General features: G+C 75.6%; 55 protein-coding genes, 2 tRNA genes and 1 pseudogene (1 of these 58 only partly in view). 27 read left to right on the forward strand and 31 right to left on the reverse strand.

Translation table 11 applies throughout. The annotated features are described in order from the left end of the window. Positions 1-176: 176 nt before the first annotated feature. Both ACI789_RS21615 and ACI789_RS21620 read left to right on the forward strand, forming a co-directional pair. A complete protein-coding gene (locus tag ACI789_RS21615; protein ID WP_457011483.1) occupies positions 177-1,154 on the forward strand; it encodes an LLM class F420-dependent oxidoreductase in 978 nt (325 codons plus the stop codon). A 68-nt stretch (positions 1,155-1,222) separates the two neighbouring features. Beyond that, positions 1,223-2,092, forward strand: a complete 870-nt coding sequence (locus ACI789_RS21620) for a tetratricopeptide repeat protein (protein WP_457011484.1) — start codon at positions 1,223-1,225, stop codon at positions 2,090-2,092. Positions 2,093-2,175: 83 nt separating this feature from the next. Here the strand turns inward: ACI789_RS21620 and ACI789_RS21625 are convergent, their stop codons facing one another. Next, the gene (locus ACI789_RS21625) at positions 2,176-3,105 is read right to left on the reverse strand and encodes an SMP-30/gluconolactonase/LRE family protein (RefSeq protein WP_457011485.1); all 930 of its coding nucleotides are present in this window, start codon (positions 3,103-3,105) and stop codon (positions 2,176-2,178) included. Positions 3,106-3,160: 55 nt separating this feature from the next. On the opposite strand from ACI789_RS21625, the gene ppc reads away from it, so the two are divergent. Continuing rightward, a complete protein-coding gene (gene ppc, locus ACI789_RS21630) occupies positions 3,161-5,974 on the forward strand; it encodes a phosphoenolpyruvate carboxylase (RefSeq protein ID WP_457011486.1) in 2,814 nt (937 codons plus the stop codon). Between the two features lie 18 nt (positions 5,975-5,992). Here ppc and ACI789_RS21635 read toward each other — a convergent pair whose 3' ends face one another. Further along, entirely contained in the window at positions 5,993-6,490 is a 498-nt protein-coding gene (locus ACI789_RS21635) for a DUF1648 domain-containing protein (protein WP_457011487.1), read from the reverse strand. Positions 6,491-6,526: 36 nt separating this feature from the next. On the opposite strand from ACI789_RS21635, the gene ACI789_RS21640 reads away from it, so the two are divergent. Next, positions 6,527-7,597, forward strand: coding sequence for an inositol monophosphatase family protein (locus ACI789_RS21640; protein ID WP_457011489.1), 1,071 nt, complete (start codon positions 6,527-6,529; stop codon positions 7,595-7,597). A gap of 4 nt (positions 7,598-7,601) precedes the next feature. Here ACI789_RS21640 and ACI789_RS21645 read toward each other — a convergent pair whose 3' ends face one another. Continuing rightward, a complete protein-coding gene (locus ACI789_RS21645; RefSeq protein WP_457011490.1) occupies positions 7,602-9,011 on the reverse strand; it encodes an FAD-dependent oxidoreductase in 1,410 nt (469 codons plus the stop codon). Positions 9,012-9,085: 74 nt separating this feature from the next. Between ACI789_RS21645 and ACI789_RS21650 the strand changes: the two genes are divergently transcribed. Further along, the gene (locus ACI789_RS21650; RefSeq protein ID WP_456917125.1) at positions 9,086-9,397 is read left to right on the forward strand and encodes a putative quinol monooxygenase; all 312 of its coding nucleotides are present in this window, start codon (positions 9,086-9,088) and stop codon (positions 9,395-9,397) included. A gap of 8 nt (positions 9,398-9,405) precedes the next feature. On the opposite strand, the gene ACI789_RS21655 is transcribed toward ACI789_RS21650, so the two are convergent. Beyond that, entirely contained in the window at positions 9,406-10,227 is an 822-nt protein-coding gene (locus ACI789_RS21655) for a hypothetical protein (protein WP_457011491.1), read from the reverse strand. A 62-nt stretch (positions 10,228-10,289) separates the two neighbouring features. Next, positions 10,290-11,099 (reverse strand): Fpg/Nei family DNA glycosylase, encoded by an 810-nt coding sequence (locus ACI789_RS21660; RefSeq protein WP_457011492.1) that lies wholly within the window; start codon positions 11,097-11,099, stop codon positions 10,290-10,292. A 64-nt stretch (positions 11,100-11,163) separates the two neighbouring features. Here ACI789_RS21660 and ACI789_RS21665 point away from each other — a divergent pair, with 64 nt between their 5' ends. After that, complete coding sequence (locus ACI789_RS21665; protein ID WP_457011494.1) at positions 11,164-12,003, forward strand: SCO6745 family protein; 840 nt, start codon at positions 11,164-11,166, stop codon at positions 12,001-12,003. Between the two features lie 3 nt (positions 12,004-12,006). Here the strand turns inward: ACI789_RS21665 and ACI789_RS21670 are convergent, their stop codons facing one another. Both ACI789_RS21670 and ACI789_RS21675 read right to left on the reverse strand, forming a co-directional pair. After that, positions 12,007-13,374, reverse strand: coding sequence for a cryptochrome/photolyase family protein (locus tag ACI789_RS21670; RefSeq protein ID WP_457011496.1), 1,368 nt, complete (start codon positions 13,372-13,374; stop codon positions 12,007-12,009). A gap of 37 nt (positions 13,375-13,411) precedes the next feature. After that, a pseudogene (locus ACI789_RS21675) lies at positions 13,412-13,738 on the reverse strand (GNAT family N-acetyltransferase); the annotation flags it as partial. A 201-nt stretch (positions 13,739-13,939) separates the two neighbouring features. Here ACI789_RS21675 and ACI789_RS21680 point away from each other — a divergent pair. Further along, positions 13,940-14,012 (forward strand) — tRNA-Arg (locus ACI789_RS21680). Between the two features lie 15 nt (positions 14,013-14,027). Here ACI789_RS21680 and ACI789_RS21685 read toward each other — a convergent pair. From ACI789_RS21685 to ACI789_RS21720, 8 genes are all read right to left on the reverse strand, one after another. Continuing rightward, a complete protein-coding gene (locus tag ACI789_RS21685) occupies positions 14,028-15,026 on the reverse strand; it encodes an anti-sigma factor RsbA family regulatory protein (protein ID WP_457011497.1) in 999 nt (332 codons plus the stop codon). 170 nt (positions 15,027-15,196) lie between these two features. Beyond that, a complete protein-coding gene (locus ACI789_RS21690) occupies positions 15,197-16,036 on the reverse strand; it encodes an ABC transporter permease (RefSeq protein ID WP_457011499.1) in 840 nt (279 codons plus the stop codon). After that, on the reverse strand, positions 16,033-16,998 hold the full coding sequence (locus tag ACI789_RS21695; RefSeq protein ID WP_457011501.1) for an ABC transporter ATP-binding protein: 966 nt from the start codon (positions 16,996-16,998) through the stop codon (positions 16,033-16,035). Before ACI789_RS21695 ends, ACI789_RS21690 begins: the two co-directional genes overlap by 4 nt. Before the next feature lie 2 nt (positions 16,999-17,000). Further along, on the reverse strand, positions 17,001-18,077 hold the full coding sequence (locus ACI789_RS21700) for a hypothetical protein (RefSeq protein ID WP_457011503.1): 1,077 nt from the start codon (positions 18,075-18,077) through the stop codon (positions 17,001-17,003). Further along, a complete protein-coding gene (locus ACI789_RS21705; protein ID WP_457011504.1) occupies positions 18,061-18,639 on the reverse strand; it encodes a sigma-70 family RNA polymerase sigma factor in 579 nt (192 codons plus the stop codon). The genes ACI789_RS21700 and ACI789_RS21705 overlap by 17 nt, the downstream gene beginning before the upstream one ends. A 64-nt stretch (positions 18,640-18,703) precedes the next feature. Next, entirely contained in the window at positions 18,704-19,582 is an 879-nt protein-coding gene (locus ACI789_RS21710) for an MOSC domain-containing protein (protein ID WP_457011505.1), read from the reverse strand. Continuing rightward, a complete protein-coding gene (locus tag ACI789_RS21715; protein WP_457011506.1) occupies positions 19,579-20,088 on the reverse strand; it encodes a hypothetical protein in 510 nt (169 codons plus the stop codon). The genes ACI789_RS21710 and ACI789_RS21715 overlap by 4 nt, the downstream gene beginning before the upstream one ends. 66 nt (positions 20,089-20,154) lie before the next feature. After that, on the reverse strand, positions 20,155-20,427 hold the full coding sequence (locus tag ACI789_RS21720; protein ID WP_457011507.1) for an SHOCT domain-containing protein: 273 nt from the start codon (positions 20,425-20,427) through the stop codon (positions 20,155-20,157). Positions 20,428-20,599: 172 nt separating this feature from the next. Between ACI789_RS21720 and ACI789_RS21725 the strand changes: the two genes are divergently transcribed. Continuing rightward, positions 20,600-20,989 (forward strand): hypothetical protein, encoded by a 390-nt coding sequence (locus ACI789_RS21725; protein ID WP_457011508.1) that lies wholly within the window; start codon positions 20,600-20,602, stop codon positions 20,987-20,989. Here ACI789_RS21725 and ACI789_RS21730 read toward each other — a convergent pair. The 3 genes from ACI789_RS21730 to ACI789_RS21740 form a co-directional block, all read right to left on the reverse strand. Next, on the reverse strand, positions 20,986-21,804 hold the full coding sequence (locus ACI789_RS21730) for an alpha/beta fold hydrolase (protein WP_457011510.1): 819 nt from the start codon (positions 21,802-21,804) through the stop codon (positions 20,986-20,988). The genes ACI789_RS21725 and ACI789_RS21730 overlap by 4 nt on opposite strands. Before the next feature lie 92 nt (positions 21,805-21,896). Then, the gene (gene codB, locus ACI789_RS21735; protein WP_457011511.1) at positions 21,897-23,213 is read right to left on the reverse strand and encodes a cytosine permease; all 1,317 of its coding nucleotides are present in this window, start codon (positions 23,211-23,213) and stop codon (positions 21,897-21,899) included. Beyond that, positions 23,210-23,707 (reverse strand): nucleoside deaminase, encoded by a 498-nt coding sequence (locus tag ACI789_RS21740; RefSeq protein ID WP_456917141.1) that lies wholly within the window; start codon positions 23,705-23,707, stop codon positions 23,210-23,212. Before ACI789_RS21740 ends, codB begins: the two co-directional genes overlap by 4 nt. Before the next feature lie 219 nt (positions 23,708-23,926). Here ACI789_RS21740 and ACI789_RS21745 point away from each other — a divergent pair, with 219 nt between their 5' ends. The 4 genes from ACI789_RS21745 to proS all read left to right on the forward strand — a co-directional run bounded on the left by ACI789_RS21745 (position 23,927) and on the right by proS (position 27,769). Next, positions 23,927-24,373 (forward strand): SRPBCC family protein, encoded by a 447-nt coding sequence (locus ACI789_RS21745; protein WP_457011513.1) that lies wholly within the window; start codon positions 23,927-23,929, stop codon positions 24,371-24,373. Between the two features lie 40 nt (positions 24,374-24,413). Beyond that, a complete protein-coding gene (locus ACI789_RS21750) occupies positions 24,414-25,280 on the forward strand; it encodes an NAD-dependent protein deacetylase (protein ID WP_457011515.1) in 867 nt (288 codons plus the stop codon). A gap of 118 nt (positions 25,281-25,398) precedes the next feature. Then, positions 25,399-26,319, forward strand: coding sequence for an MSMEG_6728 family protein (locus ACI789_RS21755; protein ID WP_457011516.1), 921 nt, complete (start codon positions 25,399-25,401; stop codon positions 26,317-26,319). Between the two features lie 37 nt (positions 26,320-26,356). Then, positions 26,357-27,769: a proline--tRNA ligase gene (gene proS, locus ACI789_RS21760; RefSeq protein ID WP_457011517.1), complete on the forward strand. Its 1,413-nt coding sequence runs from the start codon at positions 26,357-26,359 to the stop codon at positions 27,767-27,769. Here proS and ACI789_RS21765 read toward each other — a convergent pair. Beyond that, positions 27,763-28,197, reverse strand: a complete 435-nt coding sequence (locus tag ACI789_RS21765) for a PaaI family thioesterase (RefSeq protein WP_457011519.1) — start codon at positions 28,195-28,197, stop codon at positions 27,763-27,765. The genes proS and ACI789_RS21765 overlap by 7 nt on opposite strands. Then, positions 28,194-28,553, reverse strand: coding sequence for a VOC family protein (locus ACI789_RS21770; protein WP_457011520.1), 360 nt, complete (start codon positions 28,551-28,553; stop codon positions 28,194-28,196). The genes ACI789_RS21765 and ACI789_RS21770 overlap by 4 nt, the downstream gene beginning before the upstream one ends. Positions 28,554-28,643: 90 nt before the next feature. Here ACI789_RS21770 and ACI789_RS21775 point away from each other — a divergent pair, with 90 nt between their 5' ends. Then, complete coding sequence (locus tag ACI789_RS21775) at positions 28,644-29,345, forward strand: YbaK/EbsC family protein (RefSeq protein ID WP_457011521.1); 702 nt, start codon at positions 28,644-28,646, stop codon at positions 29,343-29,345. A 4-nt stretch (positions 29,346-29,349) separates the two neighbouring features. Here ACI789_RS21775 and mscL read toward each other — a convergent pair whose 3' ends face one another. The 3 genes from mscL to ACI789_RS21790 all read right to left on the reverse strand — a co-directional run bounded on the left by mscL (position 29,350) and on the right by ACI789_RS21790 (position 30,853). Continuing rightward, a complete protein-coding gene (gene mscL / locus ACI789_RS21780; RefSeq protein ID WP_457011522.1) occupies positions 29,350-29,796 on the reverse strand; it encodes a large conductance mechanosensitive channel protein MscL in 447 nt (148 codons plus the stop codon). A 24-nt stretch (positions 29,797-29,820) separates the two neighbouring features. Further along, positions 29,821-30,438, reverse strand: a complete 618-nt coding sequence (gene cpaB / locus ACI789_RS21785; protein WP_457011524.1) for a Flp pilus assembly protein CpaB — start codon at positions 30,436-30,438, stop codon at positions 29,821-29,823. 85 nt (positions 30,439-30,523) lie between these two features. Next, positions 30,524-30,853, reverse strand: coding sequence for an FmdB family zinc ribbon protein (locus ACI789_RS21790; protein ID WP_457011526.1), 330 nt, complete (start codon positions 30,851-30,853; stop codon positions 30,524-30,526). 354 nt (positions 30,854-31,207) lie between these two features. On the opposite strand from ACI789_RS21790, the gene ACI789_RS21795 reads away from it, so the two are divergent. Further along, complete coding sequence (locus ACI789_RS21795; RefSeq protein ID WP_457011528.1) at positions 31,208-31,699, forward strand: MarR family winged helix-turn-helix transcriptional regulator; 492 nt, start codon at positions 31,208-31,210, stop codon at positions 31,697-31,699. A gap of 185 nt (positions 31,700-31,884) precedes the next feature. Beyond that, the gene (locus tag ACI789_RS21800; protein WP_457011529.1) at positions 31,885-32,919 is read left to right on the forward strand and encodes an LLM class flavin-dependent oxidoreductase; all 1,035 of its coding nucleotides are present in this window, start codon (positions 31,885-31,887) and stop codon (positions 32,917-32,919) included. Positions 32,920-33,250: 331 nt separating this feature from the next. Here the strand turns inward: ACI789_RS21800 and ACI789_RS21805 are convergent, their stop codons facing one another. From ACI789_RS21805 to ACI789_RS21820, 4 genes are read right to left on the reverse strand one after another with little or no spacing between them, the layout of a single operon-like run. Then, the gene (locus ACI789_RS21805) at positions 33,251-34,771 is read right to left on the reverse strand and encodes a carboxyl transferase domain-containing protein (RefSeq protein WP_457011530.1); all 1,521 of its coding nucleotides are present in this window, start codon (positions 34,769-34,771) and stop codon (positions 33,251-33,253) included. Further along, positions 34,768-35,970: a CaiB/BaiF CoA transferase family protein gene (locus ACI789_RS21810; RefSeq protein ID WP_457011531.1), complete on the reverse strand. Its 1,203-nt coding sequence runs from the start codon at positions 35,968-35,970 to the stop codon at positions 34,768-34,770. The genes ACI789_RS21805 and ACI789_RS21810 overlap by 4 nt, the downstream gene beginning before the upstream one ends. Positions 35,971-35,989: 19 nt before the next feature. Continuing rightward, positions 35,990-37,384, reverse strand: a complete 1,395-nt coding sequence (locus ACI789_RS21815) for an SLC13 family permease (protein ID WP_457011532.1) — start codon at positions 37,382-37,384, stop codon at positions 35,990-35,992. Between the two features lie 44 nt (positions 37,385-37,428). Then, the gene (locus ACI789_RS21820; protein ID WP_457011533.1) at positions 37,429-38,022 is read right to left on the reverse strand and encodes a 5-formyltetrahydrofolate cyclo-ligase; all 594 of its coding nucleotides are present in this window, start codon (positions 38,020-38,022) and stop codon (positions 37,429-37,431) included. Positions 38,023-38,073: 51 nt separating this feature from the next. Between ACI789_RS21820 and galU the strand changes: the two genes are divergently transcribed. The 6 genes from galU (at position 38,074) to ACI789_RS21850 (ending at position 44,042) form a co-directional block, all read left to right on the forward strand. After that, positions 38,074-38,988, forward strand: coding sequence for a UTP--glucose-1-phosphate uridylyltransferase GalU (gene galU, locus ACI789_RS21825; protein WP_457011534.1), 915 nt, complete (start codon positions 38,074-38,076; stop codon positions 38,986-38,988). Between the two features lie 41 nt (positions 38,989-39,029). Beyond that, a complete protein-coding gene (gene glp / locus ACI789_RS21830) occupies positions 39,030-40,418 on the forward strand; it encodes a molybdotransferase-like divisome protein Glp (protein WP_457011561.1) in 1,389 nt (462 codons plus the stop codon). Between the two features lie 8 nt (positions 40,419-40,426). Continuing rightward, positions 40,427-41,047, forward strand: coding sequence for a GNAT family N-acetyltransferase (locus ACI789_RS21835; protein ID WP_457011536.1), 621 nt, complete (start codon positions 40,427-40,429; stop codon positions 41,045-41,047). Between the two features lie 179 nt (positions 41,048-41,226). Beyond that, positions 41,227-41,946, forward strand: a complete 720-nt coding sequence (gene sepX / locus ACI789_RS21840; protein ID WP_456917163.1) for a divisome protein SepX/GlpR — start codon at positions 41,227-41,229, stop codon at positions 41,944-41,946. 54 nt (positions 41,947-42,000) lie between these two features. After that, positions 42,001-42,074: transfer RNA gene (locus tag ACI789_RS21845), tRNA-Ala, on the forward strand. A 207-nt stretch (positions 42,075-42,281) separates the two neighbouring features. Beyond that, positions 42,282-44,042 (forward strand): PQQ-dependent sugar dehydrogenase, encoded by a 1,761-nt coding sequence (locus tag ACI789_RS21850; RefSeq protein WP_457011537.1) that lies wholly within the window; start codon positions 42,282-42,284, stop codon positions 44,040-44,042. On the opposite strand, the gene ACI789_RS21855 is transcribed toward ACI789_RS21850, so the two are convergent. From ACI789_RS21855 to ACI789_RS21865, 3 genes are all read right to left on the reverse strand, one after another. Next, entirely contained in the window at positions 44,039-44,833 is a 795-nt protein-coding gene (locus ACI789_RS21855) for an enoyl-CoA hydratase/isomerase family protein (RefSeq protein ID WP_457011538.1), read from the reverse strand. The two genes, ACI789_RS21850 and ACI789_RS21855, sit on opposite strands and share 4 nt — an antisense overlap. A gap of 64 nt (positions 44,834-44,897) precedes the next feature. Beyond that, positions 44,898-46,205, reverse strand: a complete 1,308-nt coding sequence (locus ACI789_RS21860) for an MFS transporter (protein ID WP_457011539.1) — start codon at positions 46,203-46,205, stop codon at positions 44,898-44,900. Between the two features lie 45 nt (positions 46,206-46,250). After that, positions 46,251-47,771: a dolichyl-phosphate-mannose--protein mannosyltransferase gene (locus ACI789_RS21865; RefSeq protein ID WP_457011541.1), complete on the reverse strand. Its 1,521-nt coding sequence runs from the start codon at positions 47,769-47,771 to the stop codon at positions 46,251-46,253. A gap of 103 nt (positions 47,772-47,874) precedes the next feature. Between ACI789_RS21865 and rsmI the strand changes: the two genes are divergently transcribed. Next, positions 47,875-48,714 carry a 16S rRNA (cytidine(1402)-2'-O)-methyltransferase gene (gene rsmI, locus ACI789_RS21870; RefSeq protein WP_457011543.1) on the forward strand — a complete coding sequence of 280 codons (840 nt, stop codon included), beginning with the start codon at positions 47,875-47,877 and terminating at the stop codon, positions 48,712-48,714. 128 nt (positions 48,715-48,842) lie between these two features. Beyond that, a complete protein-coding gene (locus tag ACI789_RS21875; protein WP_457011544.1) occupies positions 48,843-49,715 on the forward strand; it encodes an endonuclease domain-containing protein in 873 nt (290 codons plus the stop codon). 93 nt (positions 49,716-49,808) lie between these two features. Here the strand turns inward: ACI789_RS21875 and corA are convergent, their stop codons facing one another. After that, the gene (gene corA, locus ACI789_RS21880) at positions 49,809-50,915 is read right to left on the reverse strand and encodes a magnesium/cobalt transporter CorA (protein WP_457011546.1); all 1,107 of its coding nucleotides are present in this window, start codon (positions 50,913-50,915) and stop codon (positions 49,809-49,811) included. Between the two features lie 120 nt (positions 50,916-51,035). Here corA and ACI789_RS21885 point away from each other — a divergent pair, with 120 nt between their 5' ends. The 4 genes from ACI789_RS21885 to ACI789_RS21900 all read left to right on the forward strand — a co-directional run. Further along, complete coding sequence (locus ACI789_RS21885) at positions 51,036-52,538, forward strand: amino acid permease (protein ID WP_457011547.1); 1,503 nt, start codon at positions 51,036-51,038, stop codon at positions 52,536-52,538. A 102-nt stretch (positions 52,539-52,640) separates the two neighbouring features. Next, positions 52,641-53,264, forward strand: a complete 624-nt coding sequence (locus ACI789_RS21890; protein WP_457011548.1) for a hypothetical protein — start codon at positions 52,641-52,643, stop codon at positions 53,262-53,264. A 109-nt stretch (positions 53,265-53,373) separates the two neighbouring features. Next, complete coding sequence (metG, locus tag ACI789_RS21895) at positions 53,374-55,167, forward strand: methionine--tRNA ligase (protein ID WP_457011549.1); 1,794 nt, start codon at positions 53,374-53,376, stop codon at positions 55,165-55,167. Positions 55,168-55,240: 73 nt separating this feature from the next. Next, positions 55,241-55,767: the 5' portion of a TatD family hydrolase gene (locus ACI789_RS21900; RefSeq protein ID WP_457011551.1), read on the forward strand. Its footprint extends 361 nt past the window's final position; the window shows 527 of its 888 coding nt (coding positions 1-527); the start codon lies at positions 55,241-55,243; the stop codon falls past the right edge of the window.

Below are 55,767 nucleotides of genomic sequence, written 5' to 3' on the forward strand. Positions count from 1 at the left end.
TAGGATCCGGGGGGGGATGGGGGCTTTGTGTTTGGAAGGCAGGGCGGTGTTTGGGGTGAGTCCGCCAGCACCGCCAAGGTCCCGGCCGTCCCGTGGTGCGAGATCACGTGATCTCGCACTGGGGGGCGGGGCGCCTGAACCGGTTGGGCGCAACCGAGCACGGGTAGCCCGGCGGCATGGCGATGCAGCTGGGCTACACGATGATGACCGAGCAGGCCGGACCGAAGGACCTGGTCGGTCACGTGGTGGGCGCCGAGGAGGCGGGTTTCGACTTCTCGGTCTGCAGCGACCACTACTTCCCGTGGCTCGACGAGATGGGCCACGCGCCGCACGCCTGGACGGTGCTCGGCGCGGCCGCCCAGGCGACCAGCCGCATCCCGCTGACGACCTACGTCACCTGCCCGACCTTCCGGTACCACCCCGCCGTCGTCGCGCAGAAGGCGGCGACCCTCCAGCTGCTCTCCGACGGGCGGTTCACCCTCGGCCTCGGCGCGGGGGAGAACCTCAACGAGCACGTCGTCGGCACGGGCTGGCCGCCGGCCGACGTCCGGCAGGAGATGCTGGTCGAGGCCGTGCACGTCATCCGCGACCTGTTCGACGGCGGGTACTGCAACTTCCGGGGCGAGCACTTCGAGGTCGAGTCGGCCAAGCTCTGGGACCTGCCCGAGAAGCGGGTGCCCATCGGCATCGCCGTCTCCGGGCCGCAGTCCTGCCGGATCGCCGGCGAGCTGGCCGACGCGATGATCGCCGTCGAGCCGAACGCCGAGCTCGGCGAGCAGTTCGACGCGGCCGGCGGGGCCGGCAAGCCGCGGATCGGGCAGATGCCGATCTGCTACGACACCGACCGGGCCGCCGCGGTCACCCGAGCGCACACGCTGTTCCGCTGGTTCGGCCTGGGCTGGAAGGTCAACGCCGAGCTGCCCGGGACCCAGGCCTTCGACTCGGCCAGCCAGTTCGTCCGCGAGGAGGACGTCGCCGGGAGCATCCCCTGCGGGGACGACGTCGACGCGGTGATCACCGCCGCCGAGGAGTACGCCGACGCGGGCTTCACCCACCTCGCCCTGGTGCAGATCGGCGGGGACCAGCAGGCCCCGTTCCTCGAGTGGAGCCGGCGGACGCTGATGCCGGCCTGGCGGGAGGCGTTCGGCGGGTGAGCCGGCGCACCGCCTCCGAGGGGTGAGACGCCACCGTCGGGGGACGACGCCGCGGTCCCGGTGACCCGATGATCACCGCCATGGGGAGGGACCTCGACGGGCGCCTCCGGCGGCTGCGCGCCTGCCGGGACGCCGACGTGATCATCGAGCTGGGTTGCGACCTGGCCGAGGCCGGGCGCGACCGGGACGCCGAACACTGCTTCCGCCGGGCGGCCGAGCTCGGCGCCTCGCTGGGCTGGTTCAACCTGGGCAACACCCTGGCCGCCCGGGGCCGGGTCGAGGAGGCCGTCGACGCCTACGAGCGCGCGCTGGCCGGCGGTGAGCGCGACGCCTGGGTGAACCTCGGGCTGGTGCTCGAGGAGCTCGGAGACCTCGCCGGCGCGATGGAGGCCTACCGGGGCGCCGGTGCGGCCGGGGATCCCCAGGGAGCGCTGCAGCTGGCCTTCCTCCTCCACGAGCAGGGCGAGCGGGAGCAGGCGCTGACCGTCGCCGGCGAGGTGGCCGGGACCGGGGACCCGATGGCCGCCGCGGTGGTCGCCGGCTGGCGGTGGCGGGAGACCCAGGACCCGGCCCTGGAGGCGGACCTGCGGGCCGGGCAGGGGCACTTCCCCGGCACCCGCGTGGCGCTGGCCGCCCTGCTGCGGGAGACCGGCCGGCCCGCGGAGGCGCGATTCGTCCTGGAGCGGGGGGCGAAGCTCGGGGAGGCGCAGGCCTGGCTGCCGCTGGGCAACCTCTACGCCGACGAGCTGCACGACGAGGAGGCGGCCGAGGAGGCCTACCGGGCGGGCATCGCGGCCGGGGACACCTACTGCCACCACAACCTGGCGGTGCTGCTGGCCCAGCGCGGCGACCTCGACGGCGCGGTGGAGCACCTGCGGCTCGGGGCCGCCGACGGCGACGACCTGGCCGCCCAGGCCCTGCGCGACCTCGACGGCTGAAGCGAAAGGACCTCCCTGCCCCCGCCACTCGCAGGCTCGCGGCGGGACCCTGCAGGGAGGCCGCCGTTCCTGCGGGCCGCGCGTCAGGTCGCTTGGCGGAGGTTGCCGAGCGGGCCGCGGTACGGGGACGCCGGCGGGCCGGTCACCCCGGGGCGGGCCGTGAACAGCCGCCCCGCGTCGGGCTGGGCCGCCCGCGCGGCGTCGTCCATCCCCTCGGTGGACGTGCTGATGACCAGCAGGTCCCGCCCCGGCCCTGCGAACGCGCAGCTCGACGTCTGGGCCGCCGGCACGTCGACGACCGCGAGCAGGTCGCCCGTCGGGGACCACCGGCGCACCTGTCCGGCGCCCCACAGCGCCGTCCAGAGGCACCCCTCGTCGTCGACGGTCAGCCCGTCGGCCACGCCGTCGTCCCCGGAGAGGTCGAGCAGCACCCGCCCGTGGCGGAACGACCCGTCGGCCGGGTCGTAGTCGAAGGCGTGCACGAGGCCGGGCCCGGAGTCGGCGAGGTACACGACCGAGTCGTCGGGCGACCAGCCGATGCCGTTGGAGACGGTGAGCCCGTCGAGCACCGTGGTGACGGTGCCGTCGCGGTCGAGGCGGTACAGGGTGCCGGCGCCGGGCCGCTGGTCGAAGGCCATCGTCCCGGCGAAGAACCGTCCGGCCCGGTCGCACTTCGCGTCGTTCATCCGGGTGCCGCCGTCCTCGGGGGTGCCGCCCTCGCCGGCGAGCGCGATCAGCGGGCGGGCGGTGCCGTCCTCGGCCAGGTGGGTGAACCCGCCGTCCGCGGCGAGCAGCCAGCCGCCGTCGGCCGCCGGGACGACGGCGCCCACGGTGCTCCCGCCCCGGGCGACGGCGGTCTCGGTGAGCGCGCCGTCGGCCGAGACCGCGGCGCGGCGGACCGCCCCGGCGGTGATGTCCACCCACAGCAGCTCGCCGCGGACGGCGTCCCAGGTGGGGCCCTCCCCGTGCTCGGCGGCGGGCGGGGCGGCGGGGGAGGCGGTGAGGCGCTGCACGAGGGAGAGGTCCCCAGGACACGCACCCGTCACACGGGCGGTCGATACTGCACCGGTGTCGGAAGCCACCGTCGACGTCGCCGACCTGCGCCACCACGGGGGAGAGTCGGGGGACGACGCCGACGCCCCGCTGCGTGAGGACATCCGGTTGCTGGGCCGGGTCCTCGGCGAGGTGATCGGCGAGCAGTCCGGGGACGACGTCCTGGAGCTGGTCGAGGCCACCCGCGTGGAGGCCTTCCGGGTGCGCCGCTCGGAGGTCGACCGCGCCGAGCTCGCCGACCGGCTGGGCGACCTCGACATCCGCTCGGCCAACCACGTGATCCGCGCGTTCAGCCACTTCTCCCTGCTGGCCAACCTCGCCGAGGACCTCCACCACGAGCGGCGCCGGCGCTTCCACCGCCGGGAGGGCTCCCCGCCGCAGAAGGGCAGCCTGGCCGCGACCTTCGACCTGCTCGACGCCGCCGGGCTCGACCCCGACGTCGTGGCCCGGGAGCTCGCCGGCGCGCTGGTCTGCCCGGTGGTCACCGCGCACCCGACCGAGGTGCGGCGCCGCACGGTCTTCCGCGTGCAGCGGCAGGTCACCGAGCTGATCCGCCGCCGCGACCGCTCCACGCCGGGGGAGGCCGAGGACCCGGAGTGGTCGGCCGAGCTGGAGCGGGCGGTGCTGACCCTGTGGCAGACGGCGTTGCTGCGGCTGTCCCGGCTGCGGCTGGCCGACGAGATCGACGAGGCGCTGCGCTACTACGAGCTGTCGCTGTTCGAGGTGGTCCCGGCGATCAACGCCGAGCTGCGCCGGGCGCTGCGCGAGCGCTGGCCCGGGGCCGACCTGCTGCCCCGGCCGATGCTGCTGCCCGGCTCCTGGATCGGCGGGGACCGCGACGGCAACCCGTTCGTCACCGCCGACGCCGTGCGCCGGGCCAGCACCCGGCAGGCCGAGACGGCGCTGGGCCACCACCTCGCCGAGCTGCTCGTGCTGCACGACGAGCTGTCGATGTCCGACCGGCTGGTCACGCCGACCCCGGAGCTGTACCGCCTCGCCGATGCCTCCCGCGACGACTCGCGGTTCCGGGCCGACGAGCCCTACCGGCGCGCCACCTACGGCGTGCACGCCCGGCTGGCGGCCACCGCGCAGCGGGTGCTCGGGCAGGTCCCGGGTCCGCCGCCGCACGCCGACCTGGAGCCCTACGAGTCCCCCGACGAGCTCCTGGCCGACCTGGCGACGATCGACGCGTCGCTGCGCAGCCACGGCGCCGGCGCGCTGGCCGACGACCGCCTGGCGCGGCTGCGGGAGGGCGTGGAGGTCTTCGGCTTCCACCTGTGCGGGCTGGACATGCGGCAGAACTCCGCCGTGCACGCCGAGGTGCTCGCCGAGCTCCTGGCCTGGGCCGGCGTCTGCCCCGAATACGCGGCGCTGGACGAGGACGCGCGGGTCGCGCTGCTGGTCGGCGAGCTGCGGATGCGCCGTCCGCTGGTCCGGCCCGACGCGCAGCTGTCGGACACCGCCCGCGGTGAGCTCGACGTGCTCACCGCCGCCGCCGAGCAGGTCGCCGCGCTCGGCCCGCGGGCGATCCCGAACTACGTGATCAGCATGTGCGAGTCGGTGAGCGACGTCCTCGAGGTCGCCGTCCTGCTCAAGGAGGTCGGCCTGCTCGACCCGGGAGATGCCTCCTCTCCCACCCACCCAGGCCCCACCTGCCCGGTCGGGATCTCGCCGCTGTTCGAGACGATCGAGGACCTCCACCGCGCGGCGGAGACGATGACCGCCGTCCTCGGCCAGCCGCTCTACCGGGCGCTGCTGGCCAACCGGGGGGACGTGCAGGAGGTCATGCTCGGCTACTCCGACAGCAACAAGGACGGCGGCTACCTGGCGGCCAACTGGGCGCTGTACCGGGCCGAGCTGGCGCTGGTCGAGGTCGCCCGGCGCGAGGGCATCCGGCTGCGGCTGTTCCACGGCCGTGGCGGCACCGTCGGCCGCGGCGGCGGGCCCAGCTACGACGCGATCCGGGCCCAGCCGCCGGGAGCGGTGTCCGGGGCGCTGCGGATCACCGAGCAGGGCGAGGTCATCGCCGCCAAGTACGCCGAGCCCGACCGCGCCCGGCGCAACCTCGAGGCGATGGTGGCCGCCACCCTGGAGGCGACCCTGCTCGACGTCGAGGGCCTGGGCGACGCGGCGGAGGACGCGTACACGCTCTTCGACGACCTCGCCGAGCGCGCCCGCGCGGCCTACCGCGCGCTGGTGCACGAGACCCCCGGGTTCGTCGAGTGGTTCCGGGCGGCCACCCCGATCGGCGAGCTCGCGGAGCTCAACATCGGCAGCCGGCCGCCGTCGCGCAAGGCCGGCGACTCCATCGCCGACCTGCGGGCGATCCCGTGGGTCTTCAGCTGGTCGCAGGCGCGGATCATGCTGCCCGGCTGGTACGGCACCGGCACCGCGCTGGAGAGCTGGGTGGCCGGGGACGAGGATCGGCTGGCGCGGCTGCGGGAGCTGCACGAGCGCTGGCCGTTCTTCCGCACGATGCTGTCGAACATGGGCATGGTGCTGGCCAAGACCGACCTGGGGCTGGCCGCCCGCTACGCCGAGCTGGTGCCCGACGAGGAGCTGCGGCACCGGGTGTTCGACCAGGTCACCGCCGAGCACGAGCGCAGCTGCCGGATGCTGCTGGCGATCACCGGCGACGACCACCTGCTGGCCGACAACCCGTCGCTGGCCCGCTCGATCCGCAACCGCTTCCCCTACCTGGAGCCGCTGCACCACCTGCAGGTCGAGATGCTGCGCCGCCGCCGCGGCGGGGACGACGACGAGCTGGTCCGCCGCAACATCCAGCTGACCATCAACGGCATCGCCACGGCCCTGCGCAACAGTGGCTGAGCGGTCGGTGCGGCCGGGTCAGGAGGCGTGCGCCGGCGGGCGGTACCGGTGGGTGAACAGCCGGCCGACCCAGGTCAGGACGCCGACGACGAACACGCCGACCGGCACCACCGCCCCCGGGGCCAGCGTGTCGCTCCCGGTGAGCGCCGCGTGCCCGACGAACGCGAACACCCCCGTCAGCAGGAGGGACGTCGCCGTGCCGACGTGCAGCAGGTCGTCGACCAGCCGGCGGCGCAGCTCCGGCTCGCGCTCGGGCGTCTTCCAATACCCGGGGTGCGGCACGGTGACGTGCTCCAGCCGCACCCGCCGCACGAAGGCGGCCAGCCCGGCGAACAGCGCGGCCGTCCCCGCGGCGGTCCCCACCGCCACCCACAGGAACGCCGCCCGGCTGCCGTACCGGTCGGCGGTCAGTTCCGCGCCGAAGTGCAGCGGCACCCGCTCGGGCAGCACGACCGCGAGCACGGCGACCTCCACGAGCAGCACCAGCAGGCTGGCGCCGAACACGGCCCTCGTCATGGGCGCAGCCTGCCAGGCCCGGCCGGGAGGGGACAGGTGACGGGCGCCGGCTCCGGCGCGGTGGCGGCGGGTGGCCCGCACCTGGTCGCGGCCGGCGCGGCGCTCGGCCTGCCCCCGGCCGCGCTGGCCCCGGCGCTGACCGACCCCGGCCTGCGGCTGCTGGTCGGCGAGGGCGGGACGGCGCTGCTGCGGCGGGAGTGGGACGACGACGGCACCGCCCAGGCGGTCGTGGTGCGCCGCGCCGGCCTGCGCCCCGACGCCGCGGCCGTGCTCGCCACCGCCGCGGCCTGGGGCTGCGACACGATCCGGACGGGGGACGACGTCGCCCCCGTGCCGCCGCCCCCGCCGGAGGCGCCGCTGGCCGAGCGGTTCCTGCACCTGGCCGCGCTGGCAGCCACCCGCGTCGAGGTCGCCGTCGCGCTCGCCCGGGACGCCGGCCCCGGCCGGGTCAAGGACGACGGCAGCCCCGCGCTGGCCGCCGACGAGGCCGCGCACACCGCCGCCGCGGAGGTGCTGGCGCCGCTGGGGGTTCCCCTGCTCAGCGAGGAGCGCCGCGACCGGCCGGTCGCCGACGACGCCCCCTGGGTCGTGCTCGACCCGCTCGACGGCACCGGCAACTTCCGCGCCGGCCTGCCGCCGTGGGCGTTCTCCGCGGGGCTGGTCCAGGACGGCCGCCCGGTGGCCGGGCTGGTCGCCGACCTGTCGTCGGGGCGGCGCTGGGCCGGGGCCGCCGGCTCCGGCGCCCGCCGCGACGGCGTGTCGGTCGCGCCGCGCCCCGGCGGGACGCTGGTCGCCCCCACCGCGCCGGCGGGAGAGGCCGTCGCGGTGCCGCCGGACCTGCGCCGGGTGCGGGTCACCGGCTGCACCGCCGTCGACCTGTGCCTGGTCGCCGACGGGTCCGCGGCCGCCTGGCACGACGTCGACCGCAGCGGCACCCACGTCCACGACGTCGCCGGCGGGCTGGCCGTGCTCGCCGCGGCCGGCGGGGTGGCGCTGGACCCCGACGGCGCGCCGCTGCTCCTGCCGCCGGACACCGGGACGCTCATCCGGCTGGTCGCCGCCGGCAGCGAGGAGACGGCGCGGGCGCTGCTGGGCGCCGTGCGCTGAGGCGTCAGCGGGCCCGGGCGGCCGCTTCCCGGACCGCCGCCATCAGCGACTCCCACTCGTGCAGCGTGGTGCGGGCCCGCCCGCGGGTGGCGCCCAGGGCGACCTCGGCGGCGTCGATGGCCCGCCAGTCCTCGAGCAGCACCGGGTCGGCGCCGCGCGTCCGCAGCTCCGACACCAGGTCGTCGACCCCGCCGCCGCCCGGGCGCAGGACGCCGGCGGCGACGTCCTCCAGCAGCGCGGCGACGGTCTCCCGGGCGTCGTGCTTGTTGGTGCCGACGACCCCGGTCGGGCCGCGCTTGATCCAGCCGGCCACGTACTCGCCGCGCGCGGGCCGGCCGTCGCGCAGCACCCGGCCGGCCTCGTTCGGCACGATGCCACGGCGCTCGTCGAGCGGCAGCTGCGGCAGCCCGCAGCCGCGGTAGCCGACCGAGCGGACCACCAGGTCGGCCGGCAGCACGGTCGTCTCGCCGGTGCCGGAGACCCGCCCGTCGGCGTCGACGACGGTGCGCTCGACCTCGACGCCGGTCACGCGGTCCTCGCCGAGCAGCCGCACCGGCCGGGAGTAGAAGCGCAGCCGGATCGGCGTCCGGCCGGGCTCGAGCGTGTGCTGCGCCCACTCGCGCAGGACGTCGAGGTTGCGGTGCACCACCCGGTCGGCGTCGGCCCGCTCCTGCGCGGCCGGGTCCAGCTCCAGGTCGGCGCGGTCGACGAGCACCGTGGCCTGCGCCAGCTCGTCGAGCTCGCGCAGCTCCTGGGTGGTGAAGGTGGCCTGCGCCGGGCCGCGGCGGCCGAGGATGGTGACCTCCTGCACCGGCGCCGTGGCCAGCGCGTCGAGCACGTGCTGGGGCATGTCGGTCGGCTCGAGCTCGGCCGGGGTGCGGGCCAGCACGCGGGCGACGTCGAGCGCCACGTTGCCGACCCCGATGACCACGGCCGACCGCGCCCCGGCCAGGGCGGCCTCGACCCTCGCCCGGTCGGCGTCGGGGTGCCCGGTGTACCAGGCGACGAGGTCGGTGGCGGCCAGGCTGCCCGGCAGCTCCTCGCCGGGGATGGCCAGCTGCCGGTCCAGCGCCGCGCCGTAGGTGTAGATCACCGCGTCCGCCGCGCCGAGGAGGTCGGCGCAGGAGACGTCCCGGCCGATCTCCACGTTGCCGACGAACCGCACCGAGGGGTGGTCCAGCGCGCGGTGCAGCGTGTCGCGGATGGCGCGCATCTTCGGGTGGTCGGGGGCGATGCCGTGCCGCACCAGGCCGAACGGCGTGGGCAGTCGGTCGATCAGGTCGACGGCGACCGGGACGTCCTTCTGCCGCGTCAGCGCCTCGGCGGCGTAGATGCCGGCCGGTCCCGCGCCGACGACGGCCACCCGCAGGGGCGGCACGGGAGACGGGGGACCGGGGTCTTCGTCGACCGACACGAGAGGCATCCTGACCCGGCCGGGTGGGAATGCACCAGGCATCCGCCCCCGTCCCCGATCCCTGGAGCGCACCCGTGGCCGTCGTCGTCGTCGCGACCATCACCCCTCAGCCCGAGCACCGGGACGCCGTCCGCGAGGCGGTGCTGGCCGCGATCCCGCAGGTCCACGACGAGCCGGGCTGCCGGCGCTACGCGCTGCACGAGGGGCAGGACGGCCGCCTGGTGATGGTCGAGCAGTGGGAGAGCCCCGAGGAACTGGCCGCCCACGGCAAGGCCGAGGCGCTCACCGCGCTGGGCCGGGCGCTGGAGGGCAAGCTCACCGGCGCGCCCGAGGTCCAGGTGCTCACCGCCGTCCCGGCCGGGGACGAGGCCAAGGGCGCTCTGTAGGGCGTGTCTCAGTCGCAGGCGACGTCGTGGTCGAGCCCGTGGTCGACGTACTGGGTGAGGACCACGTCGCCGCCCTCGACCAGCGGGGCCCGCCGGCAGTTCGCCCGCGCCGCCTCGGGGCTCGAGGCCCCGGCCAGCCAGCTGTCCAGGCCGTGCAGCGGGCTGCGCTCGGGGACCTCGCCGACGATGCGGCGCCACTGCGAGCCGGTCGAGTACACGCCCACCTCGGCGCCCCGGCCGGTCAGGTAGGCGGTCATCCCCTCGAGCGCCGCCCGGTTGCGCTCCCGCGCGGCGGCCGACCCGGACTGCCAGGTGTTCATCGTCTCGACGTCGAGCCACCAGCGGTGGGCGCCCGGGTCGGGGTCGACGTCGGCCTCGTCCGCGGCGCGGGCGAAGAACGCCTCGACGTCGACGTAGGCCCGCAGCCAGCCGTACTGCCACGAGCAGGCCAGGCTGTTGTCGGCCTCGCAGCTGCCGTAGGGCGTCTGGCCGCTGAACGGCCAGGTGTGCACCTCGTCGAGGACCTCGCCGGGGTTGGCGGTGTTGACGTACAGCTGCAGCCCGGGCTGGCCGGGCACCTCGCCGGTCGCCTCGGCCGCCCAGGCCAGCTGCTCGGCCAGGCACGGGTTGGGCCTGGTGGCCAGCCCGCCGTTGACCCCCACGACCGCGAAGGGGAACTCCTCGGGCAGGTCGTCCCCGCACTGGGGGTGCGAGACGTCGTAGCCGACCTCGGCGCCGTCGTCGGTCGAGGCCGCCGCCGAGGGCAGCCCCACCGCGAGACCGGCGCACGCGAGCACGGCCACCAGGAGGGCGCGCAGCGTGCTCGGCATCCTGGGAACGGTACCGGCGGCCGTGCGCCCGGTCACTCACCCGGGCGGGTCAGGAGGAGGGCTCAGGCCGCCTGGCAGACCGGGCACCAGTGCAGGTTGCGGCCGACCATCTCCTGGGTGCGCACCTCGGTGCCGCAGATCCGGCAGGGCAGGCCGGTGCGGCGGTAGACGTAGTGCGCGTCCTCCCGCTCGACCGCGCCGCGCCGGCGGCTGCGGTCCTCCGGCCGGGTGGTCACGATCCGGCCCATCCGGACCCCGGCGCGCATGAGCACGACCAGGTCCGACCACATCCGCGCCCACAGGTCGGCGTCGACGTCCCGGCCGGGCCGGAACGGCGACACCCGGTGCCGGAACAGCAGCTCGGCCCGGTAGACGTTGCCGACGCCGGCGAGCACCGACTGGTCCATGAGCAGGGCGCCGACCGCGGTGCGGCTGCCGGCGATCCGCTGGTGCGCGGCGGCCGCGCCGCGCGGCGACCGCAGCGGGTCGGGGCCCAGCCGCGCGAGGATGCCCTCGACCTCGGCGGTGGTGAGCACCTCGCAGGCGGTCGCGCCGCGCAGGTCGGTCCACACGCCGGCGCCGTCGGGACCGTCGCCGACCCAGCGCATCCGCAGCGCGCCCCTCGCCGGCGGCGGGGTGCCGGTGCCCGACGTGTAGGAGCCGTAGAGCCCGAGGTGCACGTGCAGGGTGTCGGCGCCGAAGCAGGCGAACAGGTGCTTGCCGTAGGAGGTCACCTCTTCGAGCACCCGCCCGTCGAGCAGCGCGGCGCCCTGCGCGAACCGGCCCTGCGGGCTGGTGACGTGCACCGGGCGGCCGGCGAAGGCCAGCGTCTGGTCCCGGGCCAGCCGGAACAGGGTGTGGCCCTCAGGCACGGGCGGCTCGGCAGGTCACGTCCCCAGCTTCCCCCGTGACCTGGGGCTCCGCCACGATGGCCCGGTGACGCACGTGACACCGCGGCTGGGGCGGACGGCGTGGGGTGCGCCGGAGACGGTCCACGTGGTGGCCTTCTTCGCTCCCGAGGTGCAGGCCGCCTACGACCGGTTCGGCGTCGAGGCGACCCGCGCCGGCTACTTCGCCGCCCGCGCCTCGGCCCTGGGCCCGGTGGACCCGGCGGTGGTGACGGCGCTGTTCTACGTGTTCTCGCCCGGCCTCGTCGCCGGAGCGGTGCCCGCCGTGTGGGAGGTCGCGCCACCCGCCGACTGGGCGGCGGCCCGGCGGGGCGCGGTGGCCGCTGCGCTGCACCGGGTCCTCGGCGAGCCCGACGTGGCCGAGGCCGCCCAGCTGGCCCGGGAGGCGTGCACGGGGCTCCCGGTCGCCGGGCGACCGTTGTACGCGGCCTGGACCGGCGTGGAGTGGCCGACCGACCCGCTGCTGCAGCTGTGGCACGCCGGCCTGCTCGTGCGCGAGCACCGCGGCGACGGGCACCGGACCGCGCTGATGGCCGCCGGGCTCGACCCGGTCGAGGCGCTGGTGACCGGCGGCCTGGCGTCGGACAGCACCGAGTTCGTGCGCACCACCCGCGGCTGGACCGACGAGGAGTGGGCCGCCGGGGTCGAGCGGTGCCGGGCGCGCGGGCTGGTGGACGACGGCGGGCTCACCGCGGCCGGCGCCGCGCTGCGCGCACAGGTCGAGGACGCCACCGACGTCCTTGCGCTGCCCGGCTGGGCGCACCTCGGGGCGGACGGGGCACAGCGGCTGGTCGAACTGCTCGCCCCGCTGCGGGAGCGGTTGTTCGACTCCGGCCTGCTGCCCGCCTGGATCCGCTCCCGCGGCTGACCCTCAGCGGGCGGCGCGGACCCGCTCGTAGCGGTCGAGGGCCACCCGGCGCTCCTCGGCGTGGTCGACGATCGGCAGCGGGTACCCCTCGGGGACGCCGTCCGGACTGCGCCAGGGCTCGTGCACGAACCGGGCCGGGACGTCGCGCAGCTCGGGCACCCAGCGCCGCACGTAGGCGCCGTCGGGGTCGAACTGCTGTCCCTGGCGGACGGGGTTGAAGACGCGGTGGTAGGGGGAGGCGTCGGTGCCGGTGCCGGCCACCCACTGCCAGCCGTGGTTGTTGCTGGCCAGGTCGCCGTCGACCAGGTGGGCCATGAAGTGCCGCGCGCCGCGCCACCAGTCGACGTGCAGGTCCTTGACCAGGAACGACGCCACGACCATCCGGACCCGGTTGTGCACGTACGCCTCGCCGAGCAGCTGGCGCATCCCCGCGTCGACGATCGGGTAGCCGGTGCGGCCCTGCGCCCAGGCGGCGAACCGCTCGTCGGCGTCCGGGCCGGTGTCGTAGGTCATCGCCCGCATCCGCCGGTCGAAGGCCTCGCGATGCGTCTCGGGGCGGTGCCACAGCACGTCGGCGTAGAACTCCCGCCATGCCAGTTCGTTCGCGTAGCCCGCCGCGGACTCGCCGCTCTCCTGAGCGAGGTCGGCCAGAAGCGTGCGGGGGTGCAGGCAGCCGTACTTCAGGTACGCCGACAGCCGGCTGGTGCCGTCGGTGCCCGGGGTGTTGCGGGTGTCGCGGTAGCCGGCCAGCCGCTCCTCCCGGAAGCGCCGCCACGCCGCGCGGGCGGCGGCCTCCCCGGCCGGGGGCAGCCGGACGCCGTCCGGCGCGGGGGCCGGCGGCGGGGCGTCGGACCGGACGCCGGTCTGCCAGGGCACCGAGCGCGGTCGCGGGGCGGGGGCGCGCCAGCCGTGCTGCCGCCATGCCCGCGCGAAGGGGGAGAACACCCGGAACGGCGTCCCGCCGGACTTGGTGACCCGGCCGGGCGTCACCGCGTACGGCGAGCCGGTGCGCACGAGCGGCACGTCGCCGAGCGCCCGCTCGACCGCCGCGTCGCGCTGCCGGCCGTAGGGGCCGGCGTCGGCGCTGACGTGCACGCTGCCCGCGCCGACCTCGCGCACCAGCTCGGGCACGACGCGCGCGGGGTCCCCGGAGCGCAGCACCAGTGCGCCGCCGACCGCCGCGCCGAGGTCGGCGAGGCAGTCGAGCAGGAAGCGGCGGCGCGGCACCCCCGCGGGGTCCCACAGCCGCGGGTCGACGACGAACAGCGGCAGGACGGCGCCCTCGGGGCCGGCGGCGTCGATCGCGGCCAGCAGCGCCGGGTGGTCGGCCAACCTCAGGTCACGGCGGAACCACAGCAGCGCGGTGGGCACCCGCGCCAGCCTAGGCAGGCGCGGGTGGACCCGCAGGTCAGCGGTCGGCGGTCTCCAGGCCGAAGTGCGGCCGGTCGGCCTCGGCGACCAGGTCGAGCTCCTCGGGGTGCTGCTGGATGTAGTGCCGGACGAACGAGCAGTAGGGGAGCACGTGCAGGCCGCGCTCGCGGGCCGCATCGAGGACGCCCTTCACCAGGGCCTTGCCGATGCCGCGCCCGCCGACGGAGGGGTCCACCTCGGTGTGCGGCAGCGTCATGGTGCCGTTCTCGACGTGGTAGCTCGCCAGGCCGACGACCCGGTCACCGAGCACCACCTCGAACCGCCCCCGGTCGGGGACGTCGACCACGCTCGTCTCCATGCTCGTGCTCCACCTCCGCTCGCCCCGGCGCCGTTGCCGGGTTCGACATGCGTACTGGAACGGTAACGCCTCGCAGCGCCTCTGGGTTTCCCCTCAGCGGGGGACGGGCGTGTCCCGGACGCCGGCCGTCGGGCGTCCCCGCCGGAGCGCAACGGCGGCGTGCCAGGATGGGGACGGCGTCCCCGGCCTCGTGCTCCGGGCCGTCACGGCCCCGTAGCTCAGGGGATAGAGCAACGGTTTCCTAAACCGTGTGTCGGAGGTTCGAATCCTCTCGGGGCCACCTGCAGCGCTCCGGTCAGGCCCAGCGACTGGTCAGCCGCACGCTGGTGCCGTCCGGATCGCGGCGGACGGCGACGTGGTCGCAGAGCTGGCGGGCCAGCCACAGACCCATGCCGCCGTGGGAGAGGTCGTCTCCGTGCGCAGGGCCGTACCCGGCGAACGGGTCGGCCAGGCCGTGACCGGAGTCGCGGATGGTGGCCACCAGCTGCCCGGGTGCGCTCCACAGCCGCAGACCGGCGGGCGGGCGGCCGTGCCGGACGGCGTTGGAGGTCATCTCGTCGACGGCCAGGAGGAAGTCCTCGAGGACGTCGGGCGGCCCGTCGACACCGGCCAGGTGCTCGCGGACGGCGTGCCTGAGGCCGGCGTAGTCGGTGATGTCGTCGTCGGCCAGCGCCGGGACGGTGTCCTCCAGCGGCTCGGCGGGCACCGGCAGGGCGCGCAGGTACGCAGCAGGGCCGACGAAGTCGGGGTTGGCGACGCGGCCGGCGGCGGTGACCAGCCGCGGATGGGTGTGCCGCGCGGTGGCCAGGACCGGCTCGGGGAGGTCAGCGGAGAACACGCACAGTCCCCACAGCGGGAACGGGGCGAACGCGGCGTTGATGACCGCCTCGTAGGCCTGCCACTCCCGGTGGTCGGCCGCGGTGGTGCCGAAGTCCACCTCCCCGACCACCCGGACCCGCCGTCCGGGGGCGGCGTGCTCGGTGGCGAACCGGCGGAAGGCCGTGATCGCCGTCGGTGTGCGCGACCGGTACAGGGCGTGCCGCTCGACGACGATCACCCGCGGGTCGTCGCCCACGGCCTCGCGCAGGGGACCGGTGGCGCCCGGTCCCACGGCGATCACCGCGGCGTCCCCGGCCGCCAGTCCGTCGCGCAGCCACGGGGCGGCGATCGCGGCCATCTGCTCGGCCGTGTCGTACACCAGGGCCTCGTGCCGGAACCCCGGCGACGGGCGCTCGGCACCGGGGGCAGCGCCCACCACGGCACCGGCGGGTCGGGTGCCCTCGCTGCGGTGCACGTCGTCCGCCCTCCGTGCTGTCGGCCGTCCCGGGGATGAGGGCCAACGTGGTCACGGTGCCGCTCGCCCGGCGCTGTACCCCTCATCCGGCCGCCTACGCCGTCGCCGGGCGAGATGCCCAGAAGGGGTGAGGACGGGCGCCGGTGGAGGGGCACCCTCGTCGACCGGCGTCAGACGTCGCGGCGGGTGAACACCAGCGCGGTCAGGCCCCAGACCATGGCCACCCAGAGGACCGCCCACAGCAGGTAGGCGACGGTGAGCGGGGCCTCGCTGAGGAACGGCGAGCCGGCGAAGTCCAGCCCGAGCGGGGTCGGGTCCTGGAACGCGTGCATGGCGCCCCGCCACAGCCCGTCGGTGGGCAGGATGACCCGCGACACGGTGCCGACGCGGGCCACGCCCTCGTTGCCCAACACGTCCCCGACGCTGCCGACCACGCCGGCCACCCAGGTCGCGCCGAACAGCCCGACGGCGACCACCCCCGACGCCATCGGCGAGATCACGCTCGACAGCAGCAGGGCGAGGGTGAGCAGCACGACCGTCTGCCCGGCCAGCAGCGCCAGGCCGGCCGCCGGGTCGGGCGGCCAGTAGCCGACCGCCCACCCGACGACGAGGAACTGCGCGAGCCCGGCCACCGCCACGTAGCCGGAGCCGAAGGCGACCAGCCCGAGCCACTTGCCGAACAGCACGGCCGAGCGCCGCACCGGCCGGGCCAGCTGCGCCAGCGCCATGCCGGACTCGATCTCCCCGGCGAGGGTGGGCCCGGCCAGGAACGCGGTGCCCAGCGCGGCGATCAGGCTCAGCCCGAACATCACCAGGTTGAGCAGCGTGGAGGCGAACAGCCGGGCCTGGCCGGAGGTGAGGTCCCCGAACTCGGTGTCCAGGCCGGCCAGGCGGGAGAAGCCCCACCCGCTGAGCACCAGCAGCGCGACGGTGAGGACGGCCAGCGCCCACACCACCCGCCGGCGGACCGCCTCCCGCAGGGTGAGCCCGGCGACCGTCAGCACGCTCACGAGCCGGCCTCCTCACCGCGGAGGATGCCGAGCAGCCGCTCCTCCAGGCTGATCCGCGCGGGCTCGACGGCGTGCACCGAGACGCCCAGGGCCACCAGGTCGGCGACGAGGCGGGGCACGGTGCCGCCGTCGTCGTCCGCGGGCAGGGCGACGGTGAACCGGTCCGCGCCGCCGGTGACCGGCCCGGCCGCCCGCAGCCGCGCCTCGGCGCGGCCGTCGACCCCGGTGAGGTGCAGCCGGACCTCCCGCCGGCCGAGCAGCTCGGCCAGCGTGCCGGCGGCCGCGACCCGCCCGTGATCGAGGATGACCACCCGGTCGCAGACCCGCTCCACCTCGCCGATCAGGTGCGAGTTGAGCAGCACCGCCACGCCCTGCGCCTTGAGCGAGAGCACCAGGTCGCGGACGTCGACCCGGCCGAGCGGGTCCAGCGCGCTGGTCGGCTCGTCGAGGACCACCAGCTCGGGCCGGCCGACCAGGGCGACGGCGAGGCCGAGCCGCTGCTGCATGCCCTTGGAGAACCCGCCCACCCGGTCGCCGGCCCGCCCGTCGAGGCCGACCGCGGCCAGCCGCTCGCGCCCCTCGTCCGCGGTCATCGGCACCCGGGCCAGCCGGGCGTGCAGGGAGAGCACCTCGGCGGCGGTCAGCCACTGCTGGTAGCGGAACAGCTCGGGCAGGTAGCCGACCCGCAGCCGGGACTGCGGGTCGCGTCCCGGGCGGCCGAGCAGCACCACGTCCCCGGCGTCGGGGCGGACCAGGCCGAGCAGCATCTTGATGACGCTGGTCTTGCCCGCTCCGTTGGGGCCGAGCAGGCCGACCACCTCGCCGCGCCCGACGGTGAACGAGACGCCGTCCACCGCCGTCCGGCGCCCGTACCGCTTGCGCAGCCCGGAGCACCAGACGGCGGGGGAGGCGGGCAGCTCGGCGACGAGCTGGGCCGCGGTCCGGGTGTCCTCCAGCGACACGGTCAGCGCAGGTCGTCGGCCACGGCGAGCACCTCGTCGGTGCTCACGGCCCCGGCGACCCCGGTGACGACGCCGTCCTCCACCCACACCACGCCGGCCATGCTGCCGTCGCGGGAGGCCAGCACGGTCGCCGGCTGCCCGGCCACCTCGGCCGTGCTGGTGGTGACCATGTCGGCCGGGACCGGCAGCGGCAGCGTCGTCGCGTCGCCGGAGAAGTCGCGCAGCTGGGCGGCGACGTCGGCGGGCATGCCGGGCAGGGAGAGCAGGTAGTCGCGCACCGTCTCGAAGGGGACGCCGTCGGAGTCCGCGGTGGGCGCGACCGCCCGGCCCACGGCGAGCACCGGCAGGCCGGTCGGCTGCACCCACACCGCCGCGGCGGCCGGCCCGGCCTGCAGCCGCACCCGGCTGCCGTCCAGCCCGGGCGGCACGGCCGGGAGGGCCTCCCCGGTGGCGGCCGCGGCCTGCGCGGCCTGCTCCGCCGAGAAGGTGAAGACGGCGCTGACCTGGTCCACCACCTGGTAGGTGGGGTCGCCGCTGACACCGGTGGGCAGCTCGCCCACCTCGGGCAGGGTCAGGCCGGTGCGCTCCTCGGCGGTGGCGGCGTCGGGCACCTCGGAGGGCTCGGCCGCGCCGGTGACCTCGAGGTCGCCGAACGCGGAGAGGTCGGGCAGTGCGACCAGCTCGCCCGTGGGGACGGCGACCGGCGCGACCCGCTCGGTGCGGAAGATCGGCAGCCAGTCGTTGGCCGCGGCCACGCCCGCGCCGGACAGGACGAGGGCCAGGCCGAGTGCCGCGACGGCGGGCTTGCGCACCGCACCCGCCCACCGTGCGCGGCGGGCCGGCGCGGGCGCCCGCCCGGCCGGGACGGCGGAGGCCAGCCGGGCCCACGCGGTGTCGACGTCGGCGGAGGGCCGCGCCGGCGTGCCGAGGGCGGCGCCGGCGGTGCGGGCGTCGGCCCGCACCTCCTCCAGGGCGGTCAGGCAGGCCGGGCAGGCGGCGACGTGCGCGCGGTCGGCGTCGGCGACGCCGAGCGGCTCGTCCAGCAGCCGGCGCAGCACACCCTCACTGGGATGACGCATCGTGGTCCAACTCCTTCTTGAGCGCAGCTTCGGCGCGCCGCACGGTCGTGCCGACGCTGCCGACGGACAGATCGAGGGCAGCCGCCACGTCGGCGTAGCCCAGGCCGCTGTGCCGGAGCACCAGGGCCACCGCCTGCTTGCGGGGCAGCCGGGCGAGGGCGGCCCGCACCCGGCGGTGCTCCTCGCGGGAGACCACCGCGTCGGCGACGTCGGGGACGACGGTCGGCTCCCCGCCGGCCGCCTCCTCGCGGGCGGTGCGGCGGCGACCGGAGCGCAGCACGTTGAGCGCGGTGTGGGCGGCGGCCACGCTGAGCCAGCCGCCGGCCTCCCGCGCCGGCACCGAGGAGCGGCCGAAGGAGAGGAACACCTCCTGGGCGACGTCCTCGGCCTGGTCCCGCGACCCGAGCACCCGGGCGGCCACGCCGACCACCCGCGGGTACTCCGCCCGGAAGACCTGCTCGAGGTCGTCGCGCACCCCGCCGGCCCGGTGCGCCCGCTCGGCCGTGCGCCCCCGGGCCGCGGGTGCGGTCAGGGCGCGCGCCGTCCATCGCTCGTGCTGCACCAGGTCCACATCGGTAGAGCACCGCCGGGGCCGCGGATGTGACACCCGCCGAGGATGCACCCGGTCAGCCGGCCCGGATCGGCGCTCCCACGCGGATCTCGCCGTCGCTGAGGACGTCGGCGCGCAGCCCGCCCCGGTGGATGAGCGGACGCAGGGTCCCGGGACCGCTGAGCCGCTCCAGGTGCGCGCAGGGCTCGCACAGCCGGCGCCCCTCGCACAGCACGTCGCCGATGCGGAAGCGCCGTCCGACGAGGGCGTTGACGTCGACCCCGCGGGTGAGGACGTTGCGGCGGGTGCCGGCGAAGTCCAGCGCCTGCCCGGCGGCGGCCAGCTCGTCGAGGACCTCGGCGGCCACCAGGGTCAGGTCGTACCCGGGCCGGCGTCCGGCGCGGGGGCTGAAGGTGCCGGCGCCCACGGCGTAGCGGTCGCCGTCCAGCCCGCGGCCGGCCCGGGCCCGCGCCACCTCGACCAGCTGCATCGGTGCCTCCGCCGCGGGCGCCACCGCGAGGCCCTCGACGGCGCCGGACAGGTCGCCGGCGACCGGGACGGGGCGCAGGACCGGGTCGAGGGAGGCGACGGCGTGCGCCTCGCGGATGCGCAGGTCGGCCGTGGCCCGGCCCAGCAGCGCGGGGGCCTGCGGGCTGAGCACGACCCCCGGCGGCGTGCCGAAGGCCAGCACGGCGACGGCGTCCTCGCCGGCCGGGTCCTCGGCGACGGCGATCCACCAGCCGGGCCACTGGAACCGCCCGGGGTCGGCGATCGGCACCAGGCCCGAGCCGTGCTCGGCCAGCCAGGTCCGCCACGCGCCCAGGGCGTGGGCCAGGTCGTCGTCGGGCAGCGGCAGGTCGGCCACGGGGGTCTCCGTGACCGACGCCAGGCACGCGGCGAACCCGCGGACCAGGGCACGTGTGGCGGGACCGGGCGGGAGCGCGACGTCGATCACGGGTCGATCCTCCCCGGGGGGTCCAGGCGTGGGCCGTTGCGCCGGATCGCCCGCTCGGGGCCGGTCCGCCACCGGTTGCCGACGACGGCGAGGACTCCCCACCACGCCGCGGTGACCCAGTTGACGTCGCCCCAGCGGCCCTGCGCCACGGCGAAGACGACGACGCCGGCGATCGCAGCGCCCCAGACGACGGCCAGGACGACGAGCCAGGGCCGCGGCGCCGGCCGCCGGCTCGCCGCCCCGACCTTCTGCGTGGCCAGGTCGACGACGGCGGCCCGCAGGCGGTCGTCGGACACCTCGCGGCCCCACGTGGCCGCGCGGTCGACCAGCGCGAACTCGGTCGGCCGCAGCCCGTGGCGGGCGGCCAGCTCCCGGGAGACGTGCGGTTCGAGCAGGCCCGACTGCCGCTCCCAGAACCGCCGGCGGCCCAGCCACCAGGCGAACAGCGGGCCGCCGACCAGGAACAGCAGCACGAACCCGACGGCGACCACCACGGACGTGCTCATGGCCGCCGCACCCGGCGGGGAAACCCCGGGTCGGGCCGGTGTCCCCCGACCGGCGGACGGGCCGGGTCAGCGGGTCGGCGTCCGCGTCTCGTGGAGGACGGCGAGCCGGCGGCGGTACTCCTCCTCGTCGATCTCACCGCGGGCGAACCGCTCGGCCAGCAGCTGCTCGGCCGACCGCACCGGCGGCGGGTACGAGCCCGCGGCCGGCCGCCGCACGCGGCGCGCCAGCAGCAGCGAACCGACGACCAGCAGGCCGAGGAGGAGCAGGACGACGACGGCTGTCGCGCCCCAGCCCCAGTCGCCCATGTGGTCCCAACCGTCCCAGTCGTCCCAGTCCATGGACCCCAGCTCCTCCGCCGGCCCGACCCGGCGGCCGGGCCATGGGCGGGCTCCAGGGTCGACCGTCGCGCCGCCGCCGGGACCCGCCGAAGGTCCCTCGCCCGCCGGACCTCCGGCCCGTGCCGTGCACGGTCCCTGGCCGGTCCCCGCGCGAGCGCACTACCGTCGGGACATGGTGCTCGCGGTGGCCGAGCTGCTGCTCCTGGTGCTGCTCGCCGGCCTGCTGCTGTACGCGCTCGGGGTGTGGTCCACCCGCCCGGCGCTGCGGACCGGCTCGGGCGCCACCCGGCTGCCCGCCCGGGCGCGCGCGGAGGTGGCCGCGGCCGTCGCACAGGCCCACTGGACGGCGGCCCACGACGAGGTGGACGGCCTCACCCGGGTGCTGCTGCGGCGGTCCTACACCGGGTTGGACGGGATGCCCGTCGTCCTCGAGGAGCGGCTGTTCGCGACGCTCCCGGCGGCCGACCCCGCGTGGGAGGCGCGCTTCACCGAGGCCATGTCCGGTGCGCGGTTCCGCTGCGCCTACCTCAACGCCGAGGAGCGGCCGGGGGAGCGGGACTAGGCGACGGCGCGCAGGGCCGGCGTCCGGTCGGCCGCTCGTGCCACCGTCCGCTCCACCAGGCGCGCGATCGTCGCCGGCCGGTCCGACTGCGGCGCGTGGCCGGCCATCAGCAGCGGGCTGAAGCGCGAGCCGGGGACCAGCGGCAGGTAGCGCACCGTCTGGCCGGAGGCGACCCAGTCCGCCACGCCCTGGACCAGGGTGACCGGGCAGTCGATGCGGTCCAGGCCGCGCGGGACGTCGAGCACCAGGGCCCACAGGACGGTGCGCCAGAAGTCGCGTGACTCGGCGAAGCCCTCGCGGGCGCCGACCGCCTCCTCGGGCGAGGTGCTCCACGGCCGCGCCTTGAGCGGCGCCAGCAGCGCCGCCCGGCCGACGGCCGAGCGCGACACCGAGGCGATCAGCGGCTCGGCCGCCCGCATGACGATCCGGGCCATCCCCATGCCGGCGCCCTGGTAGACCCGCTCCTGGGGGACGTTGAGCCCGGACGGCGCGATCGCCACCACCGACCGTGCCCGGCCGCGGACGGCGAGCTCCAGGGCGATCCGCGCACCGAGGGAGTTGCCGAGCACGTGCACCCGGCCCACACCGTGCGTGTCGAGCGTGTGCTCGACGGCGTCGGTCAGCGCGGCGACGGTGGGGCGCTGGTCGAGGTGCCGCGAGCGCCCGATGCCGGGCAGGTCCACGTTGAGGACGTCGAAGCGGTCGGTCAGCGCCGGGAGGACGGCGGTGAAGTCACGGCGGGAGCTGCCCATGCCGTGCAGCAGCAGGAGCGGCTCACCGGAGCCCTCGCGGGTCAGGGACAGCAGTTGGGTCACCCGGTCGGGCTACCCGGCGGGCCCGCCGGCCGTGCCGTGAGACCGGTCACGGGCGGCCCGCGGGGTGCGCGGGGCACCCCACGGGCCGAGGGTCAGCGGCCCGCGCCGACCGGTTCGGCCGGCCGGGTGCCGACGCGGGAGAGGGCCATCGACAGCGCCACGGCCACGACGATGCCGATCACCGGCGGGATGCCGACGCCGAGCTCGCCGCTGAGCCACGCCAGGAAGGCCGCGACCGCGTAGGCGAGGAGGTTGGGCCAGCGCACCGCGGGCGGGGTGGCCCCGGCGGGGATCCCGCGCCGCCGCCAGCGGGCGAGGAAGTCCCCGATGATGACGCCGCCCAGCGGCGGGATGAACGTGCCGAGCAGGCCCAGGTACTCGACCAGGTGGTTCTGCACCCCGGTGAGGGCCAGCACGGTGCCGATCACCGCACCGCCGATCACGAACGGCCCCTTGTTCGGTCGGTCGAACAGCTCCGCGCCGGCCACGCCGAACGCGTAGGCGGTGTCGGCGTTGCTCTTCCACAGGTTGCCGAACAGCAGCACCAGCCCCCAGCCGACCAGCCCCAGCTGGTAGAGGACGAGGACGAAGTCGCCCTCCCCGAAGGTGAGCGCCCCGATCGCGCCGAAGAACACCATGAGGCCGTTGCCGACGAGGAAGCCGATGACGCACGCCCAGACCGCGTGCGAGCCGCGGCGGGCGAACCGGGTCCAGTTGGGGGCCTGGGTGCCCGCGGACACGAACGTGCCGACGACGGTGGTGATCGCCACGGCCACGGCCATCGACGCCGTCGGCTGCACGCCGGTGAGCCCGCCGAGGCCGCCGACCTCCTGCACCGACCGCCAGACCACCCAGAACGCCAGGACCAGGATCAGCGGTGTCGAGACCAGCGACACCCAGTACATGCCGCGGTAGCCCCAGTAGGCGGTGGCGCACATCAGGACGCTGGTGACCACCATGACCGCGGCACGGGCGCCGTACGAGCGCCAGTCCAGCGCCTCGGCGGTCAGGTCGCCGATCGTGCCGACGACGACGCCGTACCAGCCGATCTGGGTGCCGCCGAGCAGGATCGAGGCGAGTTTCGCACCGCGCGACCCCAGCGTGTAGCGGCTCATCACCACGGTGGTCAGACCGGTCCGCGCGCCGACCCAGCCCATCACCGCCACGTAGGTGCCGAGGATCAGCGAGCCGGCGAGGATGACCAGCACCAGCTCGCCGAAGCCGAACGCCGGACCCAGCGTGGCGCCGGCCAGCATGGTCGGGGTGAAGACGGTGAAGCCGAGCAGCACCACCGCGATCGAGAAGAACGACTTCCGGGCGTGCGCCGGTACCGGCGTCACGGGGTAGTCCGGGTCGACGACGTCGGCCTCGGCCCCGGTCGCAGCGACCGACCGGTCCGGCGCCGTCACGACTCCTCCCCGATGTCCTCGAGCCACAGCTCGGGACGCTCGGCGAGCATCCGCTCCATCAGCGCGATGCAGTCCGGGTCGTCCAGGACGTCGACCTGCACGCCCTTGGACCGCAGCAGCTCCTCGGAGGCCTGGAAGCTGCGGTTCTCCCCGACGACGATCCGCGGGATGTCGTAGAGCAGGGCGGTCCCCGCGCACATGAAGCAGGGCGAGAGGGTCGTGTAGAGGACGCTGCGCCGGTACACCGCCGCCGGCAGCCGGCCGGCCCGCTCGATGCAGTCGGTCTCACCGTGCCGGATGGCGCTGCCCATCTGCACGCGGCGGTTGCGGCCGACGGCCAGCACCCGGTCGCCGTCGACCAGCGCCGCGCCGATCGGGACGCCGCCCTCCTCCCAGCCGGTGCGCGCCTGCTCGACGGCGAGGCCGAGGAAGAACCGGTCGCGGTCCGCGGGGGAGAGGTCGGGCGGGACGGTGGGCAGGTCCGCTGTGGTCACGGGTCCTCCTGGCGGGACGGGCGAGGGCGGGGACGTCGTCAGCGAACCGGGTGAGGACCGCGCAGGACAAGGGCGCGCCGGGGACCCGGCGAGGACGGCGAGCCGGCGTGGCCCGCTGCGCGCCCGGCCTGCGCGGGGTGAGGGCCGCGGTCCTCGCGGCCGTGCGCGGACCGGGTCCCCTGGCGGCGGAGCCGACGGGGACGGCGGCAGGATGGGGGCATGGGACAGGTCGTCGCCACCGCCGAGCGGGTCGTCCGGGCACCGGTCGAGCGGGTGCTGCCCGCTCTCGCCGACTACACGGAGACGCGCCGCCGCGTCCTCCCCGAGCAGTTCAGCGACTACCGCGTCGAGGCCGGCGGCCAGGGCGCGGGCACCCGCGTCGCCTGGCGGTTCGCCGCCACGTCCAAGCGGGTGCGCGACCAGCTCGTGGAGGTCAGCCAGCCGGACGCCTCGACGCTGGTCGAGACCGACACCCGGTCGTCGATGGTGACGACGTGGACGGTGCACCCGGCCGACGCCGGGCTGACCACCGTGCGCGTACGCACCACCTGGAACGGGGCCGGCGGCATCGGCGGCTTCTTCGAGCGCACGTTCGCGCCCAAGGGGCTGCGCCGGGTGTACGAGGACCTGCTGGCCCGGCTGGACCGCGAGGTCGCCGCGGGCTGAGCCGGCGGCGCGCGTCGCGTTCCGAGGGGACGATGGCCCGGTGACCGCAGTGCGCACCGCCGTCGAGCCGCCCGCCCTGGACCCGGCCGGCCTCGACTCGCTCGCCGACCTCGTGGGGGACGGCGACGTCGTCGTCCTCTCGGGGGCCGGGCTGTCCACCGACTCCGGGATCCCCGACTACCGCGGCGCCTCCGGATCGCTGCGCCGGCACACGCCGATGACCTACCAGACGTTCCTGCGCGACCCCCGCGGCCGGCACCGGTACTGGGCGCGCAGCTTCGTCGGCTGGCGGCAGATGCGGGCGGCGCGGCCCAACGCCGGGCACCGCGCGGTCGCCGACCTGCAGGACGTCGGGCTGGTCAGCGGCGTCATCACGCAGAACGTGGACGGGCTGCACCAGGCGGCCGGCGCCCGCGACGTCGTCGAGCTGCACGGCGGCCTCGACCGCACCGTCTGCCTGGCCTGCGGCGACGTCGCCGACCGGGCCGAGCTCGACCGGCGGCTGCGGGTGGTCAACCCGGACTTCGGTCCGCACGTGGACGAGGTCAACCCCGACGGCGACGCCGAGCTGTCCGACGACCTCCTCGACGGCTTCGTCATGGTCGACTGCCTGACCTGCGGCGGTGGCCCGCTCAAGCCCGACGTCGTCTTCTTCGGCGAGACCGTCCCGCGGGACCGGGTGGAGGACTGCTTCGCCCGGGTCGAGGCGGCCGGCGCGCTGCTCGTGCTCGGCTCGTCGTTGACCGTGATGAGCGGCTACCGGTTCGTGCTGCGCGCCGAGAAGCTCGGCATCCCGGTGGGCCTGGTCAACCTCGGCGCCACCCGGGGGGACGCGAAGGTCGACGTCCGCCTCGACGCGCCGCTGGGCACGGTGCTGCCCGAGCTGGTCCGCCGCCTGGCCGCGTGAGCCGCGAGAGAAAGGACCTCCCTGCCCCCCAGCGCTCGCAAGCTCCTGCCGGGCCCCTGCAGGGAGGCCGGGCTGCTGACCGGGCGCCCGGCGGCGACCTCGGCGAGGATCGGTCGCGATGCAGACCTTCCTGCCCGTCGCCGACTTCGAGGACAGCGCCCGGCTCCTGGACTCGCCCCGCCTCGGCAAGCAGCGGGTGGAGACCCTGCAGGTGCTGCGGGCCCTGGAGCTGCCCGACTACGGCTGGGTCTCGCACCCGGTCGTGCGGATGTGGCGGGGCCGCACCGCGGGGCTGGTGGCCTACGGGCTGGCGATGGTCCGGGTGTGGCGCGAGCGCGGGTTCGCCGACAGCACCCACGCGCTGATCGCCGAGTTCGCCCCGGACGTCGTCGGCATCTCCCAGGAGGAGCTGGCCGGCGCCGGGCTGCTGCCCTCCTGGCTGGGCGACGAGGCGCTGCACCTGTCCCACCGGTCCAACCTGCTGGCCAAGGAGCCGGACTTCTACCGGCCGCGGTTCACCGAGCGATTCGGGCCCGAGCCCGACGACCTGCCCTACGTCTGGCCGGAGCCGGACGACGTCGCGCCCGCGCCGCCACCGGAGGGCGTCCCCGTGTGGGTGGTGCGGCCGCGGGCGCACAACGAGCTGGGCGCGTGCCTGGCCGCCGGCGTCGTCGGGCTGGGCACCCAGTCGGGCATCGACGTCGACGCCACCGGGCTGACCGCGGCGGAGCTGCGGGCGCTGTCCAAGGAGATCTCCGGGCGGCGCCCGGCCAAGGACCTGCGCCAGCTGTCGGCCTTCCTCGACGAGGTCCGCCCCGGCGACCGCGTCGGCCTGCCGATCGAGCACGGCGCCGGGCTGCTGCTCGGCGAGGTCGTGGGGGAGTACCTCTTCGAGGGCCGGGAGCTGCTGCCGCACCGCCGTCCCGCCCGCTGGGACCGCGTGGTGCCCCGGTCGGCGGCCCGCCCGCCGGCGACGCTGCAGGACCCACGCGCCCTGTTCTCCGTCGTCCTCGACCCCGCGCACGTGCCCGGGAACTGAGCGGCGCGCGGCCCGGCGGCTGTGCCAGGGTGCCGGCGTGGCCCGCCCCTCCGTCCTCCCCAGCCAGGCCGCCGACTTCCCGCGCTGGTACCAGGACGTCGTGGCCAAGGCGGAGCTCGCCGACAACGGCCCGGTCCGCGGGACGATGGTGATCCGGCCCTACGGGTACGCGATCTGGGAGCGGCTGCAGCGCGAGGTCGACGACCGGATCAAGGCCGCCGGCGCGCGCAACGCCTACTTCCCGCTGCTGATCCCCGAGACGTACCTGCGGCGCGAGGCCGAGCACGTGGAGGGGTTTAGCCCGGAGCTGGCCGTGGTCACGCACGCCGGCGGCCGGGAGCTGGAGGTGCCCGCCGTCGTCCGGCCCACCAGCGAGACGGTCATCGGCGAGTACATGGCCAAGTGGGTGCAGAGCCACCGCGACCTGCCGCTGCTGCTCAACCAGTGGGCCAACGTCGTCCGCTGGGAGCTGCGGCCGCGGGTCTTCCTGCGCACGACGGAGTTCCTCTGGCAGGAGGGCCACACCGCGCACGCCACCGAGCAGGAGGCCGCCGGGTACGCGCGGCAGATCCTGCGCGAGGTCTACGCCGACGTCATGACCGAGGTGCTGGCCGTGCCGGTCGTGCCGGGGCGCAAGACCCGGCGGGAGCGCTTCGCCGGCGCGGTCAACACGCTCACCTGCGAGGCGATGATGCGCGACGGCAAGGCCCTGCAGATGGGCACCAGCCACGAGCTGGGGCAGAACTTCGCCCGGGCGTTCGACATCGACTTCCTCGGTGCCGACGGCGAGCGCCGGCTGGCCTGGACGACGTCGTGGGGCTCCTCCACCCGGATGGTCGGCGGGCTGGTCATGAGCCACGGCGACGACGCCGGCCTGCGGCTGCCGCCCCGGCTGGCCCCCGTGCAGGCCGTGGTCGTGGTGGCCCGCGCCGGCGAGGGCGTCGCCGAGGCGGCGGGCGCGCTGGCCGGCGAGCTGCGCGCTCAAGGGGTGCGGGTCGAGGTCGACGACCGGGCCGACGTCCCGTTCGGGCGCCGCGCCGTCGACTGGGAGCTCAAGGGCGTCCCGGTGCGCGTCGACCTCGGGCCGCGGGACCTCGCCGAGGGGCGGGCGACCGTCGTCCGGCGGATCCCGGGCGACACCGCGGCCGTCCCGCTGGGCGCGGTGGCCGGGGCCGTCCGGCGCGCGCTCGAGGAGGACCAGCCCCGGCTGCTCGCGGAAGGCCGCGCCCGCCTCGCCGAGCGGACGGCGGACGTCGGGACGACCGAGGAGGCCCGCGCCGCCGCCCAGGACGGGTGGGCCCGGATCCCCTGGGACCGGCTCGGCCCGGAGGGAGAGGCGCGGCTGGCCGAGCACGGCGTCACCGTCCGCTGCCTGGTCCGGCCGGACGGCGGGCTGCCGGGCACCGACGACGAGCCGGGCGCGCTGGCCGTCGTCGGGCGCGCCTACTGACCGCTGCCCGGCAGGGGCACGTTCTGCAGCCGCACCTGGCCGCGCGCCACCGGCTTGCCGTCCTCGCTGCGGCTGAGCGTGACCAGCCACAGCTGCAGGGTGCGGCCCTGCTGGATCGGCTCGGCCAGGACCTCGACCCGGCCGGTGGTCACCGGCCGGAGGAAGTCGGTGCTGTTGTTGACGCCGACCGCGAACTGGCCGCGGTCGACCACGGCCGCGCTCGCGCCGATGCTCGCGGCCGACTCGACGACGGTGCAGTACACGCCGCCGTGCACCACGCCCCACGGCGTGTGCTGGTCCGGCCCGAGGTCGACGTGCCCGGTCACCCGGGTGCCGCTGACCTCGGTGACCTCGAACCCGGAGGCGGCGACGAACCGGCTCGCCGCGGCCAGGTCGACCGACGGCAGGTCGTTCTCCGCGGCGGTCACGCGTCCCACACCAGGCAGAAGGGGTGGCCCACCGGGTCGGCGAAGACGCGGAAGTCGCCGCCGCCCCCCGGTAGCCGCCGGGCACCGAGGGCGAGCACCTTCGGCTCGGCCTCGTCGACGTCGGCGACCCGGACGTCGAGGTGGAACTGCTGGGGCCGCTCGGGGTCCGGCCAGTCCGGTGGCCGCAGGTCGGGGGCCTGCTGGAAGGCCAGCCGGTGGCCCTGGCCGGTGACGACGACCCAGTCGTCGCCGGGGCCCCCCTTGCTGACCTCCATCCCCAGCAGATGGGCGTAGAAGGTGGCGAGGGCGTGCGCGTCGGGCGCGTCGAGGACGACGGAGTGCAGCTGGCCGATCATGGCCCCATCCTGCGGGTCCGCAGCACCGCTCACCAGCGCGGTCCCGGGCCGGCCGGCGCGGCGTCCCGGCCGGCGGGGCAGGATCGGTCCGTGCCTGCGACCCCCTCGGACGCCCCCCAGCTCGGCTCGCTGACCTGGCTGCCCGCCGCCGACCGGCCCGACCTGCTGGCCGCCGCGGTGGCCGCGGCGCTCGCGGACCTCACCGGGCCGGCGTGGGTGGCGGAGATCGACGACGACCTCGCCGACACCGCCGCGTTCACCGAGGCCTACGGGGTGCCCCTGGAGGCGTCGGCCAACTGCGTGGTGGTGGCCGCCCGCCGGGCCGGGCAGACGACGATGGCCGCGTGCCTGGTGCCGGCGAGCGCCCGCGCCGACGTCAACGGGCTGGTGCGCCGGCACCTGGGCGCGCGCAAGGCGTCCTTCGCCCCGCAGGACGTCGCGGTCGCCGAGAGCGGCATGGCCTACGGCGGCATCACCCCGATCGGGCTGCCGTCGTCCTGGCCGGTGCTGGTCGACGCCGCGGTGGCGGCCACGGACCTCGTCGTCGTCGGGTCGGGCACCCGCGGCAGCAAGCTCGCCGTGCCCGGGCCCGCGCTGGCCGCGCTGCCGTCGGTGGAGGTCCTCGAGGGGCTGGGCCGCGAGCCGGTGGAGCCGCCCGGGCCGGCACCGGCCGTCCGGGCGGATCGGGCACCGGACGACCGTGACCTCGGGTGGGGCGAGCGACCCGACGAGGCCTCCTCCGCCGACCGCCGCTACCTGGAGGACCGGCCGCCGCACTGGGGCAGCGACTGAGGGCTCACAGTTGACCGGGCAGCGTCGTCGTCCCCGGGCCGGACGGGTCGGGGCCAGGGCCAGTGCCCTGCTGGGCGCGCAGCAGGTCGCGGATCTCGACGAGCAGCTCCACCTGCGTGGGGGCCACGGGGCCGGGCTCCTCTCCGCGCTGGCGCCGCTCCATGATCGTCTTCATCGGCAGCACGACGAGGAAGTAGACGACCGCGGCGGTGATCCCGAAGGTGATGACCGCGTTGACGAACGCCGCCCAGTCGAACACCTGGCCGTTGACCGTGAACGTGCCGCCCTCGATGCCGCCGCCCCCGAACAGCGCGATGAGCGGCTCGAGGAACGACGCGGTGAACTGGCTGACGACCGCGGTGAAGGCCGCCCCGATGACGACCGCGACGGCCAGGTCGACGACGTTGCCGCGGAGCAGGAAGTCCTTGAAGCCCTTCAGCATGGACGCCATCCACCCACACCGGCCCGGCGCCGGTCACGCCGGGGGCGGGAGGCTGAGGGTCAGCGTCGCGGTCGTGGCCGCGGCGGCCAGCTCCGCGGCGGTGGCGGCGTCCACCGCGAGGAGCAGCAGCCCGTCGTCGGCGTCGTCCGGCCCCGGGGCGGCGAGCACGAGGGCGCCGGCGGCGACGACCTCGGCGCGCTCGGCGCCGGGTGTCGTGGCGAGGACGTCGACCCGGTCGCCGGGCCGGACCAGCCCGCTGACCGCCAGGTCGGCCGGCCGCACCGGCGCGGCCACCTCCCCCTCGGCCAGCTGCGCGGTCAGGCCGGCGCCCACCACGGCGGCGTCGGTCAGCGGCTCCCCGGCGCGCACCCCTCCGGCGAGGGTGGCGCCCACCAGCGCCGCGGGGTCGGCCGCCGCCCCGGCGGGGCGCAGGGCGGCGGGGTAGCGGGCCAGGGTGAGGTCGCCGGTGCCGAGCACGACACCGGGGGCCAGGTCGGCCGCGGCGACGACCACCGGCACGGTCGCCGCGGCGGCCGCGGCCGCCGGCGCCGGAGCCGGGCGCAGGGCCAGCACCAGGGCGGCGGCGGCCAGGAGCCCGGCGAGGGCCCGCCGGGCGGTGTGCAGCGGCGAGCGGGGACGGCGCAGACGCATGCGTCCACGCTGGCGGGTCGGATCCGTCCCGGGGGCGGCTACCGCCGGGTTGTGGAGGGAGGGCCGGCCTGTGGACCGGCCGGCGTCAGCTGGCGGCGGCCTTGCCGGCCGAGGAGCTCGACGTCGAGGAGCTGCCGGTGGACGACGACGAGGAGGACGAGGACGAACTGCTGCTCGACGCGGCGGCGGGCTCCTTCGTGGCGGAGCCGGCCTTCTCGCTGGACGAGGAGCTCGACCGGCTGTCGGTGCGGTAGAAGCCCGAGCCCTTGAAGACGACGCCCACGGAGCCGTACACCTTGCGCACCGTGCTGCCGCACGACGGGCACTCGCCCACCGGCGCGTCGGTGAAGGACTGCACGACCTCGAACTCGTGCCTGCCCTCGGGGTTGGTGCAGGCGTACTGGTACGTGGGCACGGCGGAGCTCCTCGTCGGACGGGCCGGGCTGGCACTCTCACCCGGCGACTGCCAATGATGCGGGTTGGAACGCGCGACGTCCACGTGCGGGCGACGAGTGTCACGAGCACGAGGGGCCGCCTGGGTCTGTGCGCCGGTCCGACGGCCGCCTCTCGGCGAGTGGCCGCACGCAGCGGCGGGAGTTGAGGCCCGGGGGCACGTAGCGGACCGGCACTGCTGTCAACGTCCTCCGCGCCGGGACATTCCCGGCGGGCGGCCGGGCCACCGGGCGTGGGAAGGCGGGCCCAACGTCCTGCCGCGGACCCGGTCCTCCGGCCCGCGGCCGACCCGGAACACGCCAGTACGGTTCGGTTCGTGGCGCAGGAGTGGCTCGACGAACAGCAGCAGCAGACCTGGCGGGCCTGGTTGACCGTGGCCGAGCTGGTCCCGCGGGTGCTCGACGCCCAGCTGCAGCGCGACGCCGGGCTGACCCACGCCGCGTACGTCGTCCTCGCGATGCTCTCGGAGGCGCCCGGCCGCAGCCGTCGCATGAGCGACCTGGCCCGGCGGGCCAACCAGTCGCAGAGCCGGCTGTCGCACACGGTGGCACGGCTGGAGGAGCGCGGCTGGGTGCGCCGGGAGCGCTCGCCCGAGGACGGCCGCGGCAACGTCGCCGTCCTCACCGACGCCGGGTGGGACGTCGTCCGCTCGGTCGCGCCCGGCCACGTGGAGGCCGTCCGGGCGGCGCTGTTCGACCCGCTCACCGACGAGCAGGTCAAGGCGCTGGGCGAGGCGCTGCACGCCGTCATCGAGCGGCTCGACCCGGACCACAGCCTGCGTCTGGAGCACGGCGCCGACGTCGGGTGACAGCCGCGGGAGCATCGCAGCGAGGGACGAGCGAGGAGCGGACCGCGGCGCGGAACCCGACCCGTGTCACCGTCGGGTGACAGCCGCGGGAGCATCGCAGCGAGGGACGAGCGAGGAGCGGACCGCGGCGCGGAACCCGACCCGTGTCACCGTCGGGTGACCCGGGAAGTGGGGACGGCGTCGCCGTGTTGCCGCGGGTGATGTCCGAGCCGCTGCCGCTGTCCGTCCTCGAGCTGGCCACCGTCGGGTCGGGGCAGTCCACCGCCGATGCGCTGGCCGCCACCACCCGCGTGGCGCAGGCCGCCGACCGCCTCGGGTACACCCGGCTGTGGGTCGCCGAGCACCACAACATGCCGGCGGTGGCCAGCACCAACCCGCCGGTACTGATCGCGCACCTGGCCGCGGTGACCGAGCGGATCCGGATCGGCTCGGGCGGCGTGATGCTGCCCAACCACGCGCCGCTGGTCGTCGCCGAGCAGTTCGCGCTGCTGGAGGCGCTGCACCCGGGCCGCGTCGACCTGGGCATCGGCCGGGCACCGGGCACCGACCAGCAGACGGCGGTCGCCCTGCGCCGCGACCCCGCCGCGCTCTCCGCCGACGACTTCCCGCAGCACCTGATCGACCTGCTCGGCCTGTTCGGCGACCCCCGCGTCGAGGGCGGGCTCGCAGACAAGTTCCGCGCCACCCCGGCGGCGTCGTCCGCGCCGCAGGTCGTGCTGCTGGGCTCCAGCGGGTTCTCCGCGCAGCTGGCCGGCCACCTCGGGCTGCCCTTCGCCTTCGCCCACCACTTCGGCAGCCCGCACACGCTGACCGCCGTCGAGCTCTACCGCGACACCTTCCGGCCCTCACCGGTGCTGGAGCGGCCGTACACGATCGTGACGGCGAACGTGCTGGCCGCCGAGACCGACGAGCAGGCCCGCCGGCTGGCGCTGCCCGGGCAGCTGATGCGGCTGTCGATCCGGCTCAACCGGCTGCGGCCGGTGCCCACCACCGAGGAGGCCGAGGTCGACCCCGAGCGGGCCGCGGCCGAGGGGATGGCGAGCAACGCGATCGTCGGCGACGTCGGCTCAGCGGTCGACCGGCTGCGGCGGCTGGCCGCCGACACCGGCGCCGACGAGCTCATGCTGACCGCGTCCACCCACGGCGTCGACGAACGGGTGCGCAGCCTCGAGCTGGTCGCGCGGGCGTGGGGCCTGACCGCCCGGGAGACCGCCGCCTGACCCCCAGGTCAGGTGCCGCAGGAAGGACGGCGGGTCGCCGAGGAACTGCTGCCAGTTCGCGGTGAGCTCCAGGTCGGCCCAGCGCGCCTCCCGCAACCCCCAGGAGCCGACCTCGGCCCCGTCCTGGCGTGCCCTGAGCGTGCGAAGGGCTCGGGGACGGGGTCCTTCTACTGTGCGACCGCCGGCACGGTCACCGGCCACACGCCGTCCGGAGGGCGCGGCGCGGAGGGGTCGGGCCGCAGCCGGACGGGTCGTCGGTCCACGCGCGCATCCTGACCCACCGGAGCCGCGGCGAGCCCCTCGCTGCTCCCGGCCAAGGCAGGGGCGTCGCTCAGCGCCCCAGGTGCCGGTAGCGGTGCAGCCGGCGGCGGAACCGCTCGCCGTCGTCCCGGCCGAGCAGATCGGCCAGCTCCTCGCCGAGCACGCGGCCCAGCCGCCGGCAGAACTCCACGGGCTCGTCGGCGGCGTCGGGCCGCTCGGGCACCACCCGGTCGACGATCCCGGCCCGCCACAGGTCGGTGGCGCGCACGCCCTGCGAGGCGGCCATCTCCCCGGCGCGGTCGACGGTCCGGTGCACGATCGCCGAGGCGCCCTCCGGCGGCAGCGGGCCCAGCCAGCCGTTGGCCGCCGCCAGCACGCGGTCGGCCGGCACCAGCGCCAGCGCCCCGCCGCCGGTGCCCTGACCGAGCAGCACGGCCAGCGTGGGCGCCTTGAGCATCACCAGGTCCTGCAGGCAGCGGGCGATCTCGGCGGCCAGCCCGCCCTCCTCGGCCTCCTTCGACAGCGCCGCGCCCGGGGTGTCGATCAGGGTGACCAGCGGCAACCGCAGCTCGGCGGCCAGCCGCATCCCGCGCCGGGCCTCCCGCAGCGCGGCCGGTCCCAGCGGCGCCGTCAGGGACTGGCCGCGCCGGTCCTGGCCGAGGACGACGCACGGCGCACCGCCGAAGCGGGCCAGGGCCAGCAGCAGCCCGGGGTCCTTCTCGCCGGCGCCGGTGCCGGAGAGGCCGACGATGTCGGTGGCCGCCGTCCGCAGCAGCCGGCGCACGCCAGGGCGGTCCGGGCGCCGCGAGGCGGTGACGACGTCCCAGGCGGAGCGGCCGTCCTCCGGGTCGTCGGCGTCCGTGCCGTCCTCGGCGGTCGGCCGTTCGGCGTCCCGGACGTCGTGGTGCCAGGTCTGGCGGGCGGCGAGCACCCGCAGCGCCCGGTCCGCGACGTCGGCGATCTCCTCGTGCGGGACGACGGCGTCGATGACCCCGTGCGCGGCGAGGTTCTCGGCGGTCTGGACGCCCTCGGGGAACGGCTCGCCGTAGAGCGCCTGGTAGACCCGCGCGCCGAGGAACCCGACGGAGGCGCCCGGTTCGGCGATGGTCACGTGGCCCAGCGACCCCCACGAGGCCAGGACGCCGCCGAAGGTCGGGTGCCGCAGGTAGACCAGGTACGGCAGCCCGGCCTCCTTGTGCCGGGCGATGGCCGCGGTGATCCCGATCATCTGCAGGAACGCGACGGTGCCCTCCTGCATGCGGGTGCCACCGGACACCGGCGCGGCCAGCAGCGGCAGCCCCTCCTCGGTGGCCCGTTCCACCGCGGCGATCAGCCGCTCGGCGGCGGCGGTGCCGATCGAGCCGGCGAGGAAGCCGAACTCGCCGGCGAGCACGGCCACCCGCCGGCCGCGCAGCAGGCCCTCCCCGGTGATGATCGCCTCGTCCTGCCGGGACTTCTCCGCCGCGCGGGCCAGCTCTGCGGCGTACTCCTCGGGCACGTCCCCGATCTCGACGGGGGAGTCCCAGCTCCGCCACGAGCCGGGGTCGAGGACGAGGTCCCGCAGCGCCCGCGCGTCGAGCAGGCGACTCACTGCTGCAGCCAGGCGCGGATCGCCTCGTTGGAGGAGCCCAGCACCGGGGGCGCGGCGTGGTCCCGGCGGGTGGTCTCGGTCTCGCCGTCCGGGCCGGCGGCGAAGAACCGCAGCGGCGGGCCGGGCAGCTGCAGCCGGCCGAGGGTGGCGTGCTCGACGTCGACCAGCAGGCCCTGCGACAGGGTCTGGTCCCACCCGTAGACCTCGTCGATAGAGCGCACCTTGCCCGCCGGGATGCCCGCGGCGGCCAGCCGGGCCAGCAGCTCCTCCGGGGGGATGTCGGCGAAGGTCCGCTCCAGCAGCTCGATCACCTGCTGGCGGTTGCCCACCCGCTCGCCGTTGGTGGCCAGGCCGGGGGCGTCGGGGTCCAGGCCGAACTCGGCGCACAGCTTGCGCCAGAGCCCCTCGGAGCCGCAGGACAGCTGCACGCTGCCGCCCTTGCAGTGGAACAGCCCGTACGGCGCGATCGAGGGGTGGTGGTTGCCCTGCGCGCGGCCCACCTTGCCCGCCACCGTCCACGCCGTCCCCTGGAAGGCGTGCACGCCGACGATCGCGGCGAGCAGCGAGGTGCGCACCACCTGGCCGCGGCCGGTGCGCTCCCGCTCGATGAGCGCGGCCAGCACGCCGTAGGCGCCGTACATGCCGGCGAGCAGGTCGCCGATCGGGACGCCGACGCGCTGCGGGTCGTCCGGGCCGGGCCCGGTCAGCGACATCAGGCCCGCCTCGCCCTGGGCGATCTGGTCGTACCCGGCGCGCCCGCCCTCGGGCCCGTCGTGGCCGAACCCGCTGATGGACAGGGTCACCAGCCGCGGGTTGAGCGACTCGAGCACGTCGGTGCCGAAGCCGAGCCGGGCCAGGGTGCCCGGGCGGAAGTTCTCCAGCAGCACGTCGGCGCGGCGGACGAGCTCGCGCAGCAGCTCCTTGTCGCCGTCGTCCTTGAGGTCGAGGGTCACCGACTCCTTGTTGCGGTTCGTGCAGAGGAAGTAGGTGGACTCCCGGTCGCCGGCTGAGTCGTCGCCCGCCCCACCACCCCCGGGCCAGACGAACGGCGGCCCCCAGCCGCGGGTGTCGTCCCCGGTGCCGGGGCTCTCCACCTTGATGACGCGGGCGCCGAGGTCACCCAGCATCATCCCGGCGTGCGGGCCGGCGAGGGCGCGGGTCAGGTCGACGACGAGGACGCCGTCGAGCGGTCCAGACACGTTCAGGTCTCCGTTCCGGTCAGAACCACGACGGGATGACGACGAACACCAGCCAGGCCAGCAGCGGTCCGACGGCGACGACGATCCCGGCGTAGGCGAGGATCTGCTTGTAGAAGCGGTCCTTGTCGACGTCCTGGGCGTTGGCGAGCACCAGGGCCCCGTTGGTCGAGAACGGGCTCACGTCGACGATGGTCGAGGACACCGACAGGGCCACCACGACTCCCACGGCGCCGATGGTCCCGCCCTGCAGGAACGGCACCGCCAGCGCGATGGCGACCCCGATGATCGCGACGGACGACGCGAACGCCGACACGATCGCGCCGATGTAGCAGAGCAGCAGGGCCACCAGCAGCGGTGCGCCCAGACCGGTGACCGCCTCACCGACGTAGTCGATCGCGCCGGCCTCCTGCAGGACGAACACGTAGCTCAGCACGCCGGCGATGAGCAGCACGGTCGACCAGCTGATCTGGCTGACGGCGTTCTTGTGCCGGGCGGCGGCGAAGAGGGCCAGCACCGTCGCGACGGTGATCGCCACGAAACCGATGTCGAGGTCGAACACCAGGGCCAGGACCGCGACGACGGCCAGGCCGACGAGGGTCAGGACCTGGTCGATCGTGACCTTCGGGTTCGCCGGTTCGGCGATGTCACCGCCGCCGGCCCCACCCGTCGTCCGGTCGCCGCCGGTCGTGCCGCCGCCCACCGTGCCGTCGCCGCCGCCCACGGCCGGGCCGGGCGAGGCGCCGTGCCCGCGGACGACGGTGGCCTCCTCCCGCTCGGCCTCCACCGGCACCGTGGCGGCGACCTTCCGGCCGAGCAGCTGGCGGCCGCCGAGCACGATGAAGAGCACCAGCGCGATGGCCAGGTTGAAGAACAGGCTGCCGAGGAAGACCGCGACCGGGCTGCCCGGCAGGCCCTCGTCGTCGACGATCGTGTTGACCGTGACGCCGTAGACGCTGATCGGTGAGAACCCGCCGCCCTGGGCCCCGTGGATCACCATCATGCCCATGAGCAGCGGGTTGATCCCGTGCCGGACGGCGAAGGTCAGCGCGATCGGGGCGATGATCGCCACCGCGGCGGGGGAGAGGGCGCCGATCGCGGTGAGCAGCGCGGTGACGAAGAACATGATCCACGGGATGGCCGCGACGTGGCCGCCGACCAGTCGCACGGCGCCCCGGACCAGCAGGTCGACGGTGCCGTTGTTCTGGGCGATGGCGAACAGGTAGGTGACGCCGATCAGCGTCACCACCAGCTCGGCGGGGAAGCCGGCCAGGATGTCGTCGGTGGTCAACCCGACCGACAGCGTGCCGACGATGAACGCAGCGGTGAAAGCCAGCGCGCCCATGTTGATCGGCAGGAACGTCGCGATCGCGAAGATCACGACGAGCGCGAGGATGGTGACGATCTCGGGTGACACGGTGGGCTCCCACGGCGTCGGGGGACGAGGGCGTGATCACTGTCTCAGTGACCGGTCGGTAGCGCCTCCCAGCCCCCGGACGGCGTGACGACCGCGGTCACCAGCCGGTCGTGCGGCTCCGACGGCAGCTCGTCGACCAGCTCGTCGTCGAACACCAGGGCCACCAGCCGGGCCTCGGGGCGGGCGTGCCGGAGGGCCCGGTCGTAGTACCCGCCGCCCCGCCCCAGCCGCACGCCCGAGCGCGCCACCGCCACCGCCGGGACGACGACGACCTCCGCCGTCCCGAGCGCGGTCGGCCCCAGCCGCGGGCCCAGCGGCTCCAGCAGCCCGAAGCGCCCCGGCGCCAACCGGCCGCGGTCCACCGCCCAGCCCAGCTCCCGCCCCTCGGCGGGCACCACCGGCAACAGCACCCGCGCCCCGAGCCGGCTGTAGGCCGCCGGCAGCCGACCCGCTCCCGGTTCGGTGGCGTCGGGGACGAAGGCCGCCAGCGTCCGGACGCCGGCCAGCCCGCCCAGCAGGGCGGCGGTGACCGCGGCGGCCGCCGCGGCCCGCTCGTCGGCCGGGCGCGCCTCGCGCCGGGCGCGGAACCGGGTGCGCAGCGCCGCCTTGACGTCGACCACGTCATCCGGAGGGGGCACCGTCGCAGGCTAGCCAGGGCCGGTGGTCGGCCCCCTCACTAGGCTCCGGTCATGCCCACTTCGAGCTCCCGCCCGGCGCGGAAGGCCGTCATCCCGGTCGCGGGACTGGGGACGCGGTTCCTGCCGGCCACCAAGGCGGTGCCCAAGGAGCTGCTGCCGGTCGTCGACCGGCCCGCGCTGCAGTACATCGTCGAGGAGGCCGCGCGCGCCGGGCTGGCCGAGGTGCTCATGGTCACCGGGCGCAACAAGGCGTCGATCGAGGACTTCTTCGACCGCAACCCCGAGCTCGAGACCGCGCTGGAGAAGAAGGGCGACGCCGACCGGCTCGCCGCCGTCCAGGCCTCGACCGACGTGGCCCAGGTGCACTTCGTGCGCCAGGGCGAGGCCCGCGGGCTGGGGCACGCGGTGCTGCAGGCCGCGGCTTTCGTCGGTGACGAGCCGTTCGCCGTGCTGCTGGGTGACGACCTCATCGACGCCCGCGACCTCCTGCTCGAGCAGATGCTGGAGGTCCAGGCGCAGCACGGTGGCTCGGTGATCGCCCTGCTCGACGTCGGGCGGGAGAACATCGACAAGTACGGCGCGGTCGCGGTGGAGGACGCCGAGGGCGACGTCGTCGCCGTCACCGGCCTGGTCGAGAAGCCACCCGTGGACGAGGCCCCCAGCAGCCTGGCCATCATCGGCCGCTACGTGCTGGCGCCGGAGGTCTTCGCCGTGCTGCGGGAGACCGCGCCCGGCCGCGGCGGGGAGATCCAGCTGACCGACGCCCTGGCCACCCTCGTCGAGCGCGGCGAGCCGGTGCACGGCGTGGTGTTCCGCGGCCGCCGCTACGACACCGGCGACCGGCTGGACTACCTCAAGGCGGTGATCCAGCTCGCCTCCGAGCGCGACGACCTCGGCCCGCCGCTGCGGGCCTGGCTGACCGAGTTCGTGGCCGACCTGTCACCGAAGGGCGCGTCGCAGGCCTGAGCGCGGCCCCTCAGGGGGCAGCATCGACCTCCGTGGTGGGAATGACCGAGGACGGCACGCGCGGGACGCCCGCAGGACAGCGGGACACCACGGCGATGGACCTGCGCCGGGGCACGGTGCTGCCCCAGGCGGCGGAGGGCAGCCACGAGACGACCGCGATCGACCGAGGTCAGGTCCCGCCGCCCCCCAGCGCGGTCGAGCCGCCCGCACCGCGGACGGTCGAGCAGCAGCTCGACGAGATCCTCTCCGCGGTGCCGCAGCCGGACCCGATCGAGCTGGCCGTCCTCGACGCGCAGGGGCTGCTCTGCGCGGAGGAGGTCGTCAGCCAGCGGGCGCTGCCGGCGTTCGACCAGGCCGCCCTGGAGGGGTACGCCGCCCGCGCCCTCGACATCGAGGGCGCCACCCCCGGCGAGCCGGCCTCGCTGGCGGTCGTGGGGGAGACCGACACCGGCGCCAGCGGACCGTCGTCCATCGGCCCCGGGCTGGCGATGAAGGTGGCCGCCGGCGCGATGCTGCCCACCGGCGCCGACGTCGTCGTCCCCGCGGTGTGGACCGACCGGGGCATGGCCACGGTGGCCGTGCACGCGGGCGTGGCGCCCGGCGGCTACGTGCGCCGCACCGGTGACGACGTCGCGCCCGGGACGACGGCGGTGCAGGTCGGCACCCCCATCGGGCCTGCCCAGATCAGCCTGCTCGCGGCGGTCGGCCGCGACCGCGTGCTGGTGCGCCCCCGCCCGCGGATCGCCGTCCTCTCTGCGGGCGCCGAGCTGGTCGACATCAGCACCCCGCCGGCCCCCGGCCAGGTCGTCGACGTGAACAGCTACGCGCTGGCGGCCGCCGCGCGCGACGCGGGGGCCGAGGCCTACCGGTCGGGCATCGTGCCCGCCGACCGGCGCCGGCTGTCGGAGGTGCTGGAGAGCCAGCTGCTGCGCAGCGACCTGGTCCTCATCTCCGGCACCCTCGCCGCCGAGGGCGACATGGTGCGCGAGGTGCTGGCCGAGCTCGGGGACATGCGGTTCTCCCCGGTGTTCATGCACCCGGGCCCGGTGCAGGGCTTCGGCCGGCTGGGCCGCGACGGCGTCCCGGTCATCTGCGTGCCCGGGGAGCCGGTCGCGGCCCTCGTCGCCTTCGAGGTGTTCGTGCGGCCGGCGATCCGGCTCATGCTCGGCAAGCGGCAGCTGTTCCGCCGCACCGTGCAGGCGATCGCCGCCGAGCAGCTGACCTCCCCGCTGGGCTACCGGCAGTACCTGCACGGCCAGGTCATGCGCCACCCCGACGGCGGCTACGTGGTCGAGCCCCTGGGGGACGGCGACGAGGCGATGCTGGCGCGCATGGCGCGGGCCAACTGCCTGATCGTGGTCGACGAGGACGTCACCGAGGTCGCCGCCGGGGGGCTCGTCACCGTCATGCCCCTGCTGCTGGGCGGCTGAGCCGACCCGTGCCCGACCCCGCGCTGCACCCCGGGTGGCCCGCCCGCCTGTCCTTCGGACCGGTCGAGCTGCACCCGCCGCGCCGCCGGGACGCCGAGGAGTGGAGCCGGGTCCGGCTGGCCAACGAGGCGTGGCTGTCCCCGTGGGAGCCGACCGCGCCCTCGCCGTGGGCGGCCCGGCACACCCCGCAGTCGTACCGGGTGATGCGCCGCGCGGTGCTCCGCCGCGCGGTCGCCGGGACGACGCTGCCGTTCGTCGTCCGCGTCGACGGGCGGCTGGCCGGGCAGGTGACCATCGACAACGTCGTCCGGGGAGCCCTGCGGTCGGGCAACCTCGGCTACTGGATCGACCGCTCGGTGGCCGGCCGGGGGCTGGCCACGCTGGCGGTGGCGCTGGTGTGCGACCACGCGTTCGGCCCGGCGCGGCTGCACCGGCTGCAGGCCGACATCCGGCCGGAGAACGGCCCGAGCCAGCGCCTGGTGGAGCGGCTCGGGTTCCGGGCCGAGGGACTGCTGCGCCGCTACCTGGACATCGACGGCGACTGGCGCGACCACCGGTGCTACGCACTGCTCGCCGAGGACGCGCCGGAGGGGGTCCTCTCCCGTTGGCGGTCCGGCGGACCCCGCTGACCCGGGGCGCCCTACCACGCCGGCGGTCGTCCCCCGCGAGGGTCTTTGTCGACACGCCGTGCCGACGACACTCCAGTCACACGACACTTCAGTGACACGCCCGCGCGCCTCCCCCGAACGGGGGAGTGCAGGCCGTAACTTCGCCCGGCAAGTGACTCGTGTGACGGGTGGTGTTCTGGATGGGTTCGGGCGTGCTGCTGGCCGCTCTGGTCGTGCTGTGGTTCGTCGTGCTGGTCCCGATGGTGGTGACCCGCGGTGACTCCCAGGCGGGTCGCGGCGGTCTGACCGATTCCGGCCGGACCCTGCAGCGGCGACGAGTGGTGGACCCGGCGCTCTATGCCGAGACCGAGAAGGTCGCGATCGACCGCGGGGCCCTGCTGACCTCCGGCGAGCTGCGGGTCGACGTGCACGCGGTGCGCCGTCGCACGCTGGCCGGCCTGGTGGCGCTCACGCTGCTGGCCCTGGTCGGCGCGCTGTTCTACAGCCCCTGGCTGTGGATCGCCCAGGGCGTGCTCGACCTCGCGGTCGTGGCCTACCTGATGGTGCTGCGCGCCGCCGCGCGCCGGGAGCGGCTGGCCGCCCGCCGCGCCGCCCGGGCCGCCGCCCGCGCCGCCCGTCAGCCGGGTGCGCGGCCCGCCGCCCGCCCGGTGCCGGCGCCGCGCCACGCGCCGGTGGCGGAGGCGCCGGTCGCCGAGGAGGTGCACCACCACCCCGTCGACCTGCCGCACCCGAGCCTGCCGCTCGCGCCGGTGCACCCGCTGCGCCCCGGCCGTGTCGTCGCAGCCCGCGCCGCGGCGCCGGCCGGCTGGCAGAACAGCGCCGTCGTGGGCCTGGACGATGACGACATCGGCTTCGCCGACATCGACGTCTACCAGCCGCGCAAGGTCGTCAACGGCTGACAGGAGGCCGGTGGCGGGGGCGGGGCGGGCGGACGGTAGACTCGTCTCCCGTCAGGGGCTGTAGCGCAGTCCGGTAGCGCACCTCGTTCGCATCGAGGGGGTCAGGGGTTCAAATCCCCTCAGCTCCACCCCGACACAGCAGGCCCCGCCCGGGAGACCGGGCGGGGCCTGCTGCATCTCCGGGCGGCGTTCCGTCACCGGCCGGGACCGTCTCGGTCGCGTGGAAGCAGATCGCGCACGACCGGCCACCCATCGTGCGTCCGCCCCCGGTGCGTCGCGCGGCACCCGCGTGTTGCGTTTGTCGCGGCCACTGCCCTCCAGGAGCGTCGCGCGGCGTGACGCGAGAGCGAGGCGGTTCCTCCCGGGGGGCCCGTGCCGCGGTGCGGCTGGGCGTCCTCGTGGCCCTGGTCGCCGGGGCGGTGGTGGTCACTTCCGGGTCGGCCGCGGCCGCGCCGACGCTGACGTCGGGGTTCGTCGTCGTCGACCTGCCCAGCGGCCAGGACGAGCTGCTCACCGACGTCGCCTTCCTGCCCGACGGGGGCTGGCTCACCACCGGCAAGAACGGGCGGGTGGCCCGGGTGGCGCCGTCCGGGGAGGCGCGGACGGTCGCCGAACTCCCCGTCGTGACCACCGGCGACCTGGGGCTGGTCGCCGTCGAGGTCGCGCCCGACGGGACGGTCTACACCGGCCGCACGCTCGACGTCGACGGCGGGTGGACGATGCGCCTGTCGGCCTGGACCCTCACCGACGCGGAGCTGACCGACGAGCAGGTCGTCCTCGAGCTGCCGGCCGGGTCCGACGTGCACGCCCTGACCGGGGTGGTCGCCGACCCCGACGGCTCGCTGTGGGTCACCATCGGCGACAGCGCCGACTTCCGGGCCATGGACCCGCTCGCCCTGCGCGCCCTGGACCCCACCAGCGGCTACGGCAAGCTCCTGCACCTGCTGCCCGACGGTCGCGGCGTCCCCGGCAACCCGTTCTACGACGAGGACGACCCGGCGAGCTGGCAGAGCCGGGTGTACGCCGGCGGCTTCCGCAGCCCGTTCCGCTTCAGCCTCGACCCGGTGACCGGGGCGCCGATCCTCGGCGACGTCGGCTGGGGGACGTGGGAGGAGGTCGACGTCGTCCGGCCCGGGGCCAGCTACGGCTGGCCGTGCTGGGAGGGGGAGGAGCGCACCCCCGGCTACCGCGACCTGCCCGGCTGCGAGGACGCGGCGAACACCGCGCCGCTGTGGACCTACCGGCACGGACCGGCCGGCACGTCCATCACCGGCGGCGTCGTCTACACCGGCAGCGCGTACCCGGCGGAGTACCAGGGCGCCTACTTCTTCGGCGACTACTCGTCCCAGCGGGTCTACACGCTGCGCTCCGACGCCGACGGGCGGCTGGTCCGCGAGCCGGAGGCCGAGGGCTTCGGCGCGGGCAACGGGCTGCCCGTGGCGTTCGCCTCGGCCCCGGACAACGGCGACGTCGTCTGGGCCGACATCGGCGGCAGCGTGCTCAAGCGGCTCGTCTACGCGCCCGGGAACCGGCCGCCGACCGCGCGGGCCACCGCCACCGTCGACGCGGCCACCCGCACGGTCACCTTCGACGGCAGCGCGTCCAGCGAGTGGGACGGCGAGCCGCTGACCCACCGGTGGGACTTCGGCGACGGCACCACCGGCGAGGGCGTCCGGGTGCAGCACACCTACGCCGACCCCGGACCGGTCACCGCCCGGCTCACGGTCACCGACCCCGGCGGGGCGGAGGCGAGCACGACGCTGACCGTCGTCCCGGGCAACTCCCCGCCGGTGCTGACGCTGACCCCGCCCCCGCCGGAGCGCCGCTACGTCCCTGGCGACCTGGTGCAGGCCACCGCGGAGGGCACCGACGCCGAGGACGGGCCGCTGACGGTCCGGTGGAGCGAGGTGCTGGTGCACTGCAGCGCCGGGCTGTGCCACGAGCACCCGGGGGAGTCCTTCGAGGGGCCGGAGTACTCCCGGCCGTTCGTCGACCACGGGGAGGGCACCCGGCTGGTCGTGACGGCGACCGTCACCGACGCGGCCGGGGTCGAGGCCCGGGCCTCCTTCGAGGCGCTGCCGGCCGACGTGGTCTAGCGCGCGCTGCGGAAGTCGGGCTGGCGCTTCTCCACGAAGGCCCGCACGCCCTCTCTGCCCTCGGGGTCGGCGGCGGACTCGGCGATCAGCCGCGCCTCGTCGTCCAGCTGCTGCTCGAGGGTCCGGACGGCGGCCTGCCGCACCAGCGCGCGGGTGCGCACCATCGCGCGCACCGGGCCCGCCGCGACCGCCTGCGCCAGCGCGATCGCCGCCTGGTGCACCTCCTCGTCCTCCACGAGGCGGGCGACCAGGCCGAACATGTGCGCCTCGGCGGCGGTGAGCGCGCCGTTGGTGAGCATCAGCTCCAGGGCCCGCGGGGCACCGAGGGCACGGGTCAGCGCCCACGAGCTCCCGCCGTCCGGGGAGTAGCCGATCGCGCCGTAGGCCGGGCGGATCTTGGTCGACCGCGCGCAGACGACGATGTCGCAGGCCCCCATCAGCCCGACGCCCGCGCCGGCGACCGCGCCCTGCACGCCGGCGACCACGGGCACCGGGCAGTACAGCAGCGCCCGGATGACCTGGTGCCAGTCCTGCGCGAGCTGCCCGACGTAGGTGGCCGGGTCGTCCACCCCGGCGAAGGCGCGCACGTCGCCCCCGACGCAGAACCGGTCCCCGTTGCCGAGCAGCAGCACCGTGCGGGTCTCGGCGGGGCGGTCGCGCACCGCCGCGGCCAGCTCGGCGGCCATCGCCGGGTCGAGGGCGTTGCCGGCCTCGGGACGGTCGAGGGTGATCGCCCAGACGTCACCGTCCACCCCGGTCAGCACCCGCGGTCGGTCCTGTGCGCTGGTCATCGCCGTCTCCTCCGTGCCGGTGCGCAGGTCTGCCTGGGTCGTCACGGTACGGAGGTCGGCCCGCTCAGGCGCGGGCGCGGGGGTGGGCCACCTGCACCTCGCTGTCGATCGCGCCGGGTGCGCCGCCGAACTCGTCGGCCACCTCGCCGGCCACGTCGTCCACCCGGCCGTGGGTCTCCGCGGCGGCGCCGTCCTCGTCCAGGCCGGCGTCGGCCTGCGCGAGCAGCCGGTGACCGGTGGCCAGGACCGCGATGCCGGCGACCACGGCTCCCGCGCCCACGGCGAAGGGCACGTGCACCCCGGCCGCCTCGGCGAGCTTGCCGGCGGCGAAGGGCGCCAGGCCGCCACCGAGGAAGCGGACGAAGCCGTACGCGGCCGAGGCGACCGGGCGCTCGACGGGGGCGACCAGCATGACCGCCTGGGTGGTCAGCGTGTTGTTGATGCCGATGAAGGCCCCGCTGACGATGACGGTGGTGATGAGCACCGGGACCGACTCCGCGCCGACGGCCATGACCACGAGGTCGACGGTGAACAGCGCCAGGGCCGCGTAGAGGGCCGGCGCGGTGCCGAAGCGGCGCTGCAGGACCGGGGCGCCGATGACGGAGAAGAACGCCACGAGCAGGCCCCAGCCGAAGAAGACCAGGCCCAGCCGCATCGCGGAGAGGCCCATCGGGAAGGGCGCGTAGCCCATCATCGTGAAGAAGCCCCAGTTGTAGAGCAGCGCCGTGACGCTCATCGTCAGCAGCCCGCGGTGGCGCAGCGCCCGCAGCGGCGCCGAGAGCGTGCTGCGGTGCGGCGGGGTGGGCGTCGGGTCGAGCAGGACGGCGGTGGCGACCAGCGCGATCGCCATGAGGCAGGCGACGCCGAAGAACGGGCCGCGCCAGCTGATGTCGCCGAGCAGGCCGCCCAGCAGCGGGCCGGCGGCGATGCCCAGGCCGAGGGCGGCCTCGTAGAGCACGATCGCGCCGGCGAAGCCGCCCGACGCCGAGGCGACGATGACCGCCAGCGAGGTGGCGATGAACAGCGCGTTGCCCAGCCCCCAGCCCGCGCGGAAGCCGACGACCTGGCCCACCGAGCCCGAGAACCCGGCGAGGGCCGAGAAGACGACGATCACCGTCAGGCCCGCGATCAGCGTGCGCTTGGCCCCCAGCCGGCTGGACACCCAGTTGGTGCCGAGCATCGCGACCGCGGTGACCACCAGGTAGCTGGTGAACAGCAGCGTCACCTGGCTGGGCGAGGCCTGCAGCTGCTCGGACAGCGCGGGGAGGATCGGGTCGACCAGACCGATCCCCATGAAGCTCACCACGCAGGCGAAGGCGACGGCGTAGACGGCCTTGGGCTGCCGGAACATGCCGGCTCCGTGTGCGCTCACACCAATCTGTTGTAGACCCCAACTATCGGGGTGTGCCACCCGGGATCAGAACCACGAGGGGAACCACATCCGGTCCAGCCACTCGGCGTGCGACAGCGGCTGCCCGGTCAGCACCGGGTAGAAGAAGACGAAGGTCGCCGCCACCACGCCGACGTAGAGCGCCACCGCACCCAGCCCGACCTGGCGGCGCCAGCGGTCGCTGTCCGGTCGGCCGAGCACGTCCTGCAGGACCAGCACCACGGCCAGCACGAAGAACGGCACCACCGGGGCCATGTAGAAGACGAACATGGTCCGCTCGGGGTTGAGGAACCAGGTGCCCCACCCGGCGGCGATCGCGGTGGCCACCAGCAGAGCGGCGGGGTCGCGCCGGGCCACCAGGCGCCAGGCCAGCCAGACCAGCGCCGGCGCGAAGGCGAACCACAGCGTCGGCGTCCCGACCATGAGGATGTACCGGACCACCTGATCGCCCGCGGCGTCGGTGAGCCCCTGCGGGTTCCACAGCAGGATCGGCCGGCCGTCCACCAGCCACGACCACGGTCCGGACTCCCACGGGTGCGGCGTCGACAGGCCGCTGTGGAACCGCAGCCACTCGGCGTGCTGGTGCCACAGCGAGCGCAGCGCGTCGGGGACCCACGGGAACGCCGTCTCCGGGTTCTGCTGCGCCCAGGCCCGGCCCTGCGAGGTCTCCCCGAGGAACCAGCCGGTGAAGCTCGCGAGGTAGGTGAGCACCGGGACGGCGGCCAGCGCCCACAGCGCCCCGGGCAGCCCGCGCCGCGCGGCGGTGAGGGTCGGGCGCGCGACGCCGGCCTCCCGCCAGGCGGCCCGGTCCCAGAACAGCGACAGGACGGCGAACAGGGCGAGGAAGTACACCCCGCTCCACTTGACCGCGCAGGCGCAGCCGAAGAGGAACCCGGCCGCGATCCGCCAGCCGCGCGGGCCCAGCCGGAAGCCGGCGGTGGGCTGCGCGGCCCGGATGCGGTCGCGCACCCGGTCGCGGTCGACCACCAGGCAGGCCACCGCGCCGACGACGAAGACCTGCAGGAAGACGTCGAGCAGGCCGATGCGCGACAGCGAGAAGGCGAACCCGTCCAGCGCCAGCAGCAGCCCGGCGACCAGCCCGAGCAGCGTCGACCCGGTCAGCCGCCGGCCCAGCCGGGTGAGGACGACGACGGCGACGGTGCCCGCCACCGCGGACGGGAACCGCCAGCCGAACGAGTCGTAGCCGAACAGGTGGATGCCACCGGCGATCAGCCACTTGCCCAGCGGCGGGTGGACGATGAACGTGTAGCCGCGGTTGTACTCGTGGCCCCACTCGAGCAGCTCGTTCGCCTCGGGCGGGTAGTAGGCCTCGTCGAACAGCAGGTCCGAGGGGTAGCTGAGGTCCCAGATCCGGACGGCGAAGGTGACCGCGCCCAGCACCGCCGCCAGCACCCAGGACAGCCGCCGGTCGGCCGGCAGCGGCGGGGTGCGGTCGCGGCGGGGGCGGGGGACCGGCGGGCGCCGCACCCGGCCGGACCAGGGCTCGCCGGGCTCCCGGTCCGTGCGATCGGGAGCCAGCACCGCCATGGGGCCAGGGTAGTGAACGGACCCGCCCGCCCCCGGCACGCTGGAGCCGGCGCCCGGCCCCTGCAGGCGGGCCGGCGAGCTCCGGCGTGACAGGCTCGCGCGCGTGACTGGACGCCTCGTGCTCGGTGGTGCCCCGCTCGGCCAGCCCGGCGACGTCGGGCCGCGGCTGCGGTCGGCGATGGCGTCGGCGGACGTGCTCGCGGTCGAGGACACCCGCCGCCTGCACCGGCTGGCCGCCGACCTCGAGGTGACCCTCACCGGGCGGGTGGTCACCTTCCACGAGTCGGTGGAGCGCTCCCGGCTGCCCGGGCTGCTCGACGCGCTGGCCTCTGGGGCGACCGTCCTGCTGCTCACCGACGCCGGCATGCCGTCCGTGTCCGACCCGGGCTACACGCTGGTGCGGGCGGCGATCGACGCGGGCCACGCGGTGACCTCGGTCCCCGGGCCCTCGGCGGTGACGACGGCGCTGGCGGTGTCGGGCCTGCCGGTGGACCGGTTCTGCTTCGAGGGCTTCCTGCCGCGCAAGGGCGGGGAGCGGCGGTCGCGGCTGGCCGGGCTGGCCGACGAGCGCCGCACGATGGTCTTCTTCGAGTCGCCGCACCGGCTGGCCGACGCACTCACCGACGCCGCGGCCGCGTTCGGCCCGGACCGCCCGGCCGCCGTCTGCCGGGAGCTGACCAAGACCCACGAGGAGGTCCGCCGCGGGTCGCTGGCCGAGCTGGCGTCGTGGGCGGCCGAGGGCGTGCGCGGGGAGATCACCCTGGTGGTGGGTGGGGCGCCGGCCGGCCCGGTGGCGGTCGACCCCGCGCAGCTGGCCGCCCTGGTGGCGGACGAGGAGGCCGCCGGTGCCACCCGCAAGGACGCCATCCGCGCCGTCGTCGTCCGCACGGGGCTGCCGCGGCGCACCGTCTACGACGCCGTCCTCGCCGCGAAGGCCGACTGACCCCCGCGCCTTGAGCGTCGTGTGCACACAGCGCGGTCCGACGCCCGCCCGGAGGCCGATGTGTGCACAAGACGTTCGCTGTGGACGACGGGAGAGGCCGCGCGGGCCGGCTCGGCGAGCGTGCGCGCATGCCAGCCGCGACCCCTCTCCCCGAATCGCTGCGAGGCCGCGTCTTCCGCGGGACCGACGTGGTGGACCGTGGCCTGCTCACTCCCGCGGCGTTGCGCGGCCCGTCCTGTCGCCGGGTCTACCGGGACGTCTACGTCGACGCGCGGGTGCCCGACTCGCACCGGCTGCGTGCGCGAGCCGCGGCTCGGGTCCTCCTCCCCGGCGCGGTCGTCTCGGGCCTGAGCGCCGCGGTCCTGTGGGGCGTGGAACTCGCCGACGAGCGGGACGACGTGGAGGTCGTCCTAGGGCCGGGAGCGCATCCCCGCCGCATCCCCGGCGTCCGGGTCCGGCGACTGCTGCTGGACCCGGACGACGTTCGGGTGCTGGACCGGGTGCGTCTTTTCTCGCCGGAGTCGGCGACCGTCCGGGCTGCGGCGGTGCTCGCTCCGGACGACGCCGTCGTCGCCATCGACCGCATGGCCGTCGCGGGACTCGTCGACCTCGAGTCGATCCGCGCTCGGGTCGACGTCCCAGGTGCGGCGTCCGCCCGCGTCCGACGGGCCTGTCGCCGAGCGGACGGCCGGGCCGAGTCGCCGCAGGAGACCCGGTTGCGCCTCCTGATGGTCGACAGCGGGTTACCGGCGCCGGTGGCCCAGTACGTCGTCCGGCACGAGGGCCACGAGGTCGCCCGGGTCGACTTCGCGTGGCCCGAGCTCAGGATCGCCGTCGAGTACGACGGCGCGTGGCACGCCGAGCCCGGCCAGTTCGCGAAGGACCGGAGGCGCCTCAACCGACTCCAGGCTGCGGGTTGGACGGTGGTCTTCGTCACCGCATCGGACCTGCACCGTCCCGCGCAGCTCGTGGCGACGATCCGGGCGGCGCTCACCCGATGACGGTGTGTGCACACAGCGCGAATCCGATGCCGTCCTGTTCGCGGTGTGTGCACACAGCGTGAATCCGAGCCGACGGTGAAGACCGCGGACCTCTCAGAGCCAGCCGTTGCGCTTGAAGCCGCGGTACAGGAGCACGCAGGCGCCGATGATCACCAGGAGCACCAGCGGGTAGCCGAAGCGCCAGTGCAGCTCCGGCATGAACTCGAAGTTCATCCCGTAGATCCCGGCGATCGCGGTGGGGACGGCGATGATGCCGGCCCACGCCGAGATCTTGCGCATGTCCTCGTTGTCGGCCTGGGAGGTCCGGGCCAGCGACGCCTGCAGGATCGAGGTCAGCAGCTCGTCGAGGCCGGCGACCTGGTCGCGCACCCGGATGGCGTGGTCCTCGACGTCGCGGAAGTAGGACCGCATCGGCTGCGGGATCACGTCGATCTGCCGCTCGGCGAGCCGCTGCAGCGGGACCTCCAGCGGCGACACCGCCCGCCGCAGCGACATCAGCTCGCGCTTGAGCTGGTAGAGCCGGCCGATGTCGTCGGTGCGCCGGTCGCTGAACACCGACGCCTCGAGCTCGTCGACGTCCTCCTCGACCGCCCCGGCCACGTCCACGAAGTCGTCGACGACGTGGTCGGCCACCGCGTAGAGGACCGCGGCGGGCCCCAGGCACAGCAGCTCGCGCTGCTCCTCCAGGCTGCGGCGCAGGCCGGCGAGCTGACCGTGCTCCCCGTGCCGGACCGTGATCACGTGGTCCCGGCCGAGGAAGACCATGACCTCGCCGGTGTCGACGACCTCGCTGGTCGCGGTGAGCCGGTCGTGCTCCACGTACGTCGCGGTCTTGAGCACCATGAACAGGGCGTCGTCGTAGCGCTCGAGCTTGGGCCGCTGGTGGGCGTAGACGGCGTCCTCCACCGCCAGCGGGTGCAGGCCGTACCGCTCGGCGATCCGGCCGAGCTCCTCCTCGGTGGGCTCGTACAGCCCGAGCCACACGAAGCCGCCCTGAGCCACGGCCGTCTGCAGCGCCTCCTCGGGGTCGACCGGGGCCTGCCGGCGTCCGTCGACGTAGACGGCGCAGTCGACAACCGGGCCCACGCCGTCGGGCCGGCTCGGCGTCGCCCGCGGCGGTCCCGCCGGACGCGGTCGCAGCGTCGGCGGCTCCGGCAGCGGCCCGCCCGGCGTGCTGCGGGGGATCTCCGTGCCGGTCATCCCTGGCTCCTCCTCCTGTCCCGTCCAGCACGTCAGCGTAGGCATGCAGGCTCGCTGCACCCGTGCCACGCTGCCGGGAGGAGCTCGGCCGGGTCGGCCGGTGGACCGCGAGGAGGCGCTGTGGCAACGAACACGCGTCGGGTCAAGTCCGTCGAGGACTCCATCCGCGACACCGACGAGCCCGAACACCGGCTGAAGAAGAACCTGTCGGGTCTCGACCTCACGGTGTTCGGGGTCGGGGTGATCATCGGCACCGGCATCTTCGTGCTCACCGGGCTGGTGGCCCGTGACCAGGCCGGCCCGGCGGTCGCGATCTCCTTCGTGATCGCCGGCGTGGTCTGCGGTCTGGCCGCGATCTGCTACGCCGAGTTCGCCTCCACCGTGCCGGTGGCCGGGTCGGCCTACACGTTCTCGTACGCGACCTTCGGCGAGTTCATCGCCTGGATCATCGGGTGGGACCTCGTCCTCGAGCTGGCCCTGGGCGCCGCCACGGTCGCGGTGGGCTGGTCGGGCTACCTCAACCAGCTCCTGGACGACGTCGGCACGCCCCTGCCGTCGTCGATCGCGGGCGAGACGGCGACGGTCAACATCCCGGCGATCCTCATCACCCTGCTGATGACCGGCGTCCTGATCCTGGGGATCAAGCTCTCGTCGCGAGTGACCGCGACCATCGTGGCGATCAAGCTCGTCGTCGTCCTGCTGGTGATCGTGGTCGGGTTCTTCTACACCAAGGCCGAGAACTACTCGCCGTTCGTGCCGCCGGCCCAGCCCGCGACCGCGGGGGAGGAGGGCTGGCTGCACACGCCGTTGATCTCGGTGCTCACCGGGTTCAGCCCGGGCACGTACGGCTGGGGCGGCGTGCTCGCCGGCGCCGCCATCGTGTTCTTCGCGTTCATCGGCTTCGACATCGTCGCCACCGCCGCCGAGGAGACCCGTGACCCCAAGCGGGACATGCCCCGCGGGATCCTCGGCTCGCTGGCGATCTGCACCGCGCTGTACGTGGCGGTGTCCCTCGTGGTCGTCGGCATGCAGAACTACACGGAGCTGAGCGCCACTGCACCGCTCGCGGGCGCGTTCTCCGCGAACGGGATGCCGGTCTTCTCGAGCATCATCTCGCTGGGCGCGCTGGCCGGGCTCACCTCGGTGGTCATGATCCTGATGCTCGGCCAGTCGCGGGTGCTGTTCGCGATGAGCCGTGACCACCTGCTGCCGCCCGGCCTGGCGAAGGTCCACGCGCGGTACGGCACCCCGTACCGCATCACCATCGCCACCGGGATCGTGGTCGCGCTGCTCGCCGGGTTCGTCCCGCTCACCGCACTCGCCGAACTGGTGAACATCGGCACGCTCTTCGCCTTCTTCCTCGTCTCGATCGGCGTCTGGGTGCTGCGGCGGACCCGCCCGGACCTGCACCGCTCCTTCCGGGTGCCATGGGTCCCGGTCCTGCCGATCGTCTCGGCACTGGCCTCGCTGTGGCTCATGTCGAACCTGCCCACCGACACATGGCTGCGCTTCCTCGTCTGGATGGCGCTCGGCATCGGCATGTACTTCGTCTACGGCCGCAGACGCAGCCGGATGGCCACCGGGGAGCGGATGTCGGCTGCCGACAACATCGCCCGCCGCTGACTCCCCCGGAGGGGTGAGGCCCCTCCCCGCGGGCGTTCAGCGGGCTCCCGCCCGCGCCGACCCGACCGGTGACCGTCGTCCCCGGCCAGGGAGAGCAGCCCCGTGGCGAGCACCGTCCTCGACCCCCGCACCACCGTCGCGCCGGCGCGGCGCCGTCCGCCGGTGACGGTCGTGGCCGCCGCCGGGGTCGCGGGGGTGGAGGCCGTGGCGCTGGTCGCGGGCGCGCTGACCGGCCTCGACGGCCTGCTGCTGTCCCCGCTGCGGCCCTCCGGGCTGGTCGTCGCCGTCGTCCTGCTGGTCCTGGCCGGCTGGGTGGTGCTCTGCGCCGGCGGTGGCGTGCTGCTCGCCGACGGCTCGGGGCGGCGCCTCCACACGGGCGTGGCCACCGCCGAGATCGGGCTGCTCGCCGTCCTGCTGGGCCTCAGCCTCGGGACGCCGCTGCTCGACGGCCTGCCGGCGTCCCTCCCGGGGCCGGCCCTGGTCCTGATGGCGCTCGGCGTCCCGGTGGGCAAGCTGCTGCTCGCCGGCGCCCCCACGGCCGTGGCCTGGGTGGCCGCCGGGCCCCGCGCCTCGACCCGGCCGCCGGAGCCGGCACCGGCGCACCCGGCCCTGCGCGCCGCCACCGTCGGCGTGATCGGCCTGGCCCTGCTGACGATCGCCCTCGTCGCCCCCACCCCGCCGGAGACGCCCGGCAGCGCGGCGACGGCGGGCACCAGCCAGCCCTGAGCCAGGTGGACGGCGCTCCGTACTGTTGACACGCGAGCGAGCTCGCGAGCTCGCGCGGGGGCACAGCAGTGCCACGAGCGCGGCCGACGAGCGCCAGCGAGGAGGAAGCGTGAGTGATCGGCACATCCTGACCGCCGTGGCCTGGCCCTACGCCAACGGTCCGCGGCACATCGGCCACGTCTCCGGCTTCGGCGTCCCCTCGGACGTCTTCAGCCGCTACCACCGCATGGTGGGCGACCGGGTGCTGATGGTCAGCGGAACCGACGAGCACGGGACGCCGATCACGGTCGCCGCCGACGCCGAGGGCGTCTCCCCGCGGGAGATCGCCGACCGGAACAACCGGGTCATCGTCGGTGACCTGCAGTCGCTGGGGCTGTCCTACGACCTGTTCACCCGGACGACGACGGCCAACCACGCCGCGATCAGCCAGGAGATCTTCCTCGGGCTGCTGAAGAACGGGTACGTCTTCCCGAAGACGACGCTGGGCGCGATCAGCCCGTCGACCGGGCGCACCCTGCCCGACCGCTACATCGAGGGCACCTGCCCCATCTGCGGCTACGACGGCGCCCGCGGCGACCAGTGCGACAACTGCGGCAACCAGCTCGACCCGGTCGACCTGATCAACCCGGTGAGCCGGATCAACGGCGAGACGCCGAAGTTCGTCGAGGAGGAGCACTACTTCCTCGACCTGCCCGCCTTCACCCGGGCGCTGGGCACCTGGCTGGACAGCCGCTCGGGGTGGCGGCCCAACGTCCTCAACTTCGCCAAGAACCTGCTCACCGACCTCAAGCCGCGCAGCTACACCCGCGACATCGACTGGGGTGTGCGGGTGCCGCTGGAGGGCTGGATCGACCGCCCCGACAAGCGCATCTACGTGTGGTTCGACGCCGTCGTCGGCTACCTGTCGGCGTCGATCGAGTGGGCCCGCCGGTCGGGGGACGACGACGCGTGGCGGCAGTGGTGGCAGACGCCGGACGCCGACGCCTACTACTTCATGGGCAAGGACAACATCGTCTTCCACGCCGAGATCTGGCCCGCCCAGCTGCTCGGCTACAACGGCGAGGGCGACAAGGGCGGCACGGCGGGGTCCCTCGGCCGGCTCAACCTGCCCACCGAGGTGGTCTCCAGCGAGTTCCTCACCATGGAGGGGCGCAAGTTCTCCTCCTCCCGGCAGGTCGTCATCTACGTGCGGGACTTCCTCGCCCGCTACGACGCCGACGCGCTGCGCTACTTCATCGCCGCCGCCGGGCCGGAGACCCAGGACACCGACTTCACCTGGTCGGAGTTCCGCCGCCGCAACAACGACGAGCTGGTCGCCGGCTGGGGCAACCTGGTCAACCGCTCGGTGTCGATGGCGGCCAAGAACGTCGGCGCCGTCCCCACGCCGGGCGAGCTGACCGACGCCGACCGCGCGCTGCTGGCCACGACGCAGGGCGCGTTCGGCCCGATCGGCGAGCTGCTCTCCCGCAACCGGCAGAAGGCCGCCGCCACCGAGGCGATGCGCGTCGTCGGCGAGGCGAACAAGTACCTGTCCGACCAGGCGCCGTGGAAGCTCAAGGAGGACCCGGCCCGCCGGGACACCGTCCTGCACACCGCGCTGCAGGCGGTCAGCGACTGCAACGCGCTGCTCACGCCGTTCCTCCCGCACTCGGCGCAGAAGATCCACGAGCTGCTCGGGGGCACCGGCATGTGGTCGCCGGCGCCGCGCGTCGACGAGGTCACCGACCTCGACGACGGCTCGCCCTACCCGGTCATCACCGGCGACTACGCGTCGGCCCAGGCGGTCTGGGCCTCCCGGCCGCTGCAGCCGGGGACGCCGCTGTCGCCGCCCACCCCGGTGTTCAAGAAGCTCGACGAGTCGATCGTCGAGGAGGAACTGCGCCGGCTCGAGGGCGAGCAGTGAGCGAGCTCGCGAGCTCACCGGTGGACACAGCAGCAGGGCGAGCGCCGGCGACGAGCGCCAGCGAGGCGGCGGCGTGAGTCGCTCGGCCGCCGCCCGCGCCAACCGGCGGGGGGAGCCGCCGCCGTCCCCCGAGCCGCTGCCGTCGCCGGCGGTCGACAGCCACACGCACCTGGACATCGCCCTCGACAGCGACCGCCGTCCGGACGAGGACGCCGTGGACGCCGAGATCGCCGCCGCCGCGGCGGTCGGTGTCCCACGGCTGGTGCAGGTCGGGGTGGACGTCGGTTCCTCGCGGTGGTCGGCCGATCTCGCCGCCCGGCACCCGAACGTGCTCGCCGCCGTCGCCCTGCACCCGAACGAGGCCGGCGCCGGCGCGGCCACCGACGAGGCGCTGGCCGAGATCGACCGCCTCGCCGGGCTGCCGCGGGTGCGCGCGGTGGGGGAGACCGGGCTGGACCGCTTCCGCACCGGGCCCGAGGGCTGGGCGGCGCAGGAGGCGTCGTTCCGCGCGCACATCCGGATCGCCAAGGACCGCGGCGTCGCGCTGGTCATCCACGACCGCGAGGCGCACGAGGAGATCCTGCGCGTGCTCGAGGACGA

The sequence above is a fragment of the Geodermatophilus sp. SYSU D00965 genome (genome assembly GCF_054050075.1).

What these genes read in the sequence shown, in the direction of transcription:
- ACI789_RS21720 (WP_457011507.1), bottom strand. Translation starts at nt 20,427, where the DNA reads ATGGACTGGGACGACTGGGACGGTTGGGACCACATGGGCGACTGGGGC.
- mscL (WP_457011522.1), bottom strand. Translation starts at nt 29,796, where the DNA reads ATGGCGTCCATGCTGAAGGGCTTCAAGGACTTCCTGCTCCGCGGCAAC.
- corA (WP_457011546.1), bottom strand. Translation starts at nt 50,915, where the DNA reads ATGACCGGCACGGAGATCCCCCGCAGCACGCCGGGCGGGCCGCTGCCG.
- ACI789_RS21725 (WP_457011508.1), top strand. Translation starts at nt 20,600, where the DNA reads ATGGTGCTCGCGGTGGCCGAGCTGCTGCTCCTGGTGCTGCTCGCCGGC.
- cpaB (WP_457011524.1), bottom strand. Translation starts at nt 30,438, where the DNA reads ATGCGTCTGCGCCGTCCCCGCTCGCCGCTGCACACCGCCCGGCGGGCC.
- ACI789_RS21715 (WP_457011506.1), bottom strand. Translation starts at nt 20,088, where the DNA reads ATGAGCACGTCCGTGGTGGTCGCCGTCGGGTTCGTGCTGCTGTTCCTG.
- ACI789_RS21865 (WP_457011541.1), bottom strand. Translation starts at nt 47,771, where the DNA reads ATGGCGGTGCTGGCTCCCGATCGCACGGACCGGGAGCCCGGCGAGCCC.
- glp (WP_457011561.1), top strand. Translation starts at nt 39,030, where the DNA reads ATGACCGAGGACGGCACGCGCGGGACGCCCGCAGGACAGCGGGACACC.
- ACI789_RS21875 (WP_457011544.1), top strand. Translation starts at nt 48,843, where the DNA reads ATGCCAGCCGCGACCCCTCTCCCCGAATCGCTGCGAGGCCGCGTCTTC.
- ACI789_RS21855 (WP_457011538.1), bottom strand. Translation starts at nt 44,833, where the DNA reads ATGACCAGCGCACAGGACCGACCGCGGGTGCTGACCGGGGTGGACGGT.
- ACI789_RS21745 (WP_457011513.1), top strand. Translation starts at nt 23,927, where the DNA reads ATGGGACAGGTCGTCGCCACCGCCGAGCGGGTCGTCCGGGCACCGGTC.
- ACI789_RS21615 (WP_457011483.1), top strand. Translation starts at nt 177, where the DNA reads ATGGCGATGCAGCTGGGCTACACGATGATGACCGAGCAGGCCGGACCG.
- ACI789_RS21700 (WP_457011503.1), bottom strand. Translation starts at nt 18,077, where the DNA reads ATGCGTCATCCCAGTGAGGGTGTGCTGCGCCGGCTGCTGGACGAGCCG.
- ACI789_RS21635 (WP_457011487.1), bottom strand. Translation starts at nt 6,490, where the DNA reads ATGACGAGGGCCGTGTTCGGCGCCAGCCTGCTGGTGCTGCTCGTGGAG.
- galU (WP_457011534.1), top strand. Translation starts at nt 38,074, where the DNA reads ATGCCCACTTCGAGCTCCCGCCCGGCGCGGAAGGCCGTCATCCCGGTC.
- sepX (WP_456917163.1), top strand. Translation starts at nt 41,227, where the DNA reads ATGGGTTCGGGCGTGCTGCTGGCCGCTCTGGTCGTGCTGTGGTTCGTC.
- ACI789_RS21755 (WP_457011516.1), top strand. Translation starts at nt 25,399, where the DNA reads ATGCAGACCTTCCTGCCCGTCGCCGACTTCGAGGACAGCGCCCGGCTC.
- ACI789_RS21770 (WP_457011520.1), bottom strand. Translation starts at nt 28,553, where the DNA reads ATGATCGGCCAGCTGCACTCCGTCGTCCTCGACGCGCCCGACGCGCAC.
- ACI789_RS21620 (WP_457011484.1), top strand. Translation starts at nt 1,223, where the DNA reads ATGATCACCGCCATGGGGAGGGACCTCGACGGGCGCCTCCGGCGGCTG.
- ACI789_RS21655 (WP_457011491.1), bottom strand. Translation starts at nt 10,227, where the DNA reads ATGCCGAGCACGCTGCGCGCCCTCCTGGTGGCCGTGCTCGCGTGCGCC.